Below are 54614 nucleotides of genomic sequence, written 5' to 3'. Positions count from 1 at the left end.
CCCACGAAATGCGTTTCGCCTTCGAGGTTTCGGACAAGATCGTGTTCATGAATCAGGGGCGAATCGAAGAGCAGGGACCTCCCAAGGAACTGTTCGAACGCCCGCAATCACCGCGTCTGGCTGAGTTTCTCAAGAGCACGCGGTTCTAATTTTTGCTTTGTAAATCAGGAGAAGTACCCATGAGCATTACTCGATACGGCACCGGCAGCACCGCCGCTGGCGGTCAACCACGTCCCTTCGCGCGTGCCGTTGAAGCGGATGGCTGGCTGCACGTGTCCGGCCAGGTGCCGGCGGTGGATGGCGAGATCATCGTTGGCGGCATCGTCGAGCAGACCCACCAGACCATGAAAAACCTGATCGCGATTCTCGAAGAGGCCGGTTATGGCCTGGAGGACGTGGTGCGCGCCGGCGTATGGCTGGACGATCCACGGGATTTCAGCAGTTTCAACAAGGTTTTCGGCGAGTACTTCAAACCGGAACACGCTCCGGCACGGGCCTGTGTGCAGGCGAGCATGATGGTTGATTGCAAGGTCGAGATCGATTGCATCGCGTACAAGAAAAAGGCCTGATTGTCGCCGGCTCTTGTAGGAGCTGCCGAAGGCTGCGATCTTTTGGCAATTTTGGATGCACCACGAAGGCAAGATCAAAAGATCGCAGCCTGCGGCAGCTCCTACAGAGGCATTTTGAGTGAGTACTGACATGACCGAAGACACCATCAAACGTCGGGCCCGCGGTCTGGACCGGGCGTTCGATATCCTCGACTTCCTCAAGGAAATCGGCCAGCCGCTGCGTCCGAACGACATTGCCAATGGCATCGGCAGCCCGAAATCCACGGTCTACGAACTGGTGGCGTCGCTGCTGGAACGACGGATTCTGGAGCCGGTGGGCAAGGACGGTCACGTCTATCTCGGTCGCCAGTTGTATTTCCTCGGGCAAGCGCACCTGCGCCATTTCGACCTCAGTCGCGAGGCCGATCACGCCTTGCAGGAGATCGTCAGCCAGACCCGGGAAACCGCGCAGATGTGCCTGCTCAACGGGCGCAAATACACGGTGGCGCTGATGAAGGAGGGCGAGCGGCATTTCCGCATTTCGTCCGACATCGGCGAAAACGCGCCGATCCCGTGGACCGCGTCCGGACGCCTGCTGCTGGCGCATTTGAGCGACCAGCAGATCATCGACCTGATCGACGAGGACGACTACATCCTGCCCGACGGCGAACGCCTGCCGCTGGAACGCTTTCTGGCGGAGATCCGCCAGGCCGGCATCGACGGTTTCTTCTCGTTCGACAGCGTGGCCGACACCTTCACCCATTGCTTTGCTGCTCCGGTCAAAGACCCCAGTGGCATCGCCATCTGCACCCTGTGCATCGTCGCCCCACGGGCCGATGCAAAGAACAATTACGACGACTACCGCCGGGTGCTGATCGAGAGCGCCAACAGCCTCGCCCGGCGCATCAACGAATAACCGCGGCTGTTTGCGGCCGCGACTGAATGCGAGGAGTTTGACCATGACGACTGCCATCAATACCGCTGTGGAAAAGGGCGACGCTGCCGTTGGCGCGCACCTTGTGCGCGACGTCAGCCTGCCGGCGCTGGTGTTGCACCGCGAGGCGCTGGAGCACAACGTTCGCTGGATGCAGAAGTTCGTCAGCGACAGCGGCGCCGAGCTCGCGCCCCACGGCAAAACCAGCATGACCCCGGCGCTGTTCCAGCGTCAGCTCGATGCCGGAGCGTGGGGCATCACCCTCGCCAGCGCCACCCAGACTCGCGCCGCATACGCCCACGGTGTACGCCGGGTGTTGATGGCCAACCAACTGGTCGGCACGCCGAACATGGCGCTGATCGCCGATCTGTTGGCAGACCCGGATTTCGATTTCTACTGCATGGTCGATCACCCGGACAACGTCGCCGCTCTCGGCGCCTACTTCGCTTCGCGCGGGGTCAAATTGAACGTGATGATCGAGTACGGCGTGGTCGGTGGCCGTTGCGGTTGCCGCAGCGAACAGGAAGTAATTGAACTGGCCAAGGCGATCAACGCGCAACCGGCGCTGGCTCTGACCGGCATCGAGGGTTACGAAGGGGTGATCCATGGCGATCACGCGGTTAGCGGCATTCGTGAATTCGCCGCGTCGCTGGTGCGCCTGGCGGTGCAGTTGCAGGACAGCGGCGCGTTTGCCATTGCCAAGCCGATCATCACCGCCTCGGGGTCGGCGTGGTACGACCTGATCGCCGAGTCGTTCGAAGCGCAGAACGCCGGCGGACGCTTCCTCTGCGTGCTGCGCCCGGGCAGCTATGTGGCGCATGACCATGGCATCTACAAGGAAGCGCAGTGCTGCGTGCTGGATCGTCGCAGCGATCTGCACGAAGGCTTGCGCCCGGCGCTGGAAGTCTGGGCCCACGTGCAATCGCTGCCGGAACCGGGTTTCGCGGTGATCGCCCTGGGCAAGCGCGACGTGGCATTCGATGCCGGGCTGCCGGTGCCGTTGCTGCGTTACAAGGCCGGTGTGTTGCCGGCGGTCGGCGACGATGTCGGCGCGTGCAAGGTGACGGCGGTGATGGACCAGCATGCGTTCATGAGCGTGGCGCCGGGGGTTGAATTGCGGGTGGGCGATATCATTTCCTTCGGCACCTCGCACCCGTGCCTGACCTTCGACAAGTGGCGGGTGGGGTTGCTGGTGGATGAGCAGTTGGTGGTGGTCGAGAGTATGGAGACCTGTTTCTAGGGCAAGAGACCGAGTCGTGGCCATTCGCGAGCAAGCTCGCTCCCACAGGGGAATGCATTCCAAATTGTGGGAGCGAGCTTGCTCGCGAAGAGGCCAGTCCAGACATCCGCGAATCAACAGAGACAGCACAAGATGAGCACCCTCAGCCCCCTGGGCCCGAACACCCCGCGCATCGCCCTGATCGGCGAGTGCATGATCGAACTCCAGCACCGCGCCGACGGCAGCCTCCAGCAAAGCTTCGGCGGTGACACCTTGAACACGGCGGTCTATCTGTCCCGCGCCCTCGGCGAGAAAGCCCAGGTCGATTACGTCACCGCGCTCGGCGACGACAGCTTCAGCGACGCCATGTGCCAGAGTTGGGTCGATGAAGGCATTGGCCTGGACCTTGTGCAGCGACTGCCCGGTCGTTTGCCGGGCCTGTACTGCATCCAGACCGACGCCAACGGCGAGCGGCGTTTCCTCTACTGGCGCAATGAAGCGGCGGTGCGCGACTGCTTCACCACCCCGGCGGCCGAGCCGATTCTGGCGGCGCTGGCGGACTACGATGTGCTGTATTTCAGCGGCATCACCCTCGCAGTGTTAGGTGCGAAGGGCCGCGAGCGCTTGATCCAGACCCTGATCGAAGCCCGCCAGCGCGATGCGCGGATCGTCTTCGACAACAATTATCGGCCACGCTTGTGGGCGTCACAGGAAGAGGCGCGGGCGGCCTATCGCAGCGTGTTGCCGCATGTCGATCTGGCATTGCTGACCGTGGATGACGAGCAGGCGCTGTTCCATTTTGCCGATTGCGACGCGGTGTTCGAGGCGTACGCGCAGATCGGTACGCCGGAAGTGGTGCTCAAGCGTGGCGCCGAGGCGTGTCTGATTCGTTGTGATGGCGAGGCGTTTGAAGTGCCAGCGCAGCAGGTCGAGAAGGTGGTGGATACGACGGCGGCGGGGGATTCGTTCAGTGCGGCGTATCTGGCCAGGCGTTTGCTGGGAGGCAGTCCGGTCGAGGCGGCGCAGGCGGGGCATTGGCTGGCGAGTCGGGTCATCCAGTTCCCGGGAGCCCTGATCCCCAAAGCCTGAGTGTTCTTGTGGCGAGGGAGCTTGCTCCCGCTCGACTGCGCAGCAGGCGCGAGCCTTATTGGGGCGGCTCCGCCACCCAGCGGGAGCAAGCTCCCTCGCCACAAACGCCCGAAAGCAAAGCCTTCAATCGCGGAAAAACACCTGCACCAGGTGATAGCCGAACTTGCTCTTGATCGGCCCATGCACCGTGCGCAGCGGCTTCTTGAAGATCACCGCATCAATCGCACCGACCATCTGTCCCGGCCGCACTTCACCCAGATCACCGCCGCGTTTGCCGGACGGGCAGGTCGAATATTTCTTCGCCAGCACATCGAATGCTTCGCCCTTGGCAATGCGTTGCTTGAGCTGTTCGGCCTCTTCGGCGGTTTTCACCAGAATGTGGCGTGCTTGGGCTTTCATCGTGCGATACCTGTAACGGGGTGACGGCGGGGCGCGGGATTATGCCTCAAGTGACGGCGTTTGGTTGATCATCTCGCGGATCTTGTTGGCCAGCACTTCAATCGAAAACGGCTTGGCCACCATGTCCATGCCGTCCTCGAGAAAGCCCTGACGCTCGGCGGCTTTCTGCGCATAACCGGTCATGAACAGCACTTTCAGGCCCGGACGATGCTGGCGGGCGATTTCCGCCAGTTGCCGGCCGTTCATCCCCGGCAGACCAACGTCGGTCACCAGCAGATCCACGCGCATCTCCGATTCCAGCAGCGGCAGGGCGGCGCTGGCGTCGGCGGCTTCGTGGGCGAGGTAACCCAGCTCCTTGAGCAGATCGAGCACCAGCATGCGCACTGCCGGGTCATCCTCAACCACCACCACGGTTTCGCCGCAAGTGGCCGTCGGCGCGGCACTGAGGGTTTCCACGACTGGCCGTTCGGGTTCCAGCAGGTTCAGACGCGGCAAGTACAAGCGCACACAAGTGCCCTGATTCGGCAGACTGTCGAGGCTGACATGCCCGCCTGACTGCTGGGCGAAACCATATATCATCGACAGCCCGAGCCCGGTGCCCTGGCCGATCGGTTTGGTGGTGAAGAACGGATCGAACGCCTTGGCGCGCACCGACGGCGTCATGCCGGTGCCGTTGTCGCTGACCGCCAGCATCAGGTAGTCGCCGGCCTTGACCGGTTCGAGGGTGGTGATGTCGTTGCCGTCGAGGTAGACGTTGGCGGTTTCGATCAGTAGCTCGCCGCCATCGGGCATGGCGTCGCGGGCGTTGATCACGAGGTTGAGCAAGGCATTTTCCAGTTGGCTGACGTCGGTGCTGATCGGCCAGACATCGTCGGCCAGGCGCAGCGTGAGTTCGATCGGGTCGCCCTTGGTGCGGCGGATCAAATCTTCCAGCGAATGAATCAGTTCGTTGACGTTGAGGGTCTTGCGGTCCAGCGATTGCCGGCGCGAGAACGCCAGCAAGCGATGGGTCAGCGCGGCCGCTCGGTTGGCCGACGACACCGCCGCTTCGGTGAAACGGCCGATTTCATCGGCGCGGCCGTCGGCGATGTAACGCTGCATCAGGTCGAGGCTGCCGATGATTCCGGTGAGCATGTTGTTGAAGTCGTGGGCGATACCGCCGGTGAGCTGGCCGACCGCTTCCATCTTTTGCGCATGGCGCAGCGCGTCTTCGGCACGCTCGCGTTCGAACATCTCGTTCTGCAGGCGTTGATTGGCCTGGGCCAGTTGTTCGGTACGGGCGCTGACCCGTTCTTCCAGGGTTTCATTGAGATTGCGCAGCGCTTCTTCGGTCTTCTTCCGTTCGGATTCGTCGATCACGAAAATATAGAAGCCGTTGACTGCGCCGTCGGCGCCGTGGCGCGGCAGGTAATTCATCAGCGCATGGCGGTTGCTGCCGTCGCGATGCGGGGTGTACAGGCTGAACGAGCACGGCCGCCCGGCCAGCGCCTCGGCAATATACGGCGCGCGCAGGAAGTAGGCTTCTTCGCCGATCACTTCGCGAATGGTGCGGCCATACAGTTCCTGCGGTGTGAGGCCATACCAGTCCAGATACGCCGCGTTGTTCAGGCGAAAGCGCTCTTCGTGGTCGACGTAACTGATGAGGATCGGCATTGCATTGATGATGAGCTGCAATTCCGTCTGGCTCTGGCGCAGCGCCTGTTCGGTGTGCTTGCGCTCGGTCAGGTCCAGCGCGGCGCCGAGGAAGCGCACTGGTCGCCCGTGGTGATCCTTGTAACAGCGGCCCCGGGCAAACACCCAACGCAGCTCTCCGTCGGCTTTCAGCAAGCGATATTCCTCGGCGTACTCGGTGCCGTGGGTGATGCAATGCTTGATGCTGCGGGCGATCAGGGCGCGGTCTTCGGGATGCACGCCTTGCAGGTAATCGCTGATTGGCAACAGGCTGGCCAGCGCCGGGTCGATGCCGTGCAATTGCGCGAAATGCGCGTCGGCAATGAAGCGGTCTTCGCCGATATCCCAATCCCAGGTGCCGACCGCATCGGTGGCGGCCAGTGCCAGTTGCAGGCGTTCCTCGGTATCGCGCTGGGCCTTGAGGCTTTCTTCGGAGCGGCGTTGCAGTTCGAGGGCGATGCGTCGGCGCTCGTTGGTTTCGATAGCCGTCACCAGAATCCCCGCCACGTGCGTATTTTCATCGCGGATGGGGCTGTAGGTCAGGTCCAGCCAGAAGTCGGATTCCCTGCCTTCACGTTGCAGGGTAAATCGTCGTTCGCTGTAGGTACGCACCTGGCCTTGTAGGACGGCTCGATAAATCGGGTCGGTAAAGTCCTGAAGTTCTGGCCATATAAGGTGCGCCGGCTGTCCGAAAGCGTGCGGATGCTTGCTCCCGGCGAGCATCGCAAAGCCATTGTTGTAGATCTGCGTGAGCTGCGGCCCCCACATCAGCAGCATCGGCATCGGCGAGTGAATCACGATGTCCACCGCGGTGCGCAGGCTCTGCGGCCAGGTGCCCGCTGCGCCCAACGGCGTGCGGCTCCAGTCGGTCCGGGCGATCAGGGCTTGGGCGTCATCGGGGGAGGGTGCTGCGTTCATCACATGTATCCTGAGCGTCGGTCAGTGCGTTGGCATCTACTATTCTTGCACTTGCGGTAGACGCTGTATGACCCGTTACGTCACGACACTGGGTCATTTCTGTTAATTGAATGCTTCGCGGGTGCTTTTTGCCATGGAAATCGATGCACTGTTGCTCCGTCTGTCGAGCCAGCACGGCTCTGACCTGTTCCTGTCCACGGGAGCGCCACCCAGTGCGCGCATCGATGGCGTGCTGACGCCGTTCAGCGAGCGGCCGTTCAAGCCCGGTGAGGTCGAGGCCATCGCCAACTCCTTGATGGACGCCGAGCAGCGGCGCGAGTTCGATCGGGATCTGGAAATGAACCTGGCGATTTCCCGTACGGGCATCGGGCGTTTTCGGGTGAACATCTTCAAGCAACGCAATGATGTGTCAATCGTGATCCGCAACGTCAAACTCGATATCCCGCGCTTCGAAGACCTGAAACTGCCGCCGGTTTTACTTGAAACGGTGATGCTCAAACAGGGGCTGATCCTGTTCGTTGGCGCCACCGACTCCGGTAAATCCACCTCGCTGGCCGCGCTGATCGATCACCGCAATCGCCACAGCAGCGGGCACATCATCACCATCGAAGACCCGGTGGAGTATATCCATCGACACCAGCGCTCGATCATCAATCAACGCGAAGTCGGCGTCGATACCCGCAGTTTCCATGCGGCGTTGAAAAATACCCTGCGCCAGGCCCCGGATGTGGTGCTGATCGGCGAAATCCGCGACCGCGAAACCATGGAGCATGCGCTGACGTTCGCCGACACCGGGCATCTGGTGCTGTCGACGCTGCATGCGCACAACGCCAATCAGGCGCTGGACCGTATCGTCAATCTGTTCCCCGAAGAGCGTCGCTCGCAGCTGTTGCATGCGCTGGGCAACAATCTCAAGGCCTTTGTTTCGCAACGGTTGGTGCGCACTGTTGACGGCCAGCGCCGGGCGGCGGTCGAAGTGATGCTCGGCACGCCGACCATCGCCGACCTGATCCGCCGCAACGAGTTGGGCGAACTCAAGGGCATCATGGAGAAGTCCGGTGAGGTCGGCATGCAGACCTTCGACGCGGCGCTGTACGGGCTGGTGGTTGAGGGCGTGATCAGTGAAGACGAAGCGCTCAAACATGCCGATTCGCAAAATAATCTGCGCCTGCGTTTGAAACTGCACGCCGAGACGGGCCCGGCGCCCGCGCCTTCATCATCCGGCGAGTGGGGCCTGATGGACTGAACACCGGTCCCCTGTAGGAGCCAGCCTGCTGGCGATGGCGGCGTATCAGTTGATATTTGTATGGATGACACTTCGCTATCGCCAGCAGGCTGGCTCCTACAAGGGATCAACGTTAATCCGACAGCTCCGGGCGATTGCGAAACTGCTCCAGCGCTTCAGGATTAGCCAACGCATCGGTATTTTTCACCGGTTCGCCATGCACCACATTGCGCACCGCGAGTTCCACCACCTTGCCGCTGATGGTGCGCGGAATATCGGTCACCGCGACGATCTTCGCCGGCACATGGCGCGGTGTGGTGTTGGCGCGGATCACTTGGCGGATCTGCTGTTGCAGGGCGTCATCCAGCGTCACGCCATCCTGCAGACGGACAAACAGCACCACGCGCACATCGTCCTGCCATTGCTGCCCGATCGCCACGCTGTCCAGCACCTGCGGGACTTTCTCGACCTGACGATAGATTTCCGCCGTACCGATGCGCACGCCGCCGGGGTTGAGTACCGCGTCGGAGCGGCCGTGGATCAGCATCCCGCCGTGGGGCAATTGCTCGGCGTAATCGCCCTGGGCCCAGATACCGGGGAACAGGCTGAAATAGGATTTGCGCAGTTTTGCGCCGTCAGGGTCGTGCCACAGACCGACGGGCATCGCCGGGAAGTGTCGGGTGCAGACCAGCTCGCCTTTTTCGCCGATCACGGCAACGCCGGCGTCGTTCCACACTTCAACCGCCATGCCCAGGCTCTTGCCCATGATTTCGCCGCGGCGCACCGCGGACAGAGGGTTGCCATTGACGAAGCACGAGACCACATCGGTGCCGCCGGACATCGACGCCAGGCACACATCGGGCTTGAAGTCGCGGTAGACGAAGTCATAACTCTGCGGCGACAGCGCGGAGCCGGTGCAGAGCAAGGTCTTCAGGCTACTCATATCATGGCTTTGCGCAGGCTTCAAACCGCTGCTTTCCAGCGTTGCGAGAAACTTCGGGCTGGTGCCGAACACGCTGATGCGCTCGTCGTCGATCAGATCCAGCAGTCGTTCATGGCCGGGATGAAACGGCGAGCCGTCATACAGCACCACCGCGCTGCCGACCGCGAGGGCCGAGACCAGCCAGTTCCACATCATCCAGCCGCAAGTGGTATAGTAGAACAACCGGTCACCGGGGCCGAGGTCGACGTGCAGCCCATGCTCCTTGGCATGCTGCAGCAGCACGCCGCCGGTGCTGTGCACGATGCATTTCGGCACGCCGGTAGTGCCACTGGAATACAACACGTACAACGGGTGATTGAACGGCACCGGGACAAAACGCGGTTCGCCGCCGGGTTGGTAGAAATCGTCCCACAACGTCACGTTGGCGTGGGTTTGGTAATCCTCGACGCGGGCTTGCGCGCGGGCATAGGGCACGATGATCAACTGCTGCAGCGATGGCAGTTGCGCGAGGATTTCGTTGATCTTGGCGGTCTGGTCGATGTCTTTGCCGGCGTAACGGTAGCCGGCGCAGGTGATCAACACTTTGGGTTCGATCTGTCCGAAACGGTCGATCACGCCGTGGGTGCCGAAGTCCGGCGACGAGCACGACCAGATCGCCCCGAGGCTGGTGGTCGCGAGCATCGCCACCAAGGTCTGCCAGGTGTTGGGCATGCACGCGGCCACCCGATCACCGAGGCCGATTCCGCAGGCCACAAGGCTGGCCTGAAAACCGGCGACGTGCTCGGCCAGTTCGGCCCAGGTCAGCTGTTCGCGCTGACCGTTTTCCGCCACGGCGATCACTGCGACTGCATCGTCGCGGCGGCGCAGCAGGTGTTCGGCAAAATTCAGGGTCGCACCGGGAAACCATTCGGCACTGGGCATCTGCGCACCTTCACGCAGGACGGCGTCGGGCTGGGTGTGAAAGCGGATGTCGAAGAAGTCGACGATCGCCTGCCAGAACGCTGCACGCTGATCCACGCTCCAACGGTGCAGGTCGGTGTAGCTGCTCAGCGCCAGGCCATGACGCTGATTGATATCGCGGCGGAACTGATCCATGCGCGATCGGGCGATACGCTCGGCATCGGGTTGCCAGAGGATGTCGGACATTGGTTTGCCTCTTGTTGTGTTGTGCAAGCACGCAGGCCAGGGTGTAGGACTTAATTCTGTGGCGAGGGAGCTTGCTCCCGGTCGGCTGCGCAGCAGTCGTAAATTGCCGGGGGCGCCTTCGCCACCCAGCGGGAGCAAGCTCCCTCGCCACAGCGGTTTCGCGTCGTTTATTGCGCCAACCAGCCCCCATCAATATTCCACGCCGCCCCCCGCACCTGGCTGCCAGCCTCACTGCACAGGAACAACACCAATTCCCCCAGATGCTGCGGCGTAACGAACTCCAGCGACGGCTGCTTCTCCGCCAGCAAATCATGCTGCGCCTGCTGCGGATCGACGCCTTTGGCCGCACGATCGTCGATCTGCTTCTGTACCAGCGGCGTCAGCACCCAGCCCGGGCAAATCGCGTTGCAAGTGACGTTGCTGGTGGCTGTTTCCAGGCCAACCACTTTGGTCAAGCCGATCACCCCATGCTTGGCCGCAACATACGCAGCCTTGCCAGTCGAACCCACCTGACCGTGCACCGAGGCAATGTTGACGATTCGTCCCCAGCCCTTGGCGCGCATGCCCGGCAGGCTCAGCCGGGTGCTGTGAAACACCGACGACAGGTTGATCGCGATGATCGAATCCCAGCGTTCCACCGGAAATTCTTCAACGGCGGCCACATGCTGAATCCCGGCGTTGTTGACCAGAATGTCGACGGCGCCGAATTCGCGTTCGGCGTAAGCGATCATGTCGGCAATCTGCGCCGGGTCGCTGACGTCCGCCGGATGATGACCGACCTTGCCGCCGAACTGGCCGACTTCGGCGATCACGCTCGACGCATCACCGAAACCGTTGAGAATCAGGTTGGCGCCGGCCTTGGCCAGGCTCAGGGCGATGCCCAGACCGATGCCGCTGGTGGAACCGGTAACCAGTGCGGTCTTGCCCGAAAGAGTCGTCATGAATACCTCACACAATGCCAGTGGCGTAGAAAGTGCCGATCACTACGAAGACCGCCAGGGTCTTGATCAGCGTAATACAGAAAATGTCTTTATAGGCTTCGCGGTGGGTCAGGCCAGTGACCGCCAGCAGGGTGATCACCGCGCCGTTGTGCGGCAGGGTGTCCATGCCGCCGCTGGCCATCGCCGCCACGCGGTGCAGCACTTCCAGTGGAATGTTCGCCGCGTGGGCCGCCGCGATGAACTGCTCGGACATCGCCGCCAGCGCGATGCTCATGCCGCCCGACGCCGAACCGGTGATACCCGCCAGCAGGGTCACGGTAATCGCTTCGTTGACCAATGGATTGGGGATTTGCTTGAGCCAGTCGGCCAGCACCAGGAAACCCGGAAGCGAGGCAATCACCGCGCCGAAGCCGTATTCCGAGGCGGTGTTCATCGCTGCCAGCAATGCACCGCTGACCGCGCTTTTGCTGCCTTCGGCGAGTTTGCTGCGGATCGCCTTGAAGCCGAACACCAGCACCATCAGGATGCCGATCAGCAACGCCGCCTGCACCGCCCAGATCGCCGTGAGCTTGGCGATTTCCGTGGTCACCGGCGTGGCCATCCCCGGCAGCGCCAGGCTGTGGGTTTTGCCGTACCACTGCGGAATCCACTGGGTGAACAGCAGGTTCATGATGCCTACTGCCAGCAGTGGCGACAGGGCGATCCATGGGTTTGGCAGCTGCAGATCTTCGGCGGTTTCCGGCTCGTTGCGCAGCTCGGTGCCATAACCTTCGCCGGCGCGCTGGGCCTTGTTGCGTTGGCGCTGCAGGAACAGCATGCCGGCGCAGAACACGAAAATCGTGCCGATCACCCCCAGCCACGGCGCGGCCCATGCGGTGGTGTTGAAGAAGGTGCTGGGGATGATGTTCTGAATCTGCGGCGTGCCGGGCAGGGCGTCCATGGTGAACGAGAATGCGCCGAGGGCGATGGTTGCCGGGATCAGGCGCTTGGGGATATTGCTCTGGCGGAACATTTCCGCGGCAAACGGATACACCGCAAACACCACCACGAACAACGACACGCCGCCGTAGGTGAGCAGGGCGCAGACCAGCACGATCACCAGCATTGCCTGGCGAGTGCCGAGCAGGCGAATCGCTGCGGCCACGATCGAACGGGAGAACCCCGACAATTCGATCAACTTGCCGAACACGGCACCGAGCAGGAATACCGGGAAATACAGTTTGATGAAACCGACCATTTTCTCCATGAACACCCCGGTAAAGGCTGGAGCGACGGCGGAGGGGTCAGTAAGCAAAACGGCGCCGAGGGCGGCAATCGGGGCGAAGAGGATGACGCTGTAGCCACGGTAGGCGGCAAGCATCAGCAGCGCGAGGGCTGCCAAAGCGATGATCACACTCATGGAGTGTCTCCAGGGATTGTTATTTTTGTGGGTGTTGCCAGGTAGGAGGGAGCTATAGCGAGATGTGTGCCAGCTTTGTAACACGTTGAAATATATAGGTTTTGTTGATTTTTTGCGTTGAGCTGTTTGAAGGGTTGTCTCGATAGTGAGACTTTTTCAAGATCAAAAGATCGCAGCCTTCGGCAGCTCCTACATGGAATGTCCGTATCTACCCTGTAGGAGCCGCCGAAGGCTGCGATCTCTGGATCTTGAAGTTAATGTCTCGCTAGCGAGACTAAATCTCTTTATTGAGACTCGGCGATCCCCAAGGCCACCATCTTCTTGTACAACGTCGACCGCCCCAACCCCAACCGAGCCGCCGCCTCCGGCACTTTGCCCGCACATTGCGCGAGGGCGGACTGGATCAACTGCCGCTCAAACCGCTGCCGTGCCTCGGCGAAAGTCTCATCCGCCAACGGCTCTCGCGTCGACACCGACGGGCGCTCAACCGGGGTAAAGGTGCCGATGGCCGCGCGAATATCCTCTTCGGTGAGGATCAGGTCATCGCTGAGCAGCGCCGCGCGTTCCAGCACGTTGCGCAACTCACGGATGTTGCCCGGCCACGCATGTTGTCCGAGCAATTCCAGCGCTGCGCGACTCAGCTCATGCTGACTGCGCAGCTCTTCAAGGATCGCCTCGCTGAGCGCTGGCAGATCGTCGAGGCGCTCGCGCAGTGGCGGGACCTGGATCGGCAGCACGTTGAGGCGGTAATACAGGTCGGCGCGGAACTCGCCGCGCTTGATCGCGGCTTGCAGATCGGTCGACGTCGCCGCGATCACTCGCACATCGCTCTGGATCACGTCGTTGGAGCCAACCGGCTCGAACTCCTTTTCCTGCAGCACCCGCAGCAGTTTGCTCTGCAGCGGCAACGGCATGTCGCCGATCTCATCGAGAAACAGCGTGCCGCCCTGAGCGATCTGTAACTTGCCGGTGCGACCCTTGCGGTCGGCGCCGGTAAACGCACCAGGCGCGGTGCCGAAGAATTCGGCTTCCAGCAGCGCTTCGGGAATGGCCGCGCTGTTGATGCTGACGAACGCCTTGTGCGCGCGGGGCGAGGCGCTGTGAATCGCCTGGGCCAGCAACTCCTTGCCGGTGCCGGTTTCGCCGAGCAGCAACACCGGGGATTCGGCGCTGGCGCTGCGGCGGGCGCGGCGCTTGACCTCGAGGCTGGCGCTGCTGGTGCCGATGAAATGGGCGAAGTTGTATTTGGTCTGCCGCGCTCTTAACAGGGAGCGGGTCGAGGCCAGTTCTTCCTGCATGCTCAGGTAGCGCTTGAGCATCGGCGACAGGCTGCGCAATTCATCGAACAGGGCAAACCCGATGGCGCCAATCACCGCCCCGGCGTCGTCGTGGATTGGCAGGCGCATCACCACCAGCGGCTCTTTCGGTGTGTCCTGCATGTCCAGCAGGATTGGCCGGCCGGTGCGCACCACTTCACGCAACAAGCTGCCGGGGATCACGCTTTCGCAGGGTTTGCCGATGGCTTTTTTCGCCGACTCCAGCCCAAAACGCCGGGCATAGCGCTCGTTCATCCAGACGATGTTCGCATCACGATCGACAATCACCGTGCCTTCGCTGGACTGCTCGATGATCTCGAACAGCGAGCGGATCGCCAGCGTGCGCACGCGTTGGTAGTCCTTGAGGCTTTCGGAGGTGTTCATCTGACAGATCCTGAATGTGTTTCGGCTGTGGCGACGCCATCGCGAGCAGGCTCACTCCTACATTTGGAATGCGTTCCACTGTAGGAGTGAGCCTGCTCGCGATAGATGCGACTCGGTATCAAGGCAAGCGCCGATTATGCCTACCCCGGATGCGCCGCCGCCAACAGCTCTTTGGTGTAAGGATGCTGCGGCGAGTCGAACACCTCATGGCTGGCACCGCGCTCGACCACCTTTCCATCCTTGATCACGATCATGTCATGTGCCAGCGCCCGAACCACCGCCAGGTCGTGGCTGATGAACAGGTAGGTCAGGCCATGTTTTTCCTGAAGGTCGCGGAGCAGGGCGACCACTTGTTTCTGCACTGTACGGTCGAGGGCCGAGGTCGGCTCGTCGAGCAGGATCAACGCCGGTTTCAGCACCAGCGCGCGGGCGATGGCGATGCGCTGGCGCTGACCACCGGAAAATTCGTGCGGGTAGCGATGACGACTTTCCGGGTCCAGACCAACTTCCTTGAGCACACGGATCACCTGTGCATCGCACTCATCAGCGCTGGACTGACAGTGCACCTCCAGCCCTTCGCTGATGATCTGTGCCACGGACATCCGTGGACTGAGGCTGCCGAACGGGTCCTGAAACACCACCTGCATCTGCCGACGCCACGGTCGCAATTGCTTCTGATCGAGGCCGTCGAGGGCGGTGCCCTGAAAACGGATACTGCCCTCGGAGTCGAGCAACCGCAGAATCGCCTGGCCCAAGGTCGACTTGCCCGAACCGGACTCGCCGACAATGCCCAGGGTTTTGCCGCGCTGGATATTCAGGCTGATGCCGTCCACCGCACGCAAGTATTGTTTGCGCTGGAACAGACCGCCGCCGACGATGAACTCGACGCGCAGATCATCCACCTCCAGCACGTTCTCGCGCTCGTCCCGGGGCAGGGCTTCGCCCTCCGGTTCGGCATTCAGCAGCACGCAGCTGTAAGGGTGCTTCGGTTCGGTAAACAGAGTTTCGCACGGCGCCTGCTCGACGATTTCGCCAGCCTTCATCACGCACACCCGTTGCGCAATGCTGCGCACCAGATTGAGGTCGTGGCTGATCAGCAGCAGCGACATGCCCAAGCGTTGTTGCAAGGATTTGAGGAGTAGCAGGATCTTGCGCTGCACCGTCACATCCAACGCCGTGGTCGGCTCGTCAGCGATCAGCAGTTCCGGCTCGCAAGCCAGGGCCATGGCGATCATCACCCGTTGCCGCTGGCCGCCGGACAGCTGATGCGGATAGGCCTTGAGACGCTCTTTGGGCTTCTGAATACCCACCAGTTCCAGCAGTTCAAGAATGCGCAGTTGCGCCGCTTTACCGCCCAGACCCCGATGCACCAGCAGCGTCTCGCCGATCTGCTTTTCGATGGTGTGCAGCGGGTTGAGCGAGGTCATCGGCTCCTGGAAGATCATCGCGATGCGGTTGCCACGCAGTTCACGCAAGATCTTCGGGTCGGCGCCGAGCAATTCCTGGCCGCGATAGCGAATGCTGCCGCTGGTTTGCGCATCGCCTTCGGGGAGCAGTTGCAGGATCGAATGCGCGGTCACCGATTTGCCCGAGCCCGACTCGCCGACCAGCGCCAGGCACTCGCCGGGGCGGATGTCCAGGCACAGGTTGCGCACCGCCGGCTGGCCATGGAAGGCGACGTTCAGGTCACGGATTTCGATCAGGTTATCAGTCATGGTCACACTTCAGGATCGAGGGTCGAATGCGTCACGCAACGCTTCGCCGATGAACACCAGTAAAGAAAGAATCAGCGCAAGGGTGAAAAATGCGGTCAGCCCGAGCCACGGCGCTTGCAGATTCTGTTTGCCCTGGCCGATCAGCTCGCCCAGCGAGGCACTGCCGGCGGGCATGCCGAAACCGAGGAAGTCGAGAGCGGTGAGGGTGGAAATCGCCCCGGTCAGAATGAACGGCAGGTAACTCAGCGTCGCGTTCATCGCATTCGGCAGGATGTGGCGGACAATCACCTTGCGGTCGCTCAGACCCAACGCGCGCGCCGCTTTGACGTATTCCAGATTACGCCCGCGCAGGAATTCGGCGCGCACCACATCCACCAGCGCCAGCCATGAAAACAGCGCCATGATCCCCAGCAGCCACCAGAAATTCGGCTCGACGAAACCGGACAGGATGATCAGCAGGTACAGCACCGGCAATCCGCTCCAGACCTCCAGCAGGCGCTGCCCGAGCAGATCGACCCAACCGCCGTAATAGCCTTGCAGGGCGCCGGCAGCAATGCCGATCAGCGCGCTGACGGCGGTCAGCATCAGGGCAAACAGGATTGATACCCGGGCGCCGAAAATCACCCGCGCCAACACATCACGCGCCTGATCGTCGGTACCGAGCCAGTTGACCTTCGAGGGTGGACTCGGTGCAGGTTGATTGAGGTCGTAATTGGGCGTGTCATCGCTGAACGGGATCGGCGGGAACAGCAGCCAGCCGTCGTCCTTGCGGATCAGGTTCTGCACATAGTCACTGCGGTAATCGGCCTGGAACGGCAGTTGCCCGCCAAACTCCTGCTCGGTGTAGCGCTTGAAGACCGGGAAGTAGAGTTGGTTCTGATAGCTGACCACCAGCGGCTTGTCGTTGGCGATCAGTTCACCGCCCAGGGTTACCACGAACAGTCCGATGAACAGCCATAGCGACCACCAGCCACGGCGGTTTTTCTTGAATCGGGCAAAACGGCGACGGCCCAGAGGCGAGAGCTTGAACATCAGGCATTCCTCGCGGCGAAGTCGATACGCGGATCGACCAGGGTGTAGCACAGGTCGCCGATCAGTTTTATCAAGAGGCCGAACAGGGTGAAGATGAACAGCGAGCCGAACACCACCGGATAGTCCCGGGAAACCGCCGCTTCGTAGCTCATGCGGCCGAGACCGTCGAGGGAAAAGATCACTTCGATCAGCAGCGAGCCGGCAAAGAACACACTGATGAACGCCTGCGGAATCCCCGAGACCACCAGCAGCATCGCGTTGCGGAATACGTGGCCGTAAAGCACGCGGCGTTCGCTCAGGCCTTTGGCGCGGGCGGTGACCACATACTGACGGGTGATTTCATTGAGGAACGAGTTCTTGGTGAGGATCGTCAGCGTGGCGAAACCGCCGATCACCAGCGCCGTCACCGGCAACACCAAGTGCCAGAAATAATCGGCGATCTTGCCCAGGGTCGACAGCGATTCGAAGTTGTCGGATACCAGTCCACGCACCGGAAACCAGTTCAATGACGTGCCACCGGCAAACACCACGATCAGAAACATCGCGAACAGAAACGCCGGCATCGCGTAGCCGATGATGATCGCGGTGCTGCTCCAGATGTCGAAATGGCTGCCGTGATGCACCGCTTTGCGGATGCCCAGCGGGATCGACACCAGATAGGTGATCAGCGTCGCCCACAAGCCGAGGGAAATGGTCACCGGCATTTTTTCCAGAATCAGGTCGGTGACCGTCGCGCCGCGGAAAAAGCTTTTGCCGAAGTCCAGCTGTGCGTAGTTCTTGAGCATCAGCCACAGGCGTTCATGCGCCGGCTTGTCGAAACCGTATTGCTTTTCGATGTCCTTGATCAGTTGCGGATCGAGGCCACGGCTGGCACGCGAGGTGTTGCTCATGGTCTCGCTGGCACTGCCGCCGACACTCGCACCGCCGATCCCTTGCAGATGGGCGATGGCCTGTTCGACCGGGCCACCGGGTGCCGCTTGAATGATCACGAAATTGACCAGCAGGATGATCACCAGCGTCGGAATGATCAGCAGCAGGCGCCGCAGAATGTATGCCCACATCAGTGCGGTCCTCCGGGTCTGCCACGCCCGATCTTTTCGGCGGTCATCTGCTGGTTGGTCAACGGCGTGCTGCTGATTTCCCACCAGCTCTCGATGGCTTCGTCATTGCTGGCCTGGATCGCCGGCATGCCGAAACGGTTCCACCAGACGGTCGAGGTACCCGGCGGGTAATAGTTGGGTATCCAGTAGTAGTTCCATTGCAACACCCGATCCAGTGCATGGGCGTAGTGCAGCATGTCGCTCTGGGTGGAGGCGCGGATCAGGCCGTTGATCAATGTGTCGACTGCCGGATTTTTCAGCACCATGTAGTTATTGGCGCCGGGATCGTTAGCCGATATCGAACCGAAGTAGTTGAGCAACTCGCCACCCGGAGACGTGCTGACCGGGTAGCCGGTGACAATCATGTCGTAGTCGCGGCTCATCAGGCGATTGACGTATTGCGAGGAGTCGATGCGACGGATATTCAGGTCGATACCGATCTGTTTCAGCGTGCGTTTGTAAGGCAGCAGCAGGCGATCCATGCCGTTCTGGCTGACCAGAAAGGTAAAACTCAGCGGCTCGCCCTCGGCGTTGACCAGTTGATCGCCATCAGGTTTCCAGCCGGCCTGTTCGAGCAACTGCAGCGCTTGCAGCTGTTTGTCGCGGATCAGGCCGCTGCCATCGGTTTTCGGCGCCTCGAAGACCTGAGTGAAGACCTCGTCGGGAACCTGCCCGCGCAACGGCTCGAGGATTTTCAGTTCGGCGGCATCCGGCAGCTCGCGGGCGGCCAGTGCGGTGTTGGAGAAATAGCTTTGCTGGCGGATGTACATGTTGCGCATCATCTGCCGGTTGCTCCACTCGAAATCCCAGAGCATCGCCAGCGCCTGGCGTACCCGACGATCCTGAAACATCGGTTTCTGCAGATTGAACACGAAACCCTGAGCCGATTGCGGAGCCTCGGTGGCCAGATGGGCCTTCTGCAAACGACCGTCACTCAGCGCAGGGCTGTCGTAACCGATCGAATAGCCGGTGGCGGAAAACTCGCGGTTGTAGTCATAGGCACCGCCGCGCAACACCTGGCGTGCGACATCGGTGTCGCCGAAATACTCGATGCTGAAGTGATCGAAGTTGTACAGGCCACGACTGACCGGCAGATCCTTGCCCCACCAGTCGGGGTTTCGTTCAAAGGTGATGCTGCGCCCGGAGTCAACCTTGCCGACCCGATACGGGCCGCTGCCCAGTGGAGGTTCATAGCCACCGCCGCCAGCGAAGTCGCGGGTTTTCCACCAGTGCTCGGGGAATACCGGCAGGGTGGCGATGTCCAGCGGCAAGGTGCGGTTCTCGTTGCTTTTGAAGTCGAAGCGCACGGTCAGCGGCGCTTCCACTTCCACGCCTTTGACGTCGGCGAACTGCGTGCGATAGCGCAGGCTGCCCTGGGTCATCAGCAGGTCATAGGTGTAGCGCACGTCTTCGGCAGTGATCGGCTTGCCGTCAGCGAAGCGTGCCTTGGGATCGATGAAGAAGCGCAGCGACAGGCCATCTTCCGAGCGCTCCATCTTTTGTGCCACCAGGCCGTAGACGGTGTAAGGCTCGTCCATCGAACGCTGGGCCAGCGGCGAATAGAGCATGCCGTCGATCTGGGTGACGCCGATACCTTTGTCTATATAAGGCAGGATGTGATCGAAATGCCCGATCTCTATCGCCGAACGGCGCAGGGTGCCACCCTTGGGCGCCTGCGGATTGGTGTAGTCGAAGTGGCTGAAACCGGCCGGGTATTTGGCAGGTTCGCCATAGACGGTCAACGCGTGTTGCGGGGCAGCGTCCACACCAGCGGCGCCCAACAGCAGGGCCACGGCAGTGAACAGCAAGGTCGGGAAAGCCAGTCGCATTGTCAGCCTTAAAGCCGGGTGATCGATAAGCGCAATTTGTACGCGAGCGGCGCGTCAGTCGCCAGCCGTATCCTGTAACCAAAACACAACGGCCCACCAAAAGGCGGGCCGTTGCACAGCAGACCGGACGCGGGATCAGTCCTGGCGGCTGGTGACTTCGAGCAGGTGATAACCGAACTGGGTCTTCACCGGGCCTTGCACGACGTTGATCGGCGCGCTGAAGACCACGGTGTCGAATTCCTTGACCATCTGGCCAGGACCGAACGAACCCAGGTCGCCGCCCTGACGGCTGGACGGGCAGGTGGAGTTGGCCTTGGCGACTTCGGCGAAATCAGCACCGCCTTCGATCTGGGCCTTGAGTTCGTTGCACTTGTCTTCGCTGGAAACCAGGATGTGGCGGGCAGTGGCTTTAGCCATGGGGAAAATCTCCAATCTATTTCAGTAAAGTGTGGAGCCTACCGGATTCAGTAAGCGATTTCTCGGCAAAGTTCCACTCGGTACATTGACGTACATCTACAGTTGCGCTGCCTTCAGGCGCATCGCGTGCTCGACATAGAGTCCGATGGAATCAAGACCGGGTTTGCGCAAACCGTCTGGACGACGCAGGCTGGCGAGATGATTGAGGGGGTAGTCGGAGCGGATGACCCGGCCCAGATGCGAGCTGTAGCGGCCGACGAAACCATCGTTCTGTCCGGCCTCGATGACAAAATGGCCCGCCAGTGCCCGGCAGACGGCATGTACCGGATCCATTGTCTGTAACAAATCGTCTTGCAGCGTACCGCTCCAGGAATAGTAGTGAACGCCGTTGACCTGCTCCGCACCTTGGCCGCCCCATGTCGCGGGCAGGCCTTGCGGGTACTTTCTGTTGAATTGGCCGACACCTGTGGTCGTCAGAGCGTTGAGTGCCGCCACGGCTTGCTGTGGCAGGGCTTGTTGACCGCTGAGCAGCGACAGGAGGTCCGCGAATCGGCTTGCCAGTTGTTCCGCCACCTGCTCCGGCAGGCTCCCCGGAATCAATGCGCGGCGCAATGCATCAGCGAGTTCCGAGCCGTGGTTGGGGCCGCTGACCGAGGTGACCGAAGCGATTTTTTCCGGCGCCAGCGCAGCGGCGTAACGACAGGCCAACGCGCCCTGGCTATGTCCGATCAGGTTGACCTTGCCGGCGCCTGTTCCTTGCAGAACACGTTCGATCTGCGACATCAATTGCTGGCCGCGTACTTCGTTGTCATGGGTCGCAGACAGCTGCGGCACAAACACTTGTCCGCCAGCCTCTCTCAGCGCTTGCTTGACATCATGAAAAAGCTCGAAACGGCCGATACGGTCAAACCCGAACAGGCCATGGACCAAAAGGATGGGGTAGCGAGTTGTCGCATTCCGTTGCATGTTCCTGCCTCTTTTGCTGATGCTGGTCAGTGGTTGGTGCGTGCCACTGTAAAACAGGCCTGCGGGTTGGCGATGTCTGAAAAATCCTCGGAGTGGAGGGGAATCTGGACTAAAAATGGTGCGAATTTTCGTTTCTGCTTGAGGGGCTAGTCGGAACATTTGGCAATCTTTTGCCGCGTATGGACCGATTCGTTACCGTCTGCCTACGTCGTGCGGCGTGTTTACCTCGGGGGTGCGGGGCTTCGGGCTGACTTCGCCCATTCGCTGGATGATGTTCAATGGAGTTCGTTCGACGCTGCCTTGATGGTGGCGTTCTATCCAAGGAGTGGAGCTGCGAATGTCTATCTACGAAGTCACTAGCGAGTCTTGTGCAATGCCGGCAGAAAATGCCTTCCCCTTGTCGGTTGCCACCGAGGGGGCTGGTCATCTGAGCCTGAAGGTGGACGGTGAAAATCTCGAATTCAGCTATCGGCCGATACCTGCACCGGCGTCATCGCCAGCCTTGTACCTGTCTGCCCCGGTGATCGAAGTGTTGGAGGGCGGGATGCTTGATCCTTCTCTGAGCAACGCCTTCGTCAGGATTGCGCCTTATCCGAACATGCTCTGCGGCGACAAACTGGTGCTGAGCTGGCAAGGGCTCGACGATGAAGGACTGGCTTATAGTCATGAAGCCACTCGCTCGGTAAGCGAAGGTCAGGTGGGCGCGGAAATCGTCTTTGTCATAAAAGGTCAGCACGTTGCGGCGCTGGAGCGTGGCTCACTGGAGGTTTACTGGACGCTGCACAGCGTTGCACTGTCCCAACCGGTGTCATCCCGTCGCCTGCAGCTGGATGTGGGCGATCCCGAGCCTGGGCTGCTTGCACCAATCATTGAAGAAACAGTCGGTGGAACGCTCGACCCATCCCGTGTTCCGCAGGGGACAAGTGTCATCGTACGGCCCTATGCCCGGATGGCCGCCGGTGACCGCATCAGCCTGTCCTGGCAGGGCGCCGAGGGGATGCCGGTGTTCAATGATTCTCTGATCGTAGAACCGTTTGCCGTTGGCCAGGCGCTGTCTTTCTGGATAACCGCCGATTGCATCTCGGCTCATTCCACACAAGAGGTGAGCGTCAGTTACCGGGTTGAATCAGCAGCGGCCCAGGTGAGGAACTCCGTGAACTCGCGAGTTCTGATCGCACCGTTGATTCGAGGAGATCTTGCGGCACCCCAGGTGCTGGAAGCACAAGACGGTGAGCTGGAGGCCGGAGACACCGTGGACGGGGTTACCGTGGTGATTGGCGATGCCCAGGCCGAGGAAGGAGAGTTGGTGTACCTGAAATGCGATGGCGAGTACTTCAGTCATCGCGACGACCGGGACATCACTCGGGAAAACGCCGGGCAACCTCTGGTATTCATCGTGCCGTACCGCTTCTGGCGCGAGCATCGGGAAACCGTAGTGCAGGTATCGTATTTGGTGGAGCGACTGGATGATGCCAGTCAGGCTTCCGGTATTACCCGCATTCGGGTGCGGGCGTAACCCTGGATTGAGCGATGGTTCGACCTTTGCGGGTTTTTGATTCGACCCGCAAAGGCGGTTCTGACCGTCAGGTTTTAAGCCGTTTGGCCGCGTTCGACAACAACTGCTCCGTCGCACTGAACCCCAGGCAACCATCGGTGACCGATACGCCATAGCGCAGGGCAGGGCTCAAAGGCTGACAGCCCTCGAACAGATGGGATTCGATCATCATGCCGATCAAGGCGCGATCACCTTGCAGGCGTTGTTCGAGCACCTCGTTGAACACGTCAGGCTGGCGCAGTGGATCCTTGCCACTGTTCGCGTGGCTGCAGTCGACCATGATACGGCTCGGTATCTTCAGGCGGTTCAGGTCGGCATGTACCCGGGCGACGCTTTCGCGATCGTAGTTCGGGCCTTGATGACCACCGCGCAGTACCAGGTGCGTATCGGGGTTGCCGGGTGTCTGAATGATTGCCGGGTGCCCTTGGCTGTCGACGCCGAAGTGTCGATGCGGGTGGGCTGCCGAACGCATGGCATCGACAGCCACGGTTACGCCACCGTCGGTGCCGTTCTTGAAGCCAACGGGCATGCTCAGGCCGCTGGCCATTTCCCGATGGATCTGCGACTCGGTGGTGCGTGCACCGATGGCAACCCAACTGAGCAGGTCGTCGAAGTAGCCGGCGGCCATTGGTTGCAGCAGCTCGGTGGCGATGGGCAGTCCCAGGCGGATCATCTCAAGCATCAATTCACGCGACAGGGTCAGGCCGGCGGCCATGTCATCGCTGCCATCGAGGTGCGGATCGTACGCCAGGCCTTTCCAGCCGACGGTGGTGCGTGGTTTTTCGATGTAGGCGCGCATCACCAGCAACATCTCGTCGCTGACTTCATGGGCCAGGCGGGAAAGTTTTTCGGCGTATTCGAGTGCGGAGCGCGGGTCATGAATCGAGCAAGGGCCGACAACGACCAGCAGACGATGGTCTTCGCCATCGAGAATCGCGCGGACCGCCTGGCGGTGGGCTGCGACTTGCTGGGCGAGGGCATTGCTCAGGGGCAATTGCTGTTTGAGCTGTAACGAGCTGGGCAGACGCAGGGTCAGTGCTTCGTTGGCAGAGTTCAGGGTGGTCAGTGGCAGAGCAGAAACAGACGAGTTCATATTCGGGATTCCTGGGCTGGCGGCGGGTGCTTCCCGCTCACTCGGCCCTACTGGGGTGTTCGACAATTGGCCGTATTGGCTGCGTGTGAGTGCTTGCCACCTGTGGGTGACCGATCGGAGGCGGCAGGCTGTCCCGAGCGGAGGCTGCTAAATCGCCAGGCGGTAAAAGTGTCGTAACGGTAATAAGTGGCGTAGTTCATGTGGTGATTCCTCAAAGTGTCTGGTGTGTTGCTGAAAAAATTCGGGCCTGAAAAAACAAAACCCCCGGTCGGGAGGCCGACCGGGGGTTGAGAATTCTCTGGTAGGCGACCCGTTTTCATGGGCGCCGTGTGGGTATCAGGCGCGCCAGTGGCTAAACCAATACCCAAAATAAAAGCTTGCTGGAGCGCACACGTCATTCGCCCGGGCAGCCGCAACCGAGCGCGGGGCGCTGGCGGAACGAAGCTGTGAGAGGGCGTTGAACATGGTTTGTCTCCGATGAATGCGCCGAGCTTACTAGAGGCCCGTACGCCTGAGCAATCAGAAATTGCTATCGATCATTCAAGGCGTTACCTATCGTTCTGGTGCCTCGGACGTTGTGACACACTGAGATTTTGCGCAAGCCCAAGGATGAATAATGTCGACGTTCACCATTGCTGCAGCCCAATCGTTTTCCGTTGCCGGTGATCTGGCGGCGAACATCGCCCGTCATTTGCGCTTCATGGCCGTGGCGGCTGAGCAGGGCGTCGAGTTGCTGGTGTTCCCGGAGCTGTCGCTGACAGGCTACGAAGGCCAGATGGCCGCCGACCTGGCAATCGATCCGCAGGACACGGTGCTGCAACCCTTGCGCGATTGCGCTCGCGAGCTGGGCCTCACCGCTGTCGTCGGCATGCCGATTCGCCACGAGGACAGTGCGCAGGTATTGATCGGCGCGCTGACGTTAGCCGGGGACGGTTCTCTCAAGGTTTACAGCAAACAACATTTGCACAGTGGCGAAGAACTCTTTTATGCCCCTGGGGCTGGTGGTTCTACCTTGCGGATAGCCAGCGATACCGTCGCGCTGGCGGTCTGTGCTGATTTTTCCCACGCCAGTCACGCGGCAGCGGCCGCCGAGGTTGGCGCCGACCTGTACGCAGCAGGCGTGCTGATTGGCGAGAAAGGTTATGGCGTAGATAGCGCAATACTGCAGGGCTATGCCCAAAACCACTCAATGGCGGTGCTGATGGCCAATCACGCCGGGCTCACGGGTGGATGGCAATCGGCGGGGCGCAGTGCAGTCTGGTCTGAAAATGGCACGCTGGTCGCCGCCGCGCCAGGCCCTGGTGAACTGTTGGTCGTCGCGCGACGTGATGCCGGCGAATGGCAGGGACGGGTAGTACCCGTGGTGGTGGGGCAATGACTTACCGTTTGCGTCGCGCCGAACCGTCTGATCGGGTATTTGCCCGAGAGCTGACGTGTCAGAACATGCTGCGCTATTACATTGCCCATGATCTGCTGTGGCAGGACGAAGCATTCGACGTTGCCTGGGATGGCCGGGACAACTGGCTGATCCTACTTGGTGAAATTCCTGTGGGATTTTTCAGTCTCAGTCGCGATCGCCGAGCCTTGTACATACGCGAGCTGCAAATAGCCGAGGCCTCTCGCAGGCAGGGTGCGGGATCCTGGGCGATTGATCAGGTTGTCGCCCTGGCTTGTGGCGAAAAACTCCAGGCACTGCGTTTGACAGTATTCAAAAATAATCCGGCGCAAAGTCTGTATAAGAGAAAAGGCTTCAAGGTGTGTGGCGAGGACGAGTGTTTCCTGAGGATGCAGCTCGATTTCGGTACACCTGTGCTCTGAAACCCACGGCCGGCAAGCCCTCGATGATGAATTGAAACTTTTTAAATGACGCTTGCCGCTAGGTCTGTCCGGCACTTTTTGCTAAGGTGTCCGGCATCCCAATAAGACCATATCGCGAGGTGTCTGCTTGATTAGGGTGCTAGTGGTCGATGACCATGATCTCGTTCGTACAGGCATTACACGTATGCTGGCCGATATCGATGGCTTGCAGGTGGTTGGACAGGCCGAGTCCGGGGAAGAATCCCTGATCAAGGCTCGTGAGTTGAAACCCGATGTGGTCCTGATGGACGTCAAGATGCCCGGTATCGGTGGTCTCGAGGCCACGCGCAAACTGTTGCGCAGTCATCCGGATATCAAGGTTGTCGCTGTCACGGTGTGTGAGGAGGATCCGTTTCCTACACGTCTGTTGCAGGCAGGCGCCGCCGGCTACCTGACCAAGGGCGCTGGATTGCCGGAAATGGTTCAGGCGATCCGCCTGGTATTTGCCGGGCAACGTTACATCAGCCCGCAGATTGCCCAGCAACTGGCGATCAAATCGTTCCAGCCAACCAACGATTCACCTTTCGATGCCTTGTCTGAACGGGAAATCCAGATAGCCTTGATGATTGTCGGCTGCCAGAAAGTGCAGATCATCTCCGACAAACTTTGTCTGTCGCCGAAAACGGTGAACACTTACCGCTACCGAATCTTCGAAAAACTGTCGATCAGCAGCGACGTAGAGCTGACGCTGTTGGCAGTACGCCACGGCATGGTTGATGCCAGCGCCTGATCATGACTGAAGCATTCGATTCCGGCGCCTTTCTGGCGACAGTCAGTGGGCGTCCCGGCGTCTATCGCATGTTCGACAGCGATGCGCGCCTGCTGTACGTCGGCAAGGCCAAGAACCTCAAGAAACGCCTTGCCAGCTATTTTCGCAAGACCGGGCTGGCGCCGAAAACCGCTGCGCTGGTCGGGCGTATCGCGCAGGTCGAAACGACCATTACCGCCAACGAAACCGAGGCGTTGCTGCTTGAACAGACGCTGATCAAGGAGTGGCGGCCGCCGTACAACATTCTGTTGCGCGACGATAAGTCCTATCCCTATGTCTTTCTGTCTGACGGCCAATTCCCTCGTCTGAGCATCCACCGTGGCGCGAAGAAGGCCAAGGGCAAGTATTTCGGCCCGTACCCGAGCGCCGGGGCGATTCGCGAAAGCCTCAGCCTCTTGCAAAAGACCTTTTTCGTCCGTCAGTGCGAAGACAGCTATTACAAAAATCGCACGCGCCCGTGTCTTCAATATCAGATCAAGCGTTGCAAGGCGCCTTGTGTCGGCCTGGTCGAGCCTGAGGTCTACGCCGAGGATGTACGCCATTCGGTGATGTTTCTCGAGGGGCGCAGTCACGCTCTGACCAATGAGCTGTCAACCGCGATGGAAGAGGCGGCGATCAATCTGGAATTCGAGCGCGCCGCCGAGTTGCGTGACCAGATTGCCTTGCTGCGCCGGGTCCAGGATCAGCAAAGCATGGAAGGCGGCACGGGCGACATTGATGTCATTGCAGCCTTCGTCAACCCGGGCGGCGCTTGTGTCCATCTGATCAGCGTGCGTGGCGGTCGTGTATTGGGCAGCAAGAACTTCTTTCCGCAGGTTGGTATCGAGGAGGAAGTTGCCGAAGTCATGGCGGCGTTTCTCGGTCAGTACTACATCAGCAGCCCGGAGCGCGACCTGCCCAGCGAGTTGATCGTCAATGTGGTACCGGAAGACGCCACAGCCCTGATCGAAGCCATCCACGAGTTGCGCGGTCGTGAACTGACCATCAGCCTTCGGGTGCGTGGCACACGGGCGCGCTGGCAGCAGTTGGCGGTCACCAATGCCGAGCAAGCGCTGGGCGCACGCCTGGCCAACCGTCAACACACGGCAGCGCGCTTCGATGCGCTGGCTGAAGTGCTGAATCTGGATGAGCCGCCACAGCGTCTTGAGTGCTATGACATCAGTCATTCCAGTGGTGAGGCCACCGTCGCTTCCTGTGTCGTGTTCGGCCCGGAAGGCGCAATCAAGTCCGACTATCGTCGCTACAACATTGAAGGTGTTACGGCGGGCGATGACTATGCGGCCATGCACCAGGCGTTGACTCGGCGCTTCAGCAAACTGAAGGACGGGGAGGGCAAGCTGCCGGACATTCTGCTGGTCGACGGCGGCAAAGGTCAGTTGTCGATGGCCCGTGACGTGCTCAATGAATTGGCGGTGCCGGATCTTATCCTGCTGGGTGTGGCCAAGGGCGCAACACGCAAGGCCGGCTTCGAAACTTTGTATCTTAATGATGCCGCCCATGAGTTCACCCTGCGCGGTGACTCACCGGCACTGCACCTGATTCAGCAGATACGTGACGAAGCTCACCGCTTCGCAATTACCGGCCACCGTGCGCGGCGCGGCAAGACCCGCCGCACCTCGACGCTGGAAGGCGTTGCGGGTGTCGGGCCGACCCGGCGTCGGGACTTGTTGAAACATTTTGGTGGATTGCAGGAGCTGTCTCGTGCAAGCATCGAAGAGATCGCCAAAGCACCGGGGATCAGTAAAAAGCTCGCAGAGTCGATTTATGCAAACCTGCATAGCGAGTAGAATGCCAACTCACCTCGTAGCCAGTTGTGCCGATGAATATCCCTAATCTGATTACCGTTCTCCGCGTCCTGCTCATCCCGATCTTCATTTTGTTGTTTTACCTGCCTTACCAGTGGAGCTACATGGCCTCCGCCTCGGTATTCGCCTTTGCGGCGGCAACTGACTGGCTGGATGGCTATCTGGCCCGCCGCCTGGAACAAAGTACGCCGTTTGGCGCATTCCTCGATCCGGTTGCCGACAAGCTGATGGTGGCGGTCGCCCTGGTATTACTGGTGCAGGAACACGGCAACTTGTGGCTGACACTTCCCGCAGCCGTCATCATCGGCCGCGAGATTGTCGTGTCGGCCTTGCGTGAATGGATGGCCGAACTGGGTGCCCGCGCTCATGTAGCAGTGTCCAATCTCGGCAAGTGGAAAACCGCAGCGCAGATGCTGGCGCTGGTGATCCTGCTGGCCAATCCCCGCGACTTCAGCTTCTGGGTCTTGCTGGGTTACTCCTTGCTGATGATCTCGGCAGGCCTGACATTGTGGTCGATGGTTCAATACCTGCGTGCCGCCTGGCCGCATCTGAAAACCGACGTTGAAAAGAAATAAAACTTTTTTGAATCAAAGGGTTGACGGGGCATCTGAAATCTATAGAATGCGCCACACCAAGCGGGAATAGCTCAGTTGGTAGAGCACGACCTTGCCAAGGTCGGGGTCGCGAGTTCGAGTCTCGTTTCCCGCTCCAGTTTGTACGCGGTTGTTGTTGTGCTACTAAACAGCGATCGTTTGAGGCCGAGTAGCAAAATGGTTATGCAGTGGATTGCAAATCCACCTACGCCGGTTCGATTCCGACCTCGGCCTCCACTATAAACAGCCCCGTAGATCAATGATCTACGGGGTTTTTTATTGCCTGCGAAAAAGTGGGGTGTTCCGCAATTCTTGAGGGTGTTCCGCAACCTATCGTACTGGCTACGTGGTTTTATTGGGGCTTTAGGTTTTTTCGTGGTGCTGCTGAGTTAACGTCAGGTGGCTGTCAAGAAACGATTTCAGAATGAAATACGTTGCTGCTACAAGCGAGCCCTTGAACCTGACGTTATCTAACAATTTCAATTAAAGGGTTGTGCAACTACGTCGCTGGCCTAATCTAATTTGCGCGTTCGGGTTCATAGTGATGCAGCTGAGCGATAGCCCGGAAGAGGAAGGAAATTTTAATTTTTCAAGGAGCGTGCAAGTGACCACCACTGATAATACGAAAAAGGTCGACCTAGTCTTTTTAATTGACTCTAGTAACTCAATGAAGGATGAAGCATCCGCGCTCAGTGCAAGGCTCAATGCGGCAATCGAGGAGGCAAGTAAAGCTTGTCCTTCGGATTTACGTGTTGAGTTTCTTGGTATTGAGGGTACTTTTGGCAATTCAAAATTTGATAAGAGCGCACGTAGCTATCTTACCGGGACGCTTGGGGTCGACGACGGTAAGATCAAAGGCCGAAAAGCCAGTGCCGTCGGTAATCCAGCACAGGAGGATGTAGCGCCGGCTGCCGAAGACATCATCAAATATTTCGACTGGCGCAAAGGAGCGGAAAGAAATCTCTTCGTATTGGGAGATGAAAGCTTGTACGGCGGAGAGATGGTACTGAATGCAGAGCGCATTAAAGCTTGTGATGATGCCATCGACACCGCACTGGCCCATACTGTTAAGGTTCACTCCTATCTGGGAACTCCGCACCATACTCTGCCTTACCCTCCACCTGCTGATGAAGAGGCCATGGTTAAGGAGTACAAGCGTCTCGCATTACGCACCGGCGGTGAACATTATATTTACACCAAAGGCATTGCTGATTTCTCCCAAGTACTGAAAAACGCTATCTGCGCCAGCAAGGTACCCCATCAGGAAAGTGTCGAAGAGAAGAAAGAAGAGGCCGATAAGTTGGAAGGTAAAGATCCTGTCGATAAGCCAGATAATACCGCTTCAGGAAATAGTAATCTCTGCGAGCAACTCCCCGAGATTGTCAAAGCGGTTAATACGTTGGCCGACGTACTGAAAGGTCTGGTTGAGTCCTGCGCCCCGAGCAGCAAAGGAGAAAAACACGCTTGTCGTTGTCATGAACATGATGCGAAAAAAGACACTGGGAATAACAGTGCTGAGCAACCTGGGAATAGTAACTCCGGGGTGGAAGAGCAGCCCCAGGTATCTGAATTCGTCGATAAAACGATGTTTACTGATGGCAACTGGAACCACTGGGAAGCCGGGCCCGTCGGACATGACTGTCAACTTGTCGATTACGCGAAGCAAAAAACTAAAGGTCTTTATTTTAAAACAGCTGCGAACAAAGCGCATGCCGGCACTATCCTGAAGAAAACTCTGGTTGGATTGGAACCAGGGCAAGAGTATTCGTTTCTGATCCGCGCCAAGCGGGTGATCGGGAAGTTTAGTACACCAAAGCTCTCATTGAGCGTTGACGGTAAAGACATCAGTGGCGTGGTAGAGCTGATAACTACAGATGAGTGGGTGACAATAACAGGGAACTTCACCGCGGGAGCGGGGCCGACAAATCTGGAGGTGATCAGTCATGAAAATGACAGCAATGGCAATGATTACCATGTGGGACGCCTGGTGATTGCCAATCCTGGAAACCCGGCTTTAGACATTTGAATATGGGGCCACAGATCTGTGGCCTCTTCTCTCTTGCCTCCCACCCTGATCGCCAGTAAATCGCACGTACTGTGCAGTGCTCTAATGAAACCGGACACCCATTTAGGCGAGAATGCTCGCCATTTGGAGGTGTCTGATGACCAAGCAACGTCGTTCCTTTTGCTGAATTCAACGCGAGGCCGCAGGCCTCGTGCTTGATCAGGGCTATAGCCACGTCGAAGCCTGCCGTTCGCTCGGGGTTGTCGAGTCGTCCAGTTGTCGAGTCCGCATTGCGCCGCTGGGTCATCAGGAAACAGGGTTGAAAATGGGTTCAAGCTACCAGGTAGATAGCTATCAACCGAGCCAGGAGTTTACCTGTCTCGCGATTGGTGGGGCGTGAAAAGATTTCCGCAACGATATTTCCCTTTGGATGGGACGCACCCTAGAAGGCTTCAGAAATCAGTAGCTTGCGCAACAAAATGCGTGCTAACCTATTGATCTACTTAGCTTTGTAGCGTGGATCGCAAATCCGCCTACGCCGGTTCGATTCCGACCTCGGCCTCCACTATAAACAAGCTCCGTAGATCCATGATTTACGGAGCTTTTTTATTTTCAGTGCGCTGCAAGATTTAGTCTTGAAATCAGCCACTGTGACCTTGCTTCACCGGGACGTGATGTATATATTTCCCGCTCTGCTTCAAAGGCTCAACACAGACAGATTCTCTGGTCGACTGATTTGAGCACTACAACAGCGCTACCGCCCGAATGGCGAAACTGGTAGACGCATGGGACTTAAAATCCCCCGCTCGTAAGGGCGTGCCGGTTCGATTCCGGCTTCGGGCACCATCTAAAATCAAGGGTTTGCGGGCGAAAGCTGAGGCAAACCCTTGTTTGTTTCCGGTCCGCAATTTTGGACTTGGTCCGCAATTCACTTGGTAGGCATGACCTTTTTGCCCTTTCGATTGCGGATGTACTGTTCGGTCATTACTACGGTGGTATGCCCAAGTTGATCCTTCGCTTGCATGATGTCGCCGCTCGATTCAGCCTTATCAGTGCCAGCCTTGGCGCGTAAATCACGCATTTGAAACTCGGCCTTTTCAACGCCCGCTGTCTCCCTGGCCACATCAAATCTCCTGCGCAACATTGCCTCCGTCATCGGAGTGCCGTCTTCTGCCACGATCAGCCGCGTCGAGCGGACTTTGTGTCCGGACTTCCGGGCCATGATTCGATCAATCAAAACTTTCAGCTCACCGGTTACCTCAATCCGTCGTTTGGCCTTCGTTTTCCCCTGGAGCACCCAGATTTGGCCGTCGCGCACGTCTCGTTCATCCATGAGCCGCGTGTCCGTCACTCGCTGCCCGGTCAAATAGGCCAAGTCCATGGCATCGCGCAGTCCAGCGTCAGCCTTGTCGTGCACCCGCTTGAATAGTTCATCCTCGACGTAGGTGTCCCGGCCGGTTTCTTTGTTGCCTTTGATGCCGGAGCACGGGTTGGCCAGCGACGTGTAGCCTTTGTCACGGGCGTAGTTCCAAATGGCGCTTAGCAGAGCCTTCTCCCGATTTGCGCGAACAGGTGCGGATTTTCGCCACGTCAAATACTGGCGGACATGAAGGGGTTCGATGGTTTCAAGCGGCGCCGGCGGATCATCGAAGAAGGCCATCAGGTTCTTCAGCTCACGCACGTTGTCTTTCTGGGTGCTTTCCGCCTTGGTCGGCACTACCTCGATCATGTACTTCTCCGCCACGTAGCGAAACGTGACGACCTTGGCGACCAGCTCAACTGCGGTTCGATCACGTTCCAGCTTGGCGTATTCCATAATCGCCAAGCCGTAATCGCTGCCCAGCGCAATTTCCTTGCGGTCTTTTCCACCCAGCTCGTAGTAATAATAGATCCGGCCACTTGCCTTTTTGCGTTCCCGCAGCCGGGCGATTGACCCCGGCTTCGTCGGTCTTCTTCCCATTTCAACTGGCCTTTCTTGGCGTCCATACAGGTTTTTCAGGTTCGTGCGATCCCACGGCGGTAACTGCCAAAGCGGTCACCGCTGGCCACCCGCTGCGCTTGATTGAGTGGCGGATTCCATTTTTCTTCAGGTTCAAGATCTGTCCAGCCTTTGTTCGCGCGCCGGTCAGCTCGCAAACCTCCTCGTGCGATAAAAATTGAATGTTCATGAGCTATCCATTGCCGCGCGTGGCGGCAGAAGGTGGTTATTCGGTTTTGGTGGGGAACCACTCGGTCTCGTACTCGAACTGAGTTACTCGCCGCGGCTCGATGTGCGGGATGGATTGCTTGAATTCGTGGACTGAACCAACTCCACCGCCGAAATCCTTTGCCTCTCTCACGAACACGTCGTTGTAGATCCGCAGCAGGTGTTCGGCGGCATCGGCGAACGCCTCCTCGCGGTAGAAGCCATCTATCGTGATGCCGTCAACGACCAGCCAGACCGTCCGGCGCGGGCCGTGCTCTGCCTTGTCGATCTTGTCGGCCATCTTCTGCCGGGCATAGCGGAGCTGATCCAGCGAAAGCTGGTCGATCCATTCATCGGTGCCGACCCGCATGATGTGGCCATATTCACACTTGAGTTAGGCATACGAATTCCTCGCCCGCCGTAAACCGGCACGCTGTTGAGTTGGGGGAGGGGTTACTGCTGGATCAGTTCGGCGGGGACTTTGACCATGGCGCCGCGCTTGGCGAAGACCACGGCGCGGAACACTGCGATGGTTCGGGTTTCGCCGGGCTGGCGGTTGAACGGCTCGTTTTTCGCGTCGGCCAGCCACGGTTGCCGGTGGCCAACATCGACCCAGACGCCGTACTTCGTGATCAGTTGCTCGGCGTCGGGCAAGGCGAAGAGATCCAGCTGACCGGCGACGGGCTGCTGATCACCCTCGATCGCGTTGATTGCCCAGTCCAGCGCCGGGCCGGTCAGTTCCTCGGTGCGGACGCTGACCAAGCGGTTCATGGCTTCCAGCGCCTGCCCACGCGAAATACCATCATCAAGTTGTGATGCAATGGCGCCTTGAGCACGTGGTCGTAGAACTCACCCTTTCCAGAGATGAACCCGGTAGGCACCTTGCATTTTGCTGACCCGAATTCTCGCCAGCATTCTTCGCCGCCGTTTTTGTCCCAGTAGGCGCGCTCGCGCTTCGAGATCTCATCGTAGGTTTTATAAAGGGCGTCGGAATCTGGAATATCACAGATCCGGCGCCATGCCGGATTGCGCTTGCACCAGTCGGCGGCATGCTGAGCGGCTTGATCGACAGAATAAAATTCTTTGCTGGTTTGTTCGTTCATCGCCACGGCCGCCTGTAGATCAGGTAGGCCATGTAGAGCGGGGCGAAGATCATGGCGCGGCCCTCGCTGCGATAACCTCATCGATGAGCGATTGCGGCAGCCGTGCGGCGAACTCACCCTCCGACCACGATAGCGGCTGTGACTGGCGGATCATCTCGTTCAGCAGATCGAACGCTGCGAGCAGCTGGTCATCGTTGATCTCGCCGTCCTCCGGCAGGTCGTCGCAGAAATGGTCCGCCGGGTCGATTTCACTCGGATAGTTCGGCTCACAGATGCAGAGCTGCAGGTCGGCCATGTCGATATCGCTGTCGACAAGGTAGTCGCGCAGATCGTCTTCATCGAAAAAGTACCGGTCACCATCAAAGATAACCAGCGGCTCGCCGGCCCAGTCCTTGATCGGCATAGCCGCAAATTTTGCTTGGAGCCGGGCGTGGCGGCATTCATTGCAGGAACTGCTCACTTCATAGATCGGGTGTTCAGGATTCACGTCGCAGCGGCGATGAGTAGCGCCGCAGTAGCGGGCAAGGTTTTCGTCGGCGCCGAAAAAACGACCGTCAGCGGAAACCCAACCGGTTACCGTTTTGAGGCTGGCCGCTTCCGGGGCGTCGTACATGATTATTGGCTTTTGTGCAGGCATGACTTCGTCCTTGCCGCTATAGCGGCTGACTTTGAAGGGGGAGGGAGATACTGCGGGGTGATGGTGAGTATGATACGGTCGATGCGCTTGAACTCGGCAAGCATCAGGGCGCCAGCTTTTACTAGTTAACGAGCTGGAGTCGACAGCTTCTAGAGAGCTTCATCGTTTGAATTGGATGGTGGATAATGCCAAAAACCACTTTTTGGAGTTTTGTATGGCAGGGAATAATGAATGGTCAATTTTCTTGGAGAATCTTGGCAAGGTAGCCGCTTGTTCTGTCGTTCTGGTTGGCGTTTCTTTTTGTGCTGGATACTTTTCCCTAAAGGGCTATCTGAACTCATTAGGGGCTAGTTGGTTCTTAGGGTTTTACGGTGCCACCGAGTTTGTAGTTGGTGGTATTTGGTATGCTGCTTTTTTGTTTTTTGGTATGGTTTTAGTGCTGCTTATCGCCAATCTGAGTTGGTTGTCTCAGTTGTGTTTAAGGATTGCTAGTTTTACTTTAGGAACGTTAGTGGTGGTAATTGGGCTTGTACTTATTATGGGTTTCGGTCGGCAGGAAGCCATGTCGTATCTTGGCACTACGTGGGCTTTTGCCTTGATTACATTGGTTTGTGCGATAAATATATCTGTTGCCGTTCATGATCAAAGTGGTGGCACTCCGTATTACAGACTTCTTGGGCTGCTGTCTGGTAGTAGCTTTCTTATCTGCATTGTAGTGGTTATTCCGTTGATTAATGGAGATTCGTCTGCTCAGCTCTTGCGCAACAAAGATTCTAAGGTCACGAGCTACGTTTATAAGGTAGAGGGCGAAAAAAAATTTATTCTGGTTTCAGCTGGCGGTGGAAAGATGCTTGTAGTTGACAATGACATGACAATATTTAGCGTCGTTGACCCGTCTACTATCTGGGGGGTCAGATAAAGAGTGTAATATCTGCGAGATTGTAGATCGCTTTCGTTGCAGTCCATCAAGGCGACGATGTCGAGGCGCATGAAGTCGCTCCAGTTGCCGCCGTCTGGGCTTAATTCTGCGGGGTTGATTACGATGTGGGCAGTGCGCGCAAATTGCTCGTGATGGTGTGAAAGGCTGGGAAGTTCAGCTCGACACCTGCCGCGACTCTTCTTGGTGCAGCGCCTGCTGTACCGCGAGGATGATTCGCTCGAGGTGTTCGTAATCGGGATTTGGCTCGGTGGCGTCATCCGCCGAGTGCCACCATTCATCGCCAAAGAGCTTTCTCATCAGCGGGTAAAGTGCGCCGGCCAGGTAGTCAATGGACGTCGCCTCCCGGATATCTTCAGCCTCGTCGAACAGCTCGCGTGCTTCTTCCTGATCGAGATGCCCATGTCGGCGATCTTTTAGCAGTGCGGTATGTGCCTTGTTTGCCAAGGCGTGCCACTGAACTGACGCGACCTCATCGCTTGATCGAAGTAGCCGATGATGTAACTGGTGTTCAGCTCACAGAAGAACTGGCCGAAGCTCAGCCCGTCCCACATGCCTCCCCAGTAGGCCGTCCAGCTCTTACCCCAGCAACTGACGGTGATCTTGCCTTTGCACCGAGTCAAGTCTTCGAGGAACACGGTGATGGGGTCGAGGTTCCGCGCGCCGGTGATCACCAGCTTGGTCACAGTCGAGCGCTCAACCCGCAGCGGCTCGACCGGTTTATTTTGATTGGGTATGGAGATGCCTTCTTAAACAATGTGATCTAATATTAGTGCTTTAGTATTTTTTTTGGTGTGAAAAGTATGGAAAATCCAGTTGAGCTGACAAAAATAGATCCATTGTTAGAAGAGTCAGATCGGGGCAGTGTCATAGTTGCGGCCGCAATACTCGATAATCTACTCGCTCGCTACCTTTCATTAGTAATGAAAAAGAATGGGCTATCGAATAGATATTCGGTGAAAATACTAGATGGTAACGGAGCGTTGGGATCGTTTTCTGCAAGGGCTCAGATCGCTCGCGGGTTCGCGTTAATAAGTGAGGATACGTTTCACGATCTTATGGTAATCAGAAAGCTTCGAAATGAGTTTGCTCATGTTCATATGCACTGTTCTTTTTCTGATAGAAAAGTTATGGCGCAAATTCAGTCAATGCGTTTTTATCAGGCGCGCAATGATCATGAAAGAGAAAAGGGAGAGATTTCAGTTGGGGACTTGATTGGCGATTCAGCGTATTTTAAGCATGTATTTTGCTTAATAATTAAAGATATTCATATTAGTATATTAGAAGCTCAGTGTAAGTATTTCAATATTAAATTTGATCATTTGGGACCTTGGCCGCGGTAGTGAAATCACGCGGCTTTAAATTTGGCTTCGGTGATTCGCTGGGCGGCCAACGGTGGTACTGCGTCGCCCGTCAGACGCTTGCGGATAGGCCGAGAATCTCGTCGCCGCCGCGCGCGATGCCGGCGTGCAGCTCTACTTTGCTGCCGGCGAGCTTCCCGGCAATTTGGGCGTTCATATCCAGCTCGACGCCCTTTCTTTTCCGTGACTCTCTGATGTCTTGTGTGGCGAGGAATTCGCTGATCAAAGCCTTGTCTTGCGCTTGAATCGCAACGAGCCCTTGCCCAGTGCTGGACTGTCCGGCCGGATCATCATCACCTTGGGGCACGAGCGCTTTCAGCTTCGATTGAACCTCCCAGACCCAAGCCAGTGCAAAGTGATCGCCGGCGGTTTCTGCTGAGTATTCACTGCGTCGAATCCCAGACCTGACCGCTGAGCAGTATTCCTTGCGCGCCTGGGTGAGCTTTCTGTGCAAAGACTCATACGCATACAAGGCGATGTTCTGAGCAGGAGAAACGCCGACGAATGTCGCGCACTCGATCACTTGGCCTTTTGCAGGGCTCCACTTCCTGCGGCGCAGGGTCGTGCAGTTGAATGCATTCGCTACGGCGATGCTCAGTTGCTGATCCCATGCCGGCCTGCGCTTGGCGCGGTGCAGGTCCGACTCGACTTCGCCGACATCGCTCAACTTCACATCCATTTCGGTCAAGCGGTACTCGCGCATCAGTGCCTGCGCCTGCCGCAAAGCCGTGGCGGCTTCGTTCTCGTTGGCGCTCTGGGCCAGTGCCAGGCAGTGCTTGATCTTGCGGATCGCGCGCTCGAGTTTCTTTTCGTCGATCTGTTGTGCGGACATAGGGGATCCTCGCCGGTATATTTCAACCATCGTTGAAGGAGCTGATTGATGACAGTTTGGGATTGGATTAAGGAATACAACGGCACGATCGCGATCTTCGTGTCACTGATCACCGGAGGGCTCGCGCTCTATCACTACATTTCGATAAAAAAATCAGAAGAGGCAGCGAGGAGATTCACCACGTATCACAAGATGATTCAGGATTTGAACATTGGTGAAGATGGCGAGGCTCAATACATTGATCGGCAGATGGCAATCGTCTATGAAATGCGGAATTTTCCGGAGTATTTTCCTGCAACATTGCGACTGCTAAATCGCTCACTGCCACGATGGCGGCTTTCTGCTGTGGGAAGCAACCCACTGTCGCCGAACCTTTTAGCCGAGGAGGCGGTTCTTACCATAAGGTACATCAAGCGTCGTATGGATGAGCGCAGCTACCTCTGCATACCGGAGGAAGATAGGCTTTAGCGCGCCGGCTGGCGTGATTCGTAGAAGTGGGGTATTTGTGTTCGGCCCGGCATGGAGCCGGAAGGAGAGTTACATGCCGTCTGCGTTTAGGTATTCAGGCCAGAAATACAACGATGCTTTGCTCGCTCTCGGAAGCGTCAGAATCGGTACTCTCCACGACTTCCGAAAAACTGAGCACAAGCAGGGAATTGCAGACGTCAATGAGGGGAAAAAGCTTGTCTCACATTACATCGCTCACTCGACAGGCAAAGATGTTGGAAGCATTCATTTGGATGCGTTAAAGAAGTTCAGGGCAATCGATTTAGGTGGGGCAACAAACGTTACTCTTAGAAACATTTGCGTCTCTCAAGGGTTCGATCACCCTGACTGCTTTGTCCATTGCACTTCAGTGAAGTATTCATTCGACGTATTGAGGCAGTTTGGTGGTGCTGATTCCTGCGTTGAAATTTCTGACCTGGCAGGTTTTTACCAGCGCTTAACTGAAACCCTGAACTCCATCGTTCCAGTACAGTTTCTCACTCTTTCCCAAGTCCAATACATGAAGCGCCACGAGGACTGGAATGGTAGAAACTGGGGAATTCATCCTGCACTGATCAAAGAGCCTGAATTCATCAGGCAGGTTGAGTTAAGAGCGATTTGGATACCAAAGTTTTCAGGAAATATTTCGCCCATTGTGATTAATGACACGGGCTTGCTGAGGTTTTGTCGCGCGAGGGAGGCTCCAAGATGAAGGCGACATCACTCATCTAAGCCTAAGCGAAGCGCCTCGCGATCGTGGGCGAGTTTCAGTTTCCGCGATACGTTTTCCGGTATCACGTATTTGTTTCGCGGCCTTCCGGCCCGTGTTCGGGCGCCGCCCTCCGTGACCGGTGGTGGCATATTGGTGTGGTATGAGAGAGCATCAGGGGTTTCAAGGGAGGCTCTGTATGGATCTGTGCTTGACGTTGACGGAAGTGCAATGGGGGCTAACCAAGGATGTCGCTGCAGTTGTAGGTTCGATAGCCAGCCTCGTCGCTGTAGCAGCAGCGATTGTTTTTGGATGGCTTGGACTTAAAACGTGGAAGCGGCAGTTGCGAGGCACCACGAACCATGAGCTGTCTCGCAAGCTGCTGGTCGCAATTTATACGTATGAAACGACACTGAACGCCGCCAGAGACATCGGGTTAAGTTCAGATGAGCTAAGCGAGGATGATGCTTCCAAAATAGCTAGCCAAACGGGAGAATCCAACCGTTTTGCTTTTACCTATTCTGTCTATCGAACTAGGTTGAAATCCATTGAGGCCTCTCTGGTGCCAGTTCGCGCCCATCTTTTGGAAGCTCGGGCCCTTTGGGGAGCAGAGCTGGAAGGCCTTGTGGCTGAGCTGATAAAAATGAAGGATGAGTGGTGGAACGTTGCGAGGCGATATTCATCAGCAATGAACCCTGCGGAGGACTCCGAAACAAGGGAGCTCTATGCTATAGCCTGGACACAGAACAGGGGCGTCCTGTACGAAAGCGACCAAAACAACGAGTTTTGGGATCGGTTCCAGCAGCATTTGTCCAGGGTGGAAGCCTATCTCCGTACGAAGCTCTAGTCATAAGCTATGACGTGTTGCGGTACTAGCCGAACCGGCTGGGTGTACCACTCGAATCACTTATTTTGTATTGCCGGCGCCGCGCCGGTTTATTAGGAGCATGTATGTCCATCGAGCCAACCTTGCGCACGAACTACGAGGATTACCTAGATCACGAGATCAGAATCGAGGTGTTCGGGCCAGTTAAAACGAATCGCCTTGATTCGGAATGCCAGCTCCATCACTACGTGGCAAAATTGGCGATTTTCGAGTCCGGCTCAGAGGTGAAGGGCGCCCGCGAATCACTCGAAGGGCAATATCCAGATGCTGACACGGCGGAAAACTCCGCTTTTGCCAGGGGCCGTGAGCTGGTTGATCGGATAATGGCTCTGTAGAGATTGGCATTCGAGCTACCTGATGAACCACAGTCGCTTTGAGCTATGGGAGTTGACTCTGTTTGCGGGCCAGCTCCAGGCAAGCAGCCTCGATTTCTGCGGCATGGCGCCCGCGCTCGATATCGATCTCAACCACCGACCCGTCAGGCCGGCGAATGGTGCGGGCCCCTCGGCGTCCTCGTTCGACGGTATAGCCGAGGCGCTCCCATAGTCCGTTTGGGCTTTCGAATTGTGGCGTCATGCGGCTGCTCCTGGTTCGACAATTTCATCTTCAGGTTCGCCCTGGGCATCTTGCAAAATCCGAAGGCTTTCGTTACGAAACTTCTGCGACACCTTTTCATCGACAACAAAAGGTGTCGTGACACAGCGCAACATCTGGGCCGCCGTTTCGAAGTCAGCTGCGATCACATTGCGCAGAAGGTTCTGATACAGCTCCTGTTGGTTGTTGAAGCCGTGCTCTTTCATCAAGCGCTTCAGATCAGGCATGAATACGCCGGCAACCTCAACTGTGAACCGACCGATTCCAAGCTTGGCGTCCTCTGCGGCCTTTTTCTCCCGCTTCTTGCGCTGCTTGATCGCTTCCTTCGTTGGCTCCTGTACTTCGGCCATGGCCTACCTCTTCAATTCCGCTGGCCGGCAAGTCCAGCCAGGTCTGTCGGCGGCGCGTGGCCGCCCGGTTGATGGTTCGTTTCACGCTGCGACCTTCACCAGCCTCACGCCGGCCATGCTGAACTTGTCGCCTTGGGCCGCGACCATTGCGTCGAGCTTCTCCCAGTCCACGGTCAGAACCGAGATTGGAACATGACCGCCTGCGACGGCATGGATCAGCGCCTCCAGATCGAACACCTCAGCTTGCAGGTTCGCCGGCATCGCGGTTGTGGTCGCTGGCTTCGATGCAGACTGAACCGGCGCGGCGGCTTTCACCGGTTCCGGGCTGGTGACTGGTGCAGGTTCAACCGGTGTGTTGGCTTTCGCCTCGTCCGCAATTCGCTGCAGCTCCTGCTGGCGGATCTGCTCGCGCTGCGCTTCGGCTTTCTGCTCCTCCGCCTTCTGGTGTTCCGAGATCCGCACCTTGATCAGCGCGACCAGATCGTCGTTCGCTTTCATCACCAGCTGCTGAACGTCGTTGAACAGGAACATGTAGTCGGCTGCGAGTTCGTCCAGGCTGGCCAGGTTGCTTCGGATGCTGTCGCCGATCTGGCTGGCGGCAATCTTTGCCCGGGCCAGCTCGGAATCGGCAGAGTCGCGCAGGCTGCTGATCGTCTTTTTGCCTTTGATGGCTCCGGCGAAATCTGCAGGCACCGCCGGCATGCGCGCTTTGCCGCCCAGTGAAGCATTGATCTGGTCGATGTGGACCTGAAGTGCCTTGGCTGCATCCATGACGATGTCTTCACGAATGCTGAGCTTGCGAGCCTTCACCAGTTTGTCGAGCATTAGACGCTTGGCGCGGGCCTCGGCACTGATCTCGTCAATGGTGCGGAACAGCGCGTCAATGCTTTCGGTTTGGCTTAGCGCGTGCTGCTTGGCGGCTTCCAGTCGCTCCTCGACATCGCCACACCACTTGATCGTTTTTTCGGCGTCAGCGAAGTGCTGATCGGTTTCCAGCACAGTGTTGATCGAACCGAAGACGGCCAGCGAGTGAGCCTTGAACTGCTCAAGGTTGCTCGCCGTGACCATCCCAGTAACCTCGATGCGTAGAGCGGGCAAGGATTCCGGCGTTTTACCAACAGCCACCGGCACCGCCTCGGCGGGAGTGAAGTCCTTTAGATCGGCTTGAAACTGTTTCCAGCCTGCGACGAGTGTCGCGGCCCGGCCCCGCACCGGCGTGTATTCCATCGAAACGAAATTTTCTTCAGTGCCGTCGGAGCAGACGAAAATTACTTTCTCGGCGCCGCTGACCAGCAGCTGCTGTTCGAGCTGCCAGTAATAGTGCGGATCCAGCGAGCCGGCGAGAACGTCGGCGGCCAGTTGCTCGTTCCACATTTTGTGTTCGAACAGTACGTCGCCTAGGATTGTGCAGCCATCGAGGGATGCGAGCAGATCACCCTCGGTGCCGACGACGGGAAACAGGTCCTCGCCAATTCGCCCCTCAAGAATCGGCCGAGCGAGAGCCTCGGCTTCGTGTCCTTTATCGAAGAGGTTTTTCTGCACCCACCACGACACATCCCGATCGAGCCCGGTCTTTTTCGCGTGCAGCAGTTCAGTGCGCTTCATCTGCTTCGAGGCGCCCATCATTGCCGGCGCTTCTGAAGCAGTGAAGTAGTTGGCGCGGAGCGCGTGCCAGGCTTCGGAGCCTTGAGCGACATTGTGGATTTTCATTCGTGGTCTCCTTCAATCGGCGCAAGCGCTTTGATCTTGGCGATCTGCTCTTCGCTCAGGGTGAATTTGCTGCTGACAGTTGCGATCAGGTGATCAGGGGCGGAGCGCCCGGCGTCGACAGCGACTTGCCATTTGGGCAAGTTCTCTGCGAGCTTCTCGTCGGGGTAGGGCGGAAGTTCAGCTGGTGCCGCGCCACGCGCCGGCGAAACGTCACGAATAGTTGGTGCGCTTTCTTCCAGCTCATCCGGGCTGTACACGCCGAGGATCACGTCCGGGCAGTAGAGGCGCGACCAGCGCTTGGTGGCGAGGTACGCCAATTGCTGGCGAGGGTCGTCAGCCCAGAGTGTGCTGTTGCGGGTGCGAGCCTGGGCCAGCAGCAGCTCAAGCACCCGAGGCTCCTCTTCGCCCCGGAATGTCGCCCAGACTTTCACGCCCAGGCCTTTCTCATCCTCCAGCTTCCAGCCTGGGACGCGATACTCGCCTTTGTCACCGTTCTTGATGGTGAACTGGCCGATCACCTTTTCCCACGCGCCGAACCACTCGTAGTGCAAGCGATCCAGCACCGGTGCGCAGGTGGTAATCACCGCGTTCACCAGTTGCGCTTCGTAGCCCAGCACGCCGTTCACCAAATGCGTTTTCTGCGCCACGGCGAACGGATTCATCTTCCACTGCATCGACTGCATGACGACCGCCAGACAATCCGCCGGGTTGCCGTTGAAGTGTTTCGGCAGCGTGGCGCGGCCGGTGGCCATGACCTCGGCGAGGCGCATCATCTTGTCCAGGCTGTCGCCGTCCAGCACCAAAGCGCTGGTGCTGGTTGCTGCGTGCGGAAGGACGTGGAGGTTTCGGTCGTGCGCCACCGGCGCTACGCTTTGAGCGGACATGAGGGATCCTTGCCGCGCGGTGCGCAGCGATTGAATGCTTTGTTTATTGGGGGATGCGACCGGCGAGGGCGCTGAGCAGCATCAGAAAGGTGAAAACGCCGAGAGAGGAAAACGCTCCGCGCCAGATGATCAGGTGGCGCGCCCATTGGCGACCGGTCACGGCCGAACTCTCACCGCAATTCGCTTGCCCTTCATGGAGGGCGCCAAGCGCTGCGGCAGACTGGCGACCAGGTCCTCGCGCTTGCGACCGATGACCTCGTTGAAGGGAAGGCCAAAGCCGAGCAGGGCGATCTTGTTTTCTATGTCCTCGAGCTGCTCGTCGATCAGCGATTTAACCGGCGTCGTACTCATGCGTCCTCCTTGCGCCGCTGACAGGTGTCACGCAGGCGTTTGCAGTAGTGGTTGAACTCGTCGGTGGTGATCGCTCCGTCGGTGAATAGGCGGGTGATCAGCGCCTGAACCAGCAGGCTGATGTCTTCTTCGCCGGCTGGCGCTGACACGCCATCAAGGGCCTGGTCGATCAGGATGTGAGGGCTCAAAACCCGCACTCCCGCTCTACGCGATCGCTTTCGCGCTTGGCGTCGCGGTACTCGTTGGCGTGCACCGCGACCAGGTCGCCTGCGAGCGTTCGAACAATTTGCGGATCACCGCCGACGGCTTCGATGGCCCAGTTGTGCAGAATCCCGCTATCACCGCGCCGGATCAGCTCGATCAGGATTTTCTCGATGTACCGATCGGGATCTGGGTTCGCGGCCATGTGATCAGCCAGCGCCTCCGGTAAGTGGTCAGCGTTGACCAGGACCTTGCTTCGCCCAACCGGATTTGGCGCCTCGACGTGGCGGCGATAAAGCAAATCGTCGACCGACTCGGTCAGCCATTCCTGACCTGCCTCCGTGTCGAGAAAGTCGTCTTCCGGGATGTGCTTGCGCAAAGCTGACATGGGCGCCTCCAGAGTGGCGGGGTGTTGATCCAACAAAACTCGGATGCACTCGTTCGCTCCGCTGGTTGCCGTTGGGCGCGGAGGGGGAGTGCATTCGAGATTGGTCGGGAGATTGATGCCTAGCTGCGCGGACTCATTGGGGTACGACACGCAGAAAAAAGCCCGCGAGAGAGGCGGGCTTTGGGGATGGCTTCAGAGGCAGTCGGACTTGCCTATCTGAAACTCGACTATCGGTGAGCTGGTTGAATCTTTGTAGAGGAGGTCAATGGAAAGCCCCGATTTCACGAACTGCCCTAAACCTTTTTCATTACAGAATGCAGAAGCTGCAAGCGCTCTTGCGTCCTTGGTGAATTCATCAGAATCCATTTCGTCTTTCGTAACTTTTGTAAGTGTGTAAGAGATACGCATGACCTCATCGCTGTAGGTCACAGAATCGACGCGGGTTGAATCGTCGGATACTTTTCCGGACTGGACACTCATTATGAGCGCGAGCCCCTTGAGTTGGCGCTCCCGCTCCTGCTTTTCCTCTTCCGGGCCAGATTTTGCGTGCCATACCTGTACCAAGATAAAGAGCAAGGTCATTGCCGAAAAAAATATGATGATTCCGCGACTCTGTTTCAATTGAGATTACCGTAGCAAAAGGCCATTACTCATTTGACCATGCCGGTAGCACCATCTCAAGTCGGAGGAGTTACATCATTGATCCCCCAAAAAGCCCGACTGCAGCTATCCGCTCCGGTGAGTGTCTCTTGGCGTAGAGGGGAATCGCGCGCGGGTCGGGCGGAAGGGAAAAGGCGTAGCGGGGTAGTGGGGCCGGCGGTGGATTGATTGTCCGAGACGCCGGCAACGAGCATGGTCACTCTACGATGCAAATCCAGCGGTGATCTTCCCGGTATGGCGCGCGAGTGAAGTGAACATCTGAAACCAGATTCATGCCTCGCTCTTGGAGCGCTTCGGTCAGTTGTACGAGCGCCTCTGCTTGGATAGTCATTGCTGTCACCTCGTCAGATTTTCTGCGTTCATAATTCTTGACCGGGCGGGCAACTGGCTGATTCAATTTTTCTACCTGATTGATATGCAAAGCACCCAGACCCGCTACTGGCGTCGGCCTGGGTTTGCAGCATCAAATTGTCGACGTGCGTGGGGGTGGCCTACCTCATTCGGCCGATGCGCGGTGACATCGACGGCCTACGGTCCGCTGCCTGTATGAGTGATGGGCGCCGGCCTTCAGGCTTGCCGCGCCGCGCAGGTGAATCGCTCAGGTTTACATGGCTGCCATTCCTCTGATTGAAGACAACTGCCGAGCATTCATCGGTAGTTGGTTGCGATGCAGGTGGCGCAGGTTCGTCCGCATCGGGGTGGGATCTGGCCGGGGCTCAACCGGCATTAAGCGGATGGGGCAGCCCTGAAGGCTACCTGTTGGCACATCCGCCGCCCGAGGCTTGGCCTCAGATCACACCCCGATGCGCTCTCATAGAGAGGATCGGGTAGTTATCGACAGGCTGTCGTGGCGCTGGTTGTTTAGCCCGTAGCGCTGAAGGCTGGTAGCATCGAACTCCTTTTCGGAGCGCGAAATTGCTATGCATCAGGTTGTTGAAAGGGCGTTGAACGTGATCGCAGCAGAGAGCAGCGAGCCTGAATACACTGAAGCGTTCAGCGCTGCGCGGGCAGTCGTCCTTGAGTTTGGTGAGGAAAATCTGGCTGACCGGCTTTTTGCCGATATTCCCGATTCAATCTCTTTCATGCAGGTGGCCCGGCTCTTCGACTTTCTCGCCTGGCAGACGGAGGACAACGGGTCAGCGATGACTCGCTCTATTGAGCGTTGGCTGGTAGAAGGCACCAATCTGCGCAAGGTTCAGATCGCTCTCAATCTCGAGATCTACCCGTTTCCGGATGAGCGCGAGATGTATCGAGTGCTGTCTGATGTGGCTGCGTCACTCCCGGAGATGGCTGATAAATGCCAGCAGATAATCAGCTCTCGGAAAAGTTGGTAGCACCTGGTCTACATCCCAAAGCCCGCTCATAGAACGGGCTTCAGCGATGTTTTCCGCCGTGACCCGCTACTGGCGTCGGTCATCGGCCTATCTCAAATTGTTCCTCCAGCCGCGGGCCTTTCGGCTTGTTCTCCCGCTGGATAACTGCTTTCGACGTTTTACGCTGCACGCCCGGGTCAGTTGCCAACCCTCTGAACCGTTGAGGCCGGTTCATCGCTGCCTTCGAATCTAGGCCGGTGATAATCCGGCAAGGGATGACGCTAAAGAGCGACGGGGTTCTTGAGTCCCTTCGCAGTGGTTGTGTGTCGCTGCGATGGCTGTAAATTAACCGGCGGTTTGTTTGCGGTCAATACCGGCGGTTAATTTATTTTTCAGAGGAATTGGTTATCCTTTTGTTTTACTGTATGGATGTACAGCTATCAGGAGCGAAGTAGATGGCGATGGCAACAAAACAAAATCAACCTGAGAGAGGCGCTATGTCGGGTCTAGAGCGGCTGTCGCTCAGGGTGTCGTCGATGATCAATCATCCGGTCGCGCAGATTCAGTGATGGGTGACGATCCATCGACTGGACACGGATGGAGAAAGGGAGTGGGAAGAAGTGATGGGGGTGATCGCCGAGGCGGATGAGCTCGAACTCATTCTGAATGACGACAGCAGCGTGACGGTGAGATGGGAGCAGCAAGAGCAGGACGCGGCGGCAAAGAATTTTGCGGAATTTGATCTGGAGGAGGCGGCGCCTTTTTAAGACGAATGAAAAAGCCCGCACGCGGCGGGCTCTGTTTCAATTTTAGCTTACAGCGAGTCGTTCTTCTGCTTTTTTAGTTCAGCGCTGCATTCAGGACCATTATTGAAAGTGTACTCAACCACGAAGTACCCTTTGTCTCTGGCAAGTGCTCTCGCATCAATTGAGATGGTGTTGATGTTATTTTTTATTCCGGGCCCCTTCCATTCTGCTGCCAACGTTCGGTCCTGCTTATAAAGTCCGGTCATCCAATCGTTCGAGTCTTTCCAGATGCTACTCGGCATTAAGAAGTCATAAGTCTTTGGCTTTCCATAGACAGCGGTCAGTGCTTCTTTCATGGCGCCATAACCTGCTTGCAGTTGATGCCCGAAGTCATTTGTTTGAATCGTCTTGCCGACGCCTCTGACCACACAAAGGCCGACGGTCGGGGAGATGACCAATCCGTACTGATCAAATGCATCGTTAGGCTTCGGAGCGTTATCTATCAAATACAAATTTTCGGATTCCTTTACAAGCCTTGGTGCTTCGCCTGTCATTTTCTCGATGACGTCTGCGCTTATGCCCGCCTCAAACCCAAATGGCCCGGAGCCGGGAGGCAGAAGGTCAGATTTGGGAGCGCTCTGAGGCGCCGGCGCCGAGTTGCTTTGAGCTGCGATCAACGTCGGTGACGGCAATGAAGATGTGCGAACAGGATTTAACCCATATTTCGCCACTAGGTATTGCTGCTCAAGCATCGCGAGAGTCTGCTCGCTGGTAGCAATAGCGGATAGTTTCAGTGCCTGGATAAGCCCTCCGCTATATTGCGCGGCCTCGGCTTTAGCAGAAGCAATTTCTGACTTCGCTCGCGTGATTTCAGCTGAAAGCTTGTTGGCAAGATCCTCATCAACCTTGGACGTGGTGGTTGCTACATTCACGCTACCTTTTGATTGGACAGCTAAGATCCGTTGCTCTATCAGCGCTTGATTGGTCTTAAGAATCTCGACACGAGTTGAAATTAGCTCCTTTATTAGTCCGCCACTGTAGGCCGCCGCCGAGCGGGTGCCAGCATCAATATCCTGCTTTGTCTGTGCAAGCTCGGTTTCTAAGCTGGCAACATATGCCTTTTGCTCTGGGGTGAGGTCTTTCTCCATGCATCCCTGGAGAGCGATGACGGCCAAAAAACAAAAAACGTATCCGCGCTTGCCCAATTTGAATCCCTCCCATAATTGAGCCCGCACTTTACCATTCGTGGCTCGTCGCCACCATTGTCGAGCGGGAGGGAGAGGGAGCACGCTCAGCAACGGACTGCGGACTGCGGACTGCGGACTGCGGACTGCGGACTGCGGACTGCGGACTGCGGATCAGATCGGGGGAGGGGAGAAACTAGAAGCCCGGCGCTGGGCCGGGCTTCTGTCGATCTACAGTATTCAGCAGGCTTTAATTAAGCTTCTTTGGTGCATACATAGCGCCAATTTTAACTGCTTCTTCCTTGCCGCCTTTCAGGGTATTAGCTTTCTTCAAAATATACTCAGGAAATTTGGTGACCAAATAATCGTAACGGAACCACCTTCTAAACTCGGGTAAAGCATGGTTAGGATATGCGTTAGCTTCTTGGGGATTGCTACGAGCTTGCGGGTACCTCGCAGGGTAGTTGTGCTCGCAGGCAATTCGGTCGCCATAAATCGTTGAATAATTGTGATCCTTCCAGTGTTTTGCCCACATCTGACCAACGCTGATGTCTGGTATTGTCTTATCGTTTACAGTCAGGTCCGCATTGATCAGGTCGACGATTAGCCCTGTCACTTCGTGAAATACAATAAAAAAACCCATTGGGGCTTTGTTGTGAAGCAGCGATACCCGCTCGTGGTGATACTGCCACTTGTCGCCAGGTGTGTAATTTAGAGATTCGTAAATGAATCGACGCAGGCCAAGAGCCGCAAACGCCCTATAAGTATCCTTCGCCTGCTGGCTAGGGGAGCGGGACTCGAAAGCGTAATACTCCAAGATGGCCATACAGACGACATCTGGATAAGCATAATGGGGTTGGCCATCTCGCGTGACCTCAATATATAGCGAGCGGTCTGTGTACCCCTGCCGAAATAGATATTCTTTTATGAAGGAAATTCTATCCTTCGTTATTACTTGGTCATCGAAGTGCTCAACCCATTCCTGAGAAATTTCATGGAGAGCGCTTCTAGGCGCGCCAGTGGCGAGAGCAAGGCCACGCTGAGTAAGAAATGGGATACCGTTTTCGAGCACCCCCATTTCTATTCCGTTCACATCCCTTTGAACCTCGACACCGAGGTCTAAAATGATCTGTTTTGGAGTGGCCTTCAACCCTTTGTTTTTCATCACTAACTTCCTGATAAATAAGAAAAAACAGGTGGCCTGCAAAATGCCTTTCGGGCTATTCCTCAGCACACTCCAATCTTTACGGCGCTAAGCTTCAGTCATTGCGCAGAATCCTTCCCGCCTTATACCCAGGTAACTTGTCCTCAGCCTCTTGGAAGCTTGCAGCGACGCTCAGCAGCTCTTTGGCCTCATCCTCATGCCCTGCCTGTGACAGGGTCACTGCAGCCTGCATCAGATCGAGGCCCGACCACTTGAGCAGGGCGGCGGCTTCTTTAAGGTCGCGGCGAAGCTGCTGTTTGGACTTTGTGAGGGCCATGGCTTTACACCAGTTGCGCATTCCAAACGAGGAGGACGCGAGCCTGTATGTAGGTTTCGTCTGCTCTAATTGTGTGCGGAGGGTGCCTCTCGTTATCTGAAATCATCTTGATCTGATCATCACCGATCCACTGGAGACGCTTGATGTACAAATGGCCTTCCCACGAAAACATGTAGATTCCATCGCCTACGAACTCTCGGATGCTGACGTCCACCAGCAGAGGGTCGCGATGTTTGATCGTCGGCGCCATTGACTGGCCCCAGCCGGTCACCATTTTCAAATGGAAATGCTCTTTGAACTCGACACCCATCTCGCGAAGATGCTGAGGGCTTACTCGAACATCCTGCAGCATCTCTGGATAGTCGTGCGGGATCTGGCCGCCACCCATCGCAGCACGGACGTCGTAGTGTGCGATCCACACTTCGTCACCCACAACGCCCGGCCTGTAGTAGTCAATCTCGATGGCGCCACCGGCATCATCTGCTTCAGCTGCCGCCATCAATCTTTGTCTGGCAGTGTCTGTAAGTCCTTTGCCCTGCTTTTCGAGCATCTGACGAACCATCTCAGCGGCTGAGAGCGCCGAACTTGATGGCGCTTCAGCGACACTTGTAAGCCCGCTGATCTCGCGCGCAAGTCGCTTACTGAAACGCTCGACTGGGACGCCAAGTAAGCGCGACAGTACCGCCGCAAACTTGGCGTTCAGAGGATTCGTACCGTTAAGGTACATCGCTACCGCAGCGGCCGAGATATCAGCCTCCGCAGCCAGACTTGCTTGGGTCAATCCGAGGGCGTTCTTTTTCGATACGAAAAGCGCCTTAGCGGCGTCGCACTCAGCTTTCAGTTCTGGGGATAGCTCTTTCTTTTTGCTCATCCGTGAAATTTAACCGTTGGTTAATTTTATTGCGGCAACCGCCGGTGTTGCCAGAAAACTAACCGGCGGTTAATATCTGGTCCGACAAGTTTGCTGAGGCAACGATATGAAAAAGACGCCACTGCCAGAGTTGGTTGAGCGAATTGGTCAGTCCGCTGTCGCCAAGGGCCTTGGCGTTAGCGCACCAGCCATTTCCAAAGCCTTGAAGGCGGCCAGGGAAATCCTGGTTATCGAACACGAGGACGGGAAGTTGACAGCGGAGGAGGTTCGTCCTTTTCCGTGCCAGTTGCCGGTTCAGAGAACCGCCGCATGAAACTCCCGTGCGCTGATCCATTGAGTAAATGATCGCCCCAGCATCAGCAGGGCGCCACGTAAAGAATTTCGAGGTGTTACATGCAGGAATTGATGAAGGCGATCTACGACGTGGTTGACGACCATGGCACCAAGAAGATTGCCGAAGGCGCGGACTTCAAGTCACGGACCCTTCTTTCCCAGAAGGCGAACCCGGACTACGACACTCACCGCATGAACGTGGAAGAGCTGCATCGGATCATGAAGTTCACCCAGGACTTCCGTCCGCTGAAGGCATGGGCGGAGGCGTTCGGTTTCGACTTGGTTCCGAAGGAAAAGCCAGAAGGCATCAATCTCAACGCCGCACTTTTGCGGCTGCACGCCGATCTTGCCGACGTTACCCGACTTGCGTTCGACGCACAGGCTGATGGACGCGTCTGCTCGATCGAGAAAACGAGCCTGCTTAAGGAGGCAGAGGAAGTGATCGTCAGTCTGGAAGTATTCAAGCAGTCCGTGAAGGCAGCCTGAGTTTCAGACACAAAAAAGCCGACGTAGAAGGTCGGCTAATTCGCAAAACTAGAGAGGCCCGATTATGCAGAGCCATCCCATTTCGAGCAATACCCCGAACAATGTCGCGACACGTTTTCAGAATTCTCAAAACGTGTCGCGAGCTTTTATCTTTTCCGTTCAGGTCAGGAACACCTGACATGCAGTTCACCGTCACGATCAATCAGGTGAAGACATTTACGTTGGGTGTTAGCTCCCAGCAAGCCTTGCTCGTTGCTGGAGGTTGCACATGAGCATGGGCCTTATGGTCGCCGCGATGAAGCTTCGCGTCGGCAATCCACTTCGCAAACTGGTGCTCATCAAGCTGGCAGACAATGCCAGTGATATAGGGGAATGCTGGCCGTCCTATCAACACATCGCCGATCAGTGCGAGATCAGCAAGCGTTCGGTTATGAACCACATCACCGCGCTGTGTGAGTCAGGGCTGCTGCGCAAGGAAATTAGGAAGGGGGGGCCGAAGGGCAACTCGTCGAACGTTTACTTCCTGACCCTTGATGGTGGTGCACCTCCTGCACCAGGGGTAGTGCAGCAGATTCACCAGGGCGGTGCAGCAGGTTCACCCCCTAGTGAATCTCCTGCACTAGGGGGTAGTGCAGGAGCTGCACCCAGAACCAGTCACTCTTCTGAACCAGTCAATGAACCGGTCATTGAACCAATTGCACCCCCGGCTTCCGCCGAGGTTGTGCCGGCTCAGTCCCGCAATCTGGTTCTGGTGGTTGATCGCACCGATGCGCCCCGGGTTGAAATTCCCGCCGATATGCCGGGCCCAAAAGACCAGTCCTGCAAAACCTTCAAGGTCTGGGCGAACTACGCCATGGCCTACCGCAAGCGCTACAACGGTGCTTGGCCGGTATGGAACGCCAAGGTCGGTGGCCAGCTCGGCCAACTGGTCGACCGCCTCGGCGCCGATGTCGCTCATCACGTCGCCGCGCACTACCTGAAAACCAGCGATGCCGCCGTCCTGCGCAAATGCCACAGTCTCAATGAGCTGCTGGCCAACGCCGAGAGCTACCACACCCAGTGGGTGACCGGTCAGCGCATCAACGGGACTACCGCACGCCAGATGGAACGCACCGAGGCGAACGTATCCGCCGCCGAGCAGGCCGCGCAAATGGTCTTGGCGAAGCGCAAAGCAGGAGAGCGCAATGAGTACCTTTGAAATGAACGACCAGCAGGTTGCTGGCCTCGCCGCCGCGATCTGCGCTACAGCCGAGGCCATGGGGCAGGAAATGAACCCAGGCACTGCGGCGATGATGGCTGAAGACCTTTGCGCTTACTCGGTGCCCGCCGTGAAAGCTGCGCTGAAGGCCTGCCGCTTCGAGGTGAAGGGCAAGCTGGCGATGGCCGACATTCTCCAGCGAGTGCAGGCCGCTGACGGCCGCCCGGGCAAGGACGAAGCATGGGCGATCGCCATGACCACCAACGATGAATTTGAAACCGTGGTGCTGACCGACGAAATCCAGCTCGCACTGGCTGCTGCAAAACCTGTCCTCGATGCCGACGACAAGGTTGGTGCACGCATGGCATTCAACAGCGCTTACGAGCGTCTGGTGGGTCAGGCTCGGGAGGACAACAAACACGTCAATTGGCACGTGTCGGTTGGTTTCGACGCAAACCGCCGAACACAGGCGATTACCAAGGCATTGCAAATGCAGCGAATCCCACAGGAGCGCGCGCAGCAGTATCTGGCCGACTTGAGTGTCGCGCCGGTCACTGAAGACGGAAGGGCCGTCGTTGCGCTGCTCACCGGTGAGGTCGCGCGGCCTTCGCCAAAGCTGCGCGAAAAGCTCGCCGCGGTGAAGGACTCGATGCTGGCGATGCGCAAAGCCTCGGACGAGGAAAAAACAGAACTGCGAATTTTGGCAGCCAACGAGCTGGCTGATCGCCGGGCGCTGCTGATTCGGCAGGCCGAACAATTGAAAGCAGGGAGCGCGGCTCAATGACCGATACCACTGAACAGAAAAAGCAGGCTGAGGCCAGCTTCAAAAACTTCCACCGCAGCCTCTGCGAGCGCTTCGGCTACTTCCACGATGAGATCGACTGGCAGCGTGACCTAGTTTCGCTGGAAGAGCACATCGCCACTCAATTCAGCCACGTCAATGCGGAAAACGCGGCGCTGCGTGGACAGGTGCAAGCGCTGCAGCGCGGTGCCGGCCAGTTTCAGGAACAAAACGATGCTTTGCTCGAAGGCATGACACGCATCATGCAGTCGACTCGCTTGGGCGACCCGGCGTTTGCCATAGCGTGCGAAGTGGTTGGGGAGCTTGAGCATTCCGCTGGCAGTCGAGCGGGCGGGGAAGGAACAGAATCCAGCCTCTCGCTTTCGCTCAGACTTCCGAAAGGTTCGCGCGCGCATGAGGCTGGTGAGCAGAGTTTATGCAACGAAAAAAGCGTGATCAAGGGGGTGGACCATGGCTGACAAAATCTCCGTGAACTGCCAGGCCAAGCTTTCCGAGGCTATCACCGCTATCAGTGCCATGTACCGCGACAAGAAGTTCGTCGTGGTCTCGCTGCGCCCCGGCAAGGACCGAACGCTGGACCAGAACCGACTGTGGTTCGCGATGTACAAGCGCATCGCTGAAATGACGCAGATCGGCGATGAGGCTGACGCCCGCCGGTACTGCAAGTTGCACATCGGCGTGCAGATCCTGCTGAACGAGGATGCCGGGTTTCAGGCGGAGTGGTACCGGGTGATGCGCCATCTTCCGTACGCGACAAAGCTGGAAATGATGGGGGGCTGCCATTTGTTCGGCCCGGACGGTTTCCCGGTGACCAGTCTTTTCAATCGAGCTCAAGGCGTGGCGTACACCGACCGCATTGTCGCGCGCTTCGCACCGCAGGGTGTGTACTTCGATGATCTTCTGAGCCAGGAGGCTGCATGACGATTGAAAGGAAGCAGCCGCGCCCGAAAAAATGCTCAGTCAAAACCTGCAGGACCTCATTCGTCCCGAAGGTGAGCTTTCAGTCTTGGTGCTCGCCGGACTGCGCCGTTGTCATCGCGCGGGAGAAGCAGGAGAAG

60 protein-coding genes, 3 tRNA genes and 2 pseudogenes (2 of these 65 cut by a window edge) are annotated in these 54614 nt (G+C 57.8%); 32 read left to right on the top strand and 33 right to left on the bottom strand.

The features are described from left to right. The 5 genes from PMI25_RS17830 to PMI25_RS17810 all read left to right on the top strand — a co-directional run. Positions 1-149, top strand: partial view of an amino acid ABC transporter ATP-binding protein gene (locus PMI25_RS17830; RefSeq protein ID WP_007965123.1) — the final stretch only. It extends 649 nt beyond the left edge of the window; 149 of the gene's 798 nt are visible here — the last part of the coding sequence; its start codon lies off the left edge, out of view; the stop codon is at positions 147-149. Between the two features lie 30 nt (positions 150-179). Beyond that, a complete protein-coding gene (locus tag PMI25_RS17825) occupies positions 180-569 on the top strand; it encodes a RidA family protein (RefSeq protein WP_007912330.1) in 390 nt (129 codons plus the stop codon). 130 nt (positions 570-699) lie between these two features. Next, on the top strand, positions 700-1464 hold the full coding sequence (locus PMI25_RS17820; RefSeq protein ID WP_007965122.1) for an IclR family transcriptional regulator: 765 nt from the start codon (positions 700-702) through the stop codon (positions 1462-1464). A 43-nt stretch (positions 1465-1507) separates the two neighbouring features. Next, positions 1508-2722: an amino acid deaminase gene (locus PMI25_RS17815; protein ID WP_007965121.1), complete on the top strand. Its 1215-nt coding sequence runs from the start codon at positions 1508-1510 to the stop codon at positions 2720-2722. Positions 2723-2854: 132 nt separating this feature from the next. Then, on the top strand, positions 2855-3790 hold the full coding sequence (locus PMI25_RS17810; protein WP_007965112.1) for a sugar kinase: 936 nt from the start codon (positions 2855-2857) through the stop codon (positions 3788-3790). Between the two features lie 123 nt (positions 3791-3913). Here the strand turns inward: PMI25_RS17810 and PMI25_RS17805 are convergent, their stop codons facing one another. Continuing rightward, positions 3914-4189 carry a peptidylprolyl isomerase gene (locus PMI25_RS17805; protein ID WP_003225447.1) on the bottom strand — a complete coding sequence of 92 codons (276 nt, stop codon included), beginning with the start codon at positions 4187-4189 and terminating at the stop codon, positions 3914-3916. A gap of 39 nt (positions 4190-4228) precedes the next feature. After that, positions 4229-6778, bottom strand: a complete 2550-nt coding sequence (locus PMI25_RS17800; protein WP_007965109.1) for a PAS domain-containing hybrid sensor histidine kinase/response regulator — start codon at positions 6776-6778, stop codon at positions 4229-4231. Between the two features lie 133 nt (positions 6779-6911). Between PMI25_RS17800 and PMI25_RS17795 the strand changes: the two genes are divergently transcribed. Then, a complete protein-coding gene (locus PMI25_RS17795; protein ID WP_007965108.1) occupies positions 6912-8024 on the top strand; it encodes a PilT/PilU family type 4a pilus ATPase in 1113 nt (370 codons plus the stop codon). Between the two features lie 112 nt (positions 8025-8136). Here the strand turns inward: PMI25_RS17795 and PMI25_RS17790 are convergent, their stop codons facing one another. The 10 genes from PMI25_RS17790 to PMI25_RS17745 form a co-directional block, all read right to left on the bottom strand. Beyond that, positions 8137-10092, bottom strand: coding sequence for an acetoacetate--CoA ligase (locus tag PMI25_RS17790; RefSeq protein WP_007965107.1), 1956 nt, complete (start codon positions 10090-10092; stop codon positions 8137-8139). A gap of 167 nt (positions 10093-10259) precedes the next feature. After that, positions 10260-11033, bottom strand: coding sequence for a 3-hydroxybutyrate dehydrogenase (gene hbdH / locus PMI25_RS17785; protein WP_007965106.1), 774 nt, complete (start codon positions 11031-11033; stop codon positions 10260-10262). A 7-nt stretch (positions 11034-11040) separates the two neighbouring features. Continuing rightward, positions 11041-12432 carry a GntP family permease gene (locus PMI25_RS17780; protein ID WP_007965105.1) on the bottom strand — a complete coding sequence of 464 codons (1392 nt, stop codon included), beginning with the start codon at positions 12430-12432 and terminating at the stop codon, positions 11041-11043. 284 nt (positions 12433-12716) lie between these two features. Then, positions 12717-14132 (bottom strand): sigma-54 interaction domain-containing protein, encoded by a 1416-nt coding sequence (locus PMI25_RS17775; RefSeq protein WP_007965103.1) that lies wholly within the window; start codon positions 14130-14132, stop codon positions 12717-12719. A 140-nt stretch (positions 14133-14272) separates the two neighbouring features. Next, positions 14273-15847: an ABC transporter ATP-binding protein gene (locus PMI25_RS17770; RefSeq protein WP_007965101.1), complete on the bottom strand. Its 1575-nt coding sequence runs from the start codon at positions 15845-15847 to the stop codon at positions 14273-14275. A 9-nt stretch (positions 15848-15856) separates the two neighbouring features. Continuing rightward, the gene (locus PMI25_RS17765; protein ID WP_007965100.1) at positions 15857-16879 is read right to left on the bottom strand and encodes an ABC transporter permease; all 1023 of its coding nucleotides are present in this window, start codon (positions 16877-16879) and stop codon (positions 15857-15859) included. Next, positions 16879-17940 (bottom strand): microcin C ABC transporter permease YejB, encoded by a 1062-nt coding sequence (locus PMI25_RS17760; protein WP_007965097.1) that lies wholly within the window; start codon positions 17938-17940, stop codon positions 16879-16881. Before PMI25_RS17760 ends, PMI25_RS17765 begins: the two co-directional genes overlap by 1 nt. After that, the gene (locus tag PMI25_RS17755; RefSeq protein ID WP_007965096.1) at positions 17940-19808 is read right to left on the bottom strand and encodes an extracellular solute-binding protein; all 1869 of its coding nucleotides are present in this window, start codon (positions 19806-19808) and stop codon (positions 17940-17942) included. The genes PMI25_RS17760 and PMI25_RS17755 overlap by 1 nt, the downstream gene beginning before the upstream one ends. 135 nt (positions 19809-19943) lie before the next feature. Then, positions 19944-20225 (bottom strand): peptidylprolyl isomerase, encoded by a 282-nt coding sequence (locus PMI25_RS17750; protein WP_007912303.1) that lies wholly within the window; start codon positions 20223-20225, stop codon positions 19944-19946. 96 nt (positions 20226-20321) lie between these two features. Continuing rightward, positions 20322-21191, bottom strand: coding sequence for a lipase family alpha/beta hydrolase (locus PMI25_RS17745; RefSeq protein WP_007965094.1), 870 nt, complete (start codon positions 21189-21191; stop codon positions 20322-20324). Between the two features lie 337 nt (positions 21192-21528). Between PMI25_RS17745 and PMI25_RS17740 the strand changes: the two genes are divergently transcribed. After that, entirely contained in the window at positions 21529-22707 is a 1179-nt protein-coding gene (locus PMI25_RS17740; RefSeq protein ID WP_150113644.1) for a hypothetical protein, read from the top strand. Positions 22708-22774: 67 nt separating this feature from the next. Here PMI25_RS17740 and PMI25_RS17735 read toward each other — a convergent pair whose 3' ends face one another. After that, positions 22775-23839 carry a 3-deoxy-7-phosphoheptulonate synthase gene (locus PMI25_RS17735; protein ID WP_007965092.1) on the bottom strand — a complete coding sequence of 355 codons (1065 nt, stop codon included), beginning with the start codon at positions 23837-23839 and terminating at the stop codon, positions 22775-22777. 616 nt (positions 23840-24455) lie between these two features. Between PMI25_RS17735 and PMI25_RS17730 the strand changes: the two genes are divergently transcribed. The 10 genes and pseudogenes from PMI25_RS17730 to PMI25_RS17690 all read left to right on the top strand — a co-directional run bounded on the left by PMI25_RS17730 (position 24456) and on the right by PMI25_RS17690 (position 31714). Then, positions 24456-25217 carry a carbon-nitrogen hydrolase family protein gene (locus PMI25_RS17730; protein WP_007965090.1) on the top strand — a complete coding sequence of 254 codons (762 nt, stop codon included), beginning with the start codon at positions 24456-24458 and terminating at the stop codon, positions 25215-25217. After that, positions 25214-25657, top strand: coding sequence for a GNAT family N-acetyltransferase (locus tag PMI25_RS17725; RefSeq protein ID WP_007965089.1), 444 nt, complete (start codon positions 25214-25216; stop codon positions 25655-25657). Before PMI25_RS17730 ends, PMI25_RS17725 begins: the two co-directional genes overlap by 4 nt. Positions 25658-25784: 127 nt before the next feature. Next, complete coding sequence (gene gacA, locus PMI25_RS17720; protein WP_024012761.1) at positions 25785-26426, top strand: response regulator transcription factor GacA; 642 nt, start codon at positions 25785-25787, stop codon at positions 26424-26426. Between the two features lie 2 nt (positions 26427-26428). Then, complete coding sequence (gene uvrC / locus PMI25_RS17715) at positions 26429-28252, top strand: excinuclease ABC subunit UvrC (RefSeq protein WP_007965086.1); 1824 nt, start codon at positions 26429-26431, stop codon at positions 28250-28252. Positions 28253-28284: 32 nt separating this feature from the next. Then, positions 28285-28845, top strand: a complete 561-nt coding sequence (gene pgsA / locus PMI25_RS17710) for a CDP-diacylglycerol--glycerol-3-phosphate 3-phosphatidyltransferase (protein ID WP_007965084.1) — start codon at positions 28285-28287, stop codon at positions 28843-28845. A gap of 60 nt (positions 28846-28905) precedes the next feature. Beyond that, positions 28906-28981, top strand: a tRNA-Gly gene (locus PMI25_RS17705). A 45-nt stretch (positions 28982-29026) separates the two neighbouring features. Continuing rightward, a tRNA-Cys gene (locus tag PMI25_RS17700) sits at positions 29027-29100 on the top strand. Positions 29101-29467: 367 nt separating this feature from the next. Further along, positions 29468-30889, top strand: coding sequence for a carbohydrate binding domain-containing protein (locus PMI25_RS17695; protein ID WP_007965081.1), 1422 nt, complete (start codon positions 29468-29470; stop codon positions 30887-30889). A 136-nt stretch (positions 30890-31025) separates the two neighbouring features. After that, positions 31026-31146 (top strand): annotated as a pseudogene (locus tag PMI25_RS29940) (transposase); the annotation flags it as partial. Positions 31147-31627: 481 nt separating this feature from the next. Then, positions 31628-31714: transfer RNA gene (locus tag PMI25_RS17690), tRNA-Leu, on the top strand. Positions 31715-31796: 82 nt separating this feature from the next. Here the strand turns inward: PMI25_RS17690 and PMI25_RS17685 are convergent. The 6 genes from PMI25_RS17685 to PMI25_RS17660 form a co-directional block, all read right to left on the bottom strand. Beyond that, entirely contained in the window at positions 31797-32828 is a 1032-nt protein-coding gene (locus PMI25_RS17685; protein WP_007965079.1) for a tyrosine-type recombinase/integrase, read from the bottom strand. A gap of 1 nt (position 32829) precedes the next feature. Next, positions 32830-33036: a DUF4224 domain-containing protein gene (locus tag PMI25_RS17680; protein ID WP_045122094.1), complete on the bottom strand. Its 207-nt coding sequence runs from the start codon at positions 33034-33036 to the stop codon at positions 32830-32832. A gap of 36 nt (positions 33037-33072) precedes the next feature. Further along, positions 33073-33423 carry a hypothetical protein gene (locus tag PMI25_RS17675; RefSeq protein ID WP_007965077.1) on the bottom strand — a complete coding sequence of 117 codons (351 nt, stop codon included), beginning with the start codon at positions 33421-33423 and terminating at the stop codon, positions 33073-33075. A gap of 83 nt (positions 33424-33506) precedes the next feature. Then, positions 33507-33824: a hypothetical protein gene (locus PMI25_RS17670; protein ID WP_007965074.1), complete on the bottom strand. Its 318-nt coding sequence runs from the start codon at positions 33822-33824 to the stop codon at positions 33507-33509. Next, positions 33821-34156: a hypothetical protein gene (locus PMI25_RS17665; protein WP_007965073.1), complete on the bottom strand. Its 336-nt coding sequence runs from the start codon at positions 34154-34156 to the stop codon at positions 33821-33823. Before PMI25_RS17665 ends, PMI25_RS17670 begins: the two co-directional genes overlap by 4 nt. A gap of 49 nt (positions 34157-34205) precedes the next feature. Beyond that, a complete protein-coding gene (locus PMI25_RS17660; RefSeq protein ID WP_007965071.1) occupies positions 34206-34793 on the bottom strand; it encodes a hypothetical protein in 588 nt (195 codons plus the stop codon). A 166-nt stretch (positions 34794-34959) separates the two neighbouring features. On the opposite strand from PMI25_RS17660, the gene PMI25_RS29395 reads away from it, so the two are divergent. Further along, on the top strand, positions 34960-35712 hold the full coding sequence (locus tag PMI25_RS29395) for a hypothetical protein (protein ID WP_160165322.1): 753 nt from the start codon (positions 34960-34962) through the stop codon (positions 35710-35712). A 174-nt stretch (positions 35713-35886) separates the two neighbouring features. Here PMI25_RS29395 and PMI25_RS29685 read toward each other — a convergent pair whose 3' ends face one another. Then, a complete protein-coding gene (locus PMI25_RS29685; protein WP_238547086.1) occupies positions 35887-36177 on the bottom strand; it encodes a hypothetical protein in 291 nt (96 codons plus the stop codon). Further along, complete coding sequence (locus PMI25_RS29680; RefSeq protein ID WP_007965067.1) at positions 36147-36416, bottom strand: hypothetical protein; 270 nt, start codon at positions 36414-36416, stop codon at positions 36147-36149. The genes PMI25_RS29685 and PMI25_RS29680 overlap by 31 nt, the downstream gene beginning before the upstream one ends. A gap of 117 nt (positions 36417-36533) precedes the next feature. On the opposite strand from PMI25_RS29680, the gene PMI25_RS28185 reads away from it, so the two are divergent. Next, positions 36534-37073 carry an MltR family transcriptional regulator gene (locus PMI25_RS28185; RefSeq protein ID WP_007965064.1) on the top strand — a complete coding sequence of 180 codons (540 nt, stop codon included), beginning with the start codon at positions 36534-36536 and terminating at the stop codon, positions 37071-37073. Positions 37074-37143: 70 nt separating this feature from the next. Here PMI25_RS28185 and PMI25_RS17645 read toward each other — a convergent pair whose 3' ends face one another. Further along, positions 37144-37923, bottom strand: a complete 780-nt coding sequence (locus PMI25_RS17645) for a DUF2786 domain-containing protein (RefSeq protein ID WP_007965063.1) — start codon at positions 37921-37923, stop codon at positions 37144-37146. Between the two features lie 48 nt (positions 37924-37971). On the opposite strand from PMI25_RS17645, the gene PMI25_RS17640 reads away from it, so the two are divergent. The 4 genes from PMI25_RS17640 to PMI25_RS17625 all read left to right on the top strand — a co-directional run bounded on the left by PMI25_RS17640 (position 37972) and on the right by PMI25_RS17625 (position 40339). Then, on the top strand, positions 37972-38391 hold the full coding sequence (locus PMI25_RS17640; protein ID WP_007965060.1) for a hypothetical protein: 420 nt from the start codon (positions 37972-37974) through the stop codon (positions 38389-38391). A gap of 73 nt (positions 38392-38464) precedes the next feature. Beyond that, complete coding sequence (locus PMI25_RS17635) at positions 38465-39121, top strand: hypothetical protein (RefSeq protein WP_007965058.1); 657 nt, start codon at positions 38465-38467, stop codon at positions 39119-39121. A gap of 196 nt (positions 39122-39317) precedes the next feature. Next, on the top strand, positions 39318-39965 hold the full coding sequence (locus PMI25_RS17630; RefSeq protein WP_007965056.1) for a hypothetical protein: 648 nt from the start codon (positions 39318-39320) through the stop codon (positions 39963-39965). A 104-nt stretch (positions 39966-40069) separates the two neighbouring features. Then, complete coding sequence (locus PMI25_RS17625) at positions 40070-40339, top strand: hypothetical protein (RefSeq protein WP_007965054.1); 270 nt, start codon at positions 40070-40072, stop codon at positions 40337-40339. A gap of 237 nt (positions 40340-40576) precedes the next feature. On the opposite strand, the gene PMI25_RS17615 is transcribed toward PMI25_RS17625, so the two are convergent. From PMI25_RS17615 to PMI25_RS17585, 7 genes are all read right to left on the bottom strand, one after another. Further along, positions 40577-40948, bottom strand: a complete 372-nt coding sequence (locus tag PMI25_RS17615; protein WP_007965052.1) for a hypothetical protein — start codon at positions 40946-40948, stop codon at positions 40577-40579. Positions 40949-41029: 81 nt separating this feature from the next. After that, a complete protein-coding gene (locus tag PMI25_RS17610; RefSeq protein ID WP_007965051.1) occupies positions 41030-42658 on the bottom strand; it encodes a YqaJ viral recombinase family protein in 1629 nt (542 codons plus the stop codon). Further along, positions 42655-43542, bottom strand: coding sequence for a recombinase RecT (gene recT / locus PMI25_RS17605; protein WP_007965050.1), 888 nt, complete (start codon positions 43540-43542; stop codon positions 42655-42657). The genes PMI25_RS17610 and recT overlap by 4 nt, the downstream gene beginning before the upstream one ends. A 156-nt stretch (positions 43543-43698) precedes the next feature. Next, entirely contained in the window at positions 43699-43893 is a 195-nt protein-coding gene (locus PMI25_RS17600) for a hypothetical protein (RefSeq protein WP_007965049.1), read from the bottom strand. Further along, entirely contained in the window at positions 43890-44081 is a 192-nt protein-coding gene (locus PMI25_RS17595) for a hypothetical protein (protein WP_007965048.1), read from the bottom strand. Before PMI25_RS17595 ends, PMI25_RS17600 begins: the two co-directional genes overlap by 4 nt. Continuing rightward, positions 44078-44482 (bottom strand): hypothetical protein, encoded by a 405-nt coding sequence (locus PMI25_RS17590; RefSeq protein WP_007965046.1) that lies wholly within the window; start codon positions 44480-44482, stop codon positions 44078-44080. The genes PMI25_RS17595 and PMI25_RS17590 overlap by 4 nt, the downstream gene beginning before the upstream one ends. A gap of 192 nt (positions 44483-44674) precedes the next feature. Further along, positions 44675-45103 (bottom strand): hypothetical protein, encoded by a 429-nt coding sequence (locus tag PMI25_RS17585; RefSeq protein WP_238547085.1) that lies wholly within the window; start codon positions 45101-45103, stop codon positions 44675-44677. 959 nt (positions 45104-46062) lie between these two features. Here PMI25_RS17585 and PMI25_RS17580 point away from each other — a divergent pair. After that, a complete protein-coding gene (locus PMI25_RS17580; protein WP_007965042.1) occupies positions 46063-46476 on the top strand; it encodes a hypothetical protein in 414 nt (137 codons plus the stop codon). A gap of 434 nt (positions 46477-46910) precedes the next feature. Continuing rightward, a pseudogene (locus PMI25_RS17575) lies at positions 46911-47222 on the top strand (DUF1654 domain-containing protein). Positions 47223-47269: 47 nt separating this feature from the next. Here PMI25_RS17575 and PMI25_RS17570 read toward each other — a convergent pair. The 4 genes from PMI25_RS17570 to PMI25_RS17555 form a co-directional block, all read right to left on the bottom strand. Continuing rightward, a complete protein-coding gene (locus PMI25_RS17570; RefSeq protein WP_045122110.1) occupies positions 47270-48406 on the bottom strand; it encodes a hypothetical protein in 1137 nt (378 codons plus the stop codon). Positions 48407-48635: 229 nt separating this feature from the next. Beyond that, entirely contained in the window at positions 48636-49550 is a 915-nt protein-coding gene (locus PMI25_RS17565) for a hypothetical protein (RefSeq protein WP_007965037.1), read from the bottom strand. A gap of 94 nt (positions 49551-49644) precedes the next feature. Next, entirely contained in the window at positions 49645-49866 is a 222-nt protein-coding gene (locus PMI25_RS17560) for a hypothetical protein (RefSeq protein WP_007965035.1), read from the bottom strand. A gap of 4 nt (positions 49867-49870) precedes the next feature. Further along, the gene (locus PMI25_RS17555) at positions 49871-50737 is read right to left on the bottom strand and encodes a S24 family peptidase (RefSeq protein ID WP_007965034.1); all 867 of its coding nucleotides are present in this window, start codon (positions 50735-50737) and stop codon (positions 49871-49873) included. Between the two features lie 106 nt (positions 50738-50843). Between PMI25_RS17555 and PMI25_RS17550 the strand changes: the two genes are divergently transcribed. The 7 genes from PMI25_RS17550 to PMI25_RS17520 all read left to right on the top strand — a co-directional run. Continuing rightward, a complete protein-coding gene (locus PMI25_RS17550; RefSeq protein ID WP_007965032.1) occupies positions 50844-51050 on the top strand; it encodes a Cro/CI family transcriptional regulator in 207 nt (68 codons plus the stop codon). 80 nt (positions 51051-51130) lie between these two features. Then, positions 51131-51556, top strand: a complete 426-nt coding sequence (locus PMI25_RS17545; RefSeq protein WP_007965030.1) for a phage regulatory CII family protein — start codon at positions 51131-51133, stop codon at positions 51554-51556. A gap of 268 nt (positions 51557-51824) precedes the next feature. Next, positions 51825-52754 (top strand): helix-turn-helix domain-containing protein, encoded by a 930-nt coding sequence (locus PMI25_RS17540; RefSeq protein WP_007965027.1) that lies wholly within the window; start codon positions 51825-51827, stop codon positions 52752-52754. Beyond that, the gene (locus PMI25_RS17535) at positions 52741-53538 is read left to right on the top strand and encodes a hypothetical protein (RefSeq protein ID WP_007965026.1); all 798 of its coding nucleotides are present in this window, start codon (positions 52741-52743) and stop codon (positions 53536-53538) included. Before PMI25_RS17540 ends, PMI25_RS17535 begins: the two co-directional genes overlap by 14 nt. Continuing rightward, positions 53535-54014 carry a hypothetical protein gene (locus PMI25_RS17530; RefSeq protein ID WP_007965024.1) on the top strand — a complete coding sequence of 160 codons (480 nt, stop codon included), beginning with the start codon at positions 53535-53537 and terminating at the stop codon, positions 54012-54014. Before PMI25_RS17535 ends, PMI25_RS17530 begins: the two co-directional genes overlap by 4 nt. Further along, positions 54007-54477, top strand: a complete 471-nt coding sequence (locus tag PMI25_RS17525; RefSeq protein ID WP_007965021.1) for a hypothetical protein — start codon at positions 54007-54009, stop codon at positions 54475-54477. Before PMI25_RS17530 ends, PMI25_RS17525 begins: the two co-directional genes overlap by 8 nt. After that, a protein-coding gene (locus PMI25_RS17520) for a recombination protein NinG (protein ID WP_007965018.1) crosses the window boundary here: on the top strand, positions 54474-54614 show its 5' end (the start). Its footprint extends 465 nt past the window's final position; only the first 141 of its 606 coding nucleotides appear in the window; it begins with the start codon at positions 54474-54476; its stop codon lies beyond the right edge, outside the window. Before PMI25_RS17525 ends, PMI25_RS17520 begins: the two co-directional genes overlap by 4 nt.

This window comes from Pseudomonas sp. GM30, from assembly GCF_000282275.2.
Classification (GTDB): Bacteria; Pseudomonadota; Gammaproteobacteria; order Pseudomonadales; family Pseudomonadaceae; genus Aquipseudomonas.
Note: the sequence above shows the minus strand (reverse complement) of the source record. Positions and strands in the feature narration are given on the sequence as shown.

Excerpts from the sequence above, each read along its gene's own strand:
- PMI25_RS17825 (WP_007912330.1), top strand. The coding sequence starts at position 180 with ATGAGCATTACTCGATACGGCACCGGCAGCACCGCCGCTGGCGGTCAA.
- PMI25_RS17820 (WP_007965122.1), top strand. The coding sequence starts at position 700 with ATGACCGAAGACACCATCAAACGTCGGGCCCGCGGTCTGGACCGGGCG.
- PMI25_RS17815 (WP_007965121.1), top strand. The coding sequence starts at position 1,508 with ATGACGACTGCCATCAATACCGCTGTGGAAAAGGGCGACGCTGCCGTT.
- PMI25_RS17810 (WP_007965112.1), top strand. The coding sequence starts at position 2,855 with ATGAGCACCCTCAGCCCCCTGGGCCCGAACACCCCGCGCATCGCCCTG.
- PMI25_RS17805 (WP_003225447.1), bottom strand. The coding sequence starts at position 4,189 with ATGAAAGCCCAAGCACGCCACATTCTGGTGAAAACCGCCGAAGAGGCC.
- PMI25_RS17800 (WP_007965109.1), bottom strand. The coding sequence starts at position 6,778 with ATGAACGCAGCACCCTCCCCCGATGACGCCCAAGCCCTGATCGCCCGG.
- PMI25_RS17795 (WP_007965108.1), top strand. The coding sequence starts at position 6,912 with ATGGAAATCGATGCACTGTTGCTCCGTCTGTCGAGCCAGCACGGCTCT.
- PMI25_RS17790 (WP_007965107.1), bottom strand. The coding sequence starts at position 10,092 with ATGTCCGACATCCTCTGGCAACCCGATGCCGAGCGTATCGCCCGATCG.
- hbdH (WP_007965106.1), bottom strand. The coding sequence starts at position 11,033 with ATGACGACTCTTTCGGGCAAGACCGCACTGGTTACCGGTTCCACCAGC.
- PMI25_RS17780 (WP_007965105.1), bottom strand. The coding sequence starts at position 12,432 with ATGAGTGTGATCATCGCTTTGGCAGCCCTCGCGCTGCTGATGCTTGCC.
- PMI25_RS17775 (WP_007965103.1), bottom strand. The coding sequence starts at position 14,132 with ATGAACACCTCCGAAAGCCTCAAGGACTACCAACGCGTGCGCACGCTG.
- PMI25_RS17770 (WP_007965101.1), bottom strand. The coding sequence starts at position 15,847 with ATGACTGATAACCTGATCGAAATCCGTGACCTGAACGTCGCCTTCCAT.
- PMI25_RS17765 (WP_007965100.1), bottom strand. The coding sequence starts at position 16,879 with ATGTTCAAGCTCTCGCCTCTGGGCCGTCGCCGTTTTGCCCGATTCAAG.
- PMI25_RS17760 (WP_007965097.1), bottom strand. The coding sequence starts at position 17,940 with ATGTGGGCATACATTCTGCGGCGCCTGCTGCTGATCATTCCGACGCTG.
- PMI25_RS17755 (WP_007965096.1), bottom strand. The coding sequence starts at position 19,808 with ATGCGACTGGCTTTCCCGACCTTGCTGTTCACTGCCGTGGCCCTGCTG.
- PMI25_RS17750 (WP_007912303.1), bottom strand. The coding sequence starts at position 20,225 with ATGGCTAAAGCCACTGCCCGCCACATCCTGGTTTCCAGCGAAGACAAG.
- PMI25_RS17745 (WP_007965094.1), bottom strand. The coding sequence starts at position 21,191 with ATGCAACGGAATGCGACAACTCGCTACCCCATCCTTTTGGTCCATGGC.
- PMI25_RS17740 (WP_150113644.1), top strand. The coding sequence starts at position 21,529 with ATGTCTATCTACGAAGTCACTAGCGAGTCTTGTGCAATGCCGGCAGAA.
- PMI25_RS17735 (WP_007965092.1), bottom strand. The coding sequence starts at position 23,839 with ATGAACTCGTCTGTTTCTGCTCTGCCACTGACCACCCTGAACTCTGCC.
- PMI25_RS17730 (WP_007965090.1), top strand. The coding sequence starts at position 24,456 with ATGTCGACGTTCACCATTGCTGCAGCCCAATCGTTTTCCGTTGCCGGT.
- PMI25_RS17725 (WP_007965089.1), top strand. The coding sequence starts at position 25,214 with ATGACTTACCGTTTGCGTCGCGCCGAACCGTCTGATCGGGTATTTGCC.
- uvrC (WP_007965086.1), top strand. The coding sequence starts at position 26,429 with ATGACTGAAGCATTCGATTCCGGCGCCTTTCTGGCGACAGTCAGTGGG.
- pgsA (WP_007965084.1), top strand. The coding sequence starts at position 28,285 with ATGAATATCCCTAATCTGATTACCGTTCTCCGCGTCCTGCTCATCCCG.
- PMI25_RS17685 (WP_007965079.1), bottom strand. The coding sequence starts at position 32,828 with ATGGGAAGAAGACCGACGAAGCCGGGGTCAATCGCCCGGCTGCGGGAA.
- PMI25_RS17680 (WP_045122094.1), bottom strand. The coding sequence starts at position 33,036 with ATGAACATTCAATTTTTATCGCACGAGGAGGTTTGCGAGCTGACCGGC.
- PMI25_RS17675 (WP_007965077.1), bottom strand. The coding sequence starts at position 33,423 with ATGCGGGTCGGCACCGATGAATGGATCGACCAGCTTTCGCTGGATCAG.
- PMI25_RS17670 (WP_007965074.1), bottom strand. The coding sequence starts at position 33,824 with ATGAACCGCTTGGTCAGCGTCCGCACCGAGGAACTGACCGGCCCGGCG.
- PMI25_RS17665 (WP_007965073.1), bottom strand. The coding sequence starts at position 34,156 with ATGAACGAACAAACCAGCAAAGAATTTTATTCTGTCGATCAAGCCGCT.
- PMI25_RS17660 (WP_007965071.1), bottom strand. The coding sequence starts at position 34,793 with ATGCCTGCACAAAAGCCAATAATCATGTACGACGCCCCGGAAGCGGCC.
- PMI25_RS28185 (WP_007965064.1), top strand. The coding sequence starts at position 36,534 with ATGGAAAATCCAGTTGAGCTGACAAAAATAGATCCATTGTTAGAAGAG.
- PMI25_RS17645 (WP_007965063.1), bottom strand. The coding sequence starts at position 37,923 with ATGTCCGCACAACAGATCGACGAAAAGAAACTCGAGCGCGCGATCCGC.
- PMI25_RS17640 (WP_007965060.1), top strand. The coding sequence starts at position 37,972 with ATGACAGTTTGGGATTGGATTAAGGAATACAACGGCACGATCGCGATC.
- PMI25_RS17635 (WP_007965058.1), top strand. The coding sequence starts at position 38,465 with ATGCCGTCTGCGTTTAGGTATTCAGGCCAGAAATACAACGATGCTTTG.
- PMI25_RS17630 (WP_007965056.1), top strand. The coding sequence starts at position 39,318 with ATGGATCTGTGCTTGACGTTGACGGAAGTGCAATGGGGGCTAACCAAG.
- PMI25_RS17625 (WP_007965054.1), top strand. The coding sequence starts at position 40,070 with ATGTCCATCGAGCCAACCTTGCGCACGAACTACGAGGATTACCTAGAT.
- PMI25_RS17615 (WP_007965052.1), bottom strand. The coding sequence starts at position 40,948 with ATGGCCGAAGTACAGGAGCCAACGAAGGAAGCGATCAAGCAGCGCAAG.
- PMI25_RS17610 (WP_007965051.1), bottom strand. The coding sequence starts at position 42,658 with ATGAAAATCCACAATGTCGCTCAAGGCTCCGAAGCCTGGCACGCGCTC.
- recT (WP_007965050.1), bottom strand. The coding sequence starts at position 43,542 with ATGTCCGCTCAAAGCGTAGCGCCGGTGGCGCACGACCGAAACCTCCAC.
- PMI25_RS17600 (WP_007965049.1), bottom strand. The coding sequence starts at position 43,893 with ATGAGTACGACGCCGGTTAAATCGCTGATCGACGAGCAGCTCGAGGAC.
- PMI25_RS17590 (WP_007965046.1), bottom strand. The coding sequence starts at position 44,482 with ATGTCAGCTTTGCGCAAGCACATCCCGGAAGACGACTTTCTCGACACG.
- PMI25_RS17580 (WP_007965042.1), top strand. The coding sequence starts at position 46,063 with ATGCATCAGGTTGTTGAAAGGGCGTTGAACGTGATCGCAGCAGAGAGC.
- PMI25_RS17565 (WP_007965037.1), bottom strand. The coding sequence starts at position 49,550 with ATGAAAAACAAAGGGTTGAAGGCCACTCCAAAACAGATCATTTTAGAC.
- PMI25_RS17560 (WP_007965035.1), bottom strand. The coding sequence starts at position 49,866 with ATGGCCCTCACAAAGTCCAAACAGCAGCTTCGCCGCGACCTTAAAGAA.
- PMI25_RS17555 (WP_007965034.1), bottom strand. The coding sequence starts at position 50,737 with ATGAGCAAAAAGAAAGAGCTATCCCCAGAACTGAAAGCTGAGTGCGAC.
- PMI25_RS17550 (WP_007965032.1), top strand. The coding sequence starts at position 50,844 with ATGAAAAAGACGCCACTGCCAGAGTTGGTTGAGCGAATTGGTCAGTCC.
- PMI25_RS17545 (WP_007965030.1), top strand. The coding sequence starts at position 51,131 with ATGCAGGAATTGATGAAGGCGATCTACGACGTGGTTGACGACCATGGC.
- PMI25_RS17540 (WP_007965027.1), top strand. The coding sequence starts at position 51,825 with ATGAGCATGGGCCTTATGGTCGCCGCGATGAAGCTTCGCGTCGGCAAT.
- PMI25_RS17535 (WP_007965026.1), top strand. The coding sequence starts at position 52,741 with ATGAGTACCTTTGAAATGAACGACCAGCAGGTTGCTGGCCTCGCCGCC.
- PMI25_RS17530 (WP_007965024.1), top strand. The coding sequence starts at position 53,535 with ATGACCGATACCACTGAACAGAAAAAGCAGGCTGAGGCCAGCTTCAAA.
- PMI25_RS17525 (WP_007965021.1), top strand. The coding sequence starts at position 54,007 with ATGGCTGACAAAATCTCCGTGAACTGCCAGGCCAAGCTTTCCGAGGCT.